At 51.0% G+C, this 57,671-nt stretch carries 52 protein-coding genes and 2 rRNA genes (2 of these 54 running past the window's edge); 27 read left to right on the top strand and 27 right to left on the bottom strand.

Annotated features, from left to right (window positions below):
* Together ACJJIN_RS19095 and ACJJIN_RS19090 are read right to left on the bottom strand one after the other, a co-directional pair.
* Window positions 1-361, bottom strand: the 5' portion of a protein-coding gene (locus tag ACJJIN_RS19095) for a DUF2237 family protein (RefSeq protein WP_413663688.1). It extends 17 nt beyond the left edge of the window; the window shows 361 of its 378 coding nt (coding positions 1-361); its start codon is at window positions 359-361; its stop codon lies off the left edge, out of view.
* Window positions 352-975 carry a DUF2939 domain-containing protein gene (locus ACJJIN_RS19090; RefSeq protein ID WP_413663689.1) on the bottom strand — a complete coding sequence of 208 codons (624 nt, stop codon included), beginning with the start codon at window positions 973-975 and terminating at the stop codon, window positions 352-354. The genes ACJJIN_RS19095 and ACJJIN_RS19090 overlap by 10 nt, the downstream gene beginning before the upstream one ends.
* A gap of 171 nt (window positions 976-1,146) precedes the next feature.
* Here ACJJIN_RS19090 and ACJJIN_RS19085 point away from each other — a divergent pair, with 171 nt between their 5' ends.
* The 9 genes from ACJJIN_RS19085 (at window position 1,147) to ACJJIN_RS19045 (ending at window position 12,027) form a co-directional block, all read left to right on the top strand.
* Entirely contained in the window at window positions 1,147-1,893 is a 747-nt protein-coding gene (locus ACJJIN_RS19085; protein ID WP_413663690.1) for a DUF2189 domain-containing protein, read from the top strand.
* A gap of 27 nt (window positions 1,894-1,920) precedes the next feature.
* A complete protein-coding gene (locus ACJJIN_RS19080) occupies window positions 1,921-2,604 on the top strand; it encodes an RDD family protein (protein WP_444895790.1) in 684 nt (227 codons plus the stop codon).
* 12 nt (window positions 2,605-2,616) lie between these two features.
* Window positions 2,617-3,591, top strand: a complete 975-nt coding sequence (locus tag ACJJIN_RS19075) for a stage II sporulation protein M (protein ID WP_413663692.1) — start codon at window positions 2,617-2,619, stop codon at window positions 3,589-3,591.
* Window positions 3,581-5,167: a DUF4129 domain-containing protein gene (locus tag ACJJIN_RS19070; RefSeq protein WP_444895789.1), complete on the top strand. Its 1,587-nt coding sequence runs from the start codon at window positions 3,581-3,583 to the stop codon at window positions 5,165-5,167. Before ACJJIN_RS19075 ends, ACJJIN_RS19070 begins: the two co-directional genes overlap by 11 nt.
* Window positions 5,157-6,467 carry a DUF4350 domain-containing protein gene (locus ACJJIN_RS19065; RefSeq protein WP_444895788.1) on the top strand — a complete coding sequence of 437 codons (1,311 nt, stop codon included), beginning with the start codon at window positions 5,157-5,159 and terminating at the stop codon, window positions 6,465-6,467. Before ACJJIN_RS19070 ends, ACJJIN_RS19065 begins: the two co-directional genes overlap by 11 nt.
* Window positions 6,464-7,468: an AAA family ATPase gene (locus ACJJIN_RS19060; RefSeq protein WP_444895787.1), complete on the top strand. Its 1,005-nt coding sequence runs from the start codon at window positions 6,464-6,466 to the stop codon at window positions 7,466-7,468. Before ACJJIN_RS19065 ends, ACJJIN_RS19060 begins: the two co-directional genes overlap by 4 nt.
* Window positions 7,465-8,862 carry a DUF58 domain-containing protein gene (locus ACJJIN_RS19055; protein ID WP_444895786.1) on the top strand — a complete coding sequence of 466 codons (1,398 nt, stop codon included), beginning with the start codon at window positions 7,465-7,467 and terminating at the stop codon, window positions 8,860-8,862. Before ACJJIN_RS19060 ends, ACJJIN_RS19055 begins: the two co-directional genes overlap by 4 nt.
* A gap of 328 nt (window positions 8,863-9,190) precedes the next feature.
* Window positions 9,191-9,670, top strand: a complete 480-nt coding sequence (locus ACJJIN_RS19050) for a hypothetical protein (RefSeq protein WP_444895785.1) — start codon at window positions 9,191-9,193, stop codon at window positions 9,668-9,670.
* A 122-nt stretch (window positions 9,671-9,792) separates the two neighbouring features.
* Window positions 9,793-12,027 carry a TonB-dependent copper receptor gene (locus ACJJIN_RS19045; protein ID WP_444895784.1) on the top strand — a complete coding sequence of 745 codons (2,235 nt, stop codon included), beginning with the start codon at window positions 9,793-9,795 and terminating at the stop codon, window positions 12,025-12,027.
* A 113-nt stretch (window positions 12,028-12,140) separates the two neighbouring features.
* Here the strand turns inward: ACJJIN_RS19045 and ACJJIN_RS19040 are convergent, their stop codons facing one another.
* From ACJJIN_RS19040 to cysK, 5 genes are all read right to left on the bottom strand, one after another.
* Window positions 12,141-12,746 (bottom strand): outer membrane beta-barrel protein, encoded by a 606-nt coding sequence (locus tag ACJJIN_RS19040; protein ID WP_413663699.1) that lies wholly within the window; start codon window positions 12,744-12,746, stop codon window positions 12,141-12,143.
* Window positions 12,747-12,797: 51 nt separating this feature from the next.
* A complete protein-coding gene (locus ACJJIN_RS19035; RefSeq protein WP_108734877.1) occupies window positions 12,798-13,055 on the bottom strand; it encodes a type II toxin-antitoxin system HicB family antitoxin in 258 nt (85 codons plus the stop codon).
* A gap of 219 nt (window positions 13,056-13,274) precedes the next feature.
* A complete protein-coding gene (locus tag ACJJIN_RS19030; RefSeq protein ID WP_108734878.1) occupies window positions 13,275-13,478 on the bottom strand; it encodes a hypothetical protein in 204 nt (67 codons plus the stop codon).
* A gap of 104 nt (window positions 13,479-13,582) precedes the next feature.
* Window positions 13,583-14,419, bottom strand: a complete 837-nt coding sequence (gene cysQ, locus ACJJIN_RS19025) for a 3'(2'),5'-bisphosphate nucleotidase CysQ (RefSeq protein WP_444895783.1) — start codon at window positions 14,417-14,419, stop codon at window positions 13,583-13,585.
* Between the two features lie 38 nt (window positions 14,420-14,457).
* Window positions 14,458-15,375: a cysteine synthase A gene (gene cysK / locus ACJJIN_RS19020; RefSeq protein WP_413663701.1), complete on the bottom strand. Its 918-nt coding sequence runs from the start codon at window positions 15,373-15,375 to the stop codon at window positions 14,458-14,460.
* Between the two features lie 202 nt (window positions 15,376-15,577).
* Here cysK and ACJJIN_RS19015 point away from each other — a divergent pair, with 202 nt between their 5' ends.
* From ACJJIN_RS19015 to ACJJIN_RS18970, 10 genes are all read left to right on the top strand, one after another.
* Window positions 15,578-16,243: a lysoplasmalogenase gene (locus tag ACJJIN_RS19015; protein WP_444895782.1), complete on the top strand. Its 666-nt coding sequence runs from the start codon at window positions 15,578-15,580 to the stop codon at window positions 16,241-16,243.
* A gap of 77 nt (window positions 16,244-16,320) precedes the next feature.
* Window positions 16,321-17,004 (top strand): GMP/IMP nucleotidase, encoded by a 684-nt coding sequence (gene yrfG / locus ACJJIN_RS19010; protein ID WP_444895781.1) that lies wholly within the window; start codon window positions 16,321-16,323, stop codon window positions 17,002-17,004.
* Between the two features lie 15 nt (window positions 17,005-17,019).
* Entirely contained in the window at window positions 17,020-17,397 is a 378-nt protein-coding gene (locus tag ACJJIN_RS19005) for an Hsp15 family ribosome-associated heat shock protein (protein WP_444895780.1), read from the top strand.
* 85 nt (window positions 17,398-17,482) lie between these two features.
* Window positions 17,483-18,976 (top strand): S1C family serine protease, encoded by a 1,494-nt coding sequence (locus ACJJIN_RS19000; protein WP_444895779.1) that lies wholly within the window; start codon window positions 17,483-17,485, stop codon window positions 18,974-18,976.
* Window positions 18,977-19,001: 25 nt separating this feature from the next.
* The gene (locus ACJJIN_RS18995) at window positions 19,002-19,463 is read left to right on the top strand and encodes a DUF4124 domain-containing protein (protein ID WP_444895778.1); all 462 of its coding nucleotides are present in this window, start codon (window positions 19,002-19,004) and stop codon (window positions 19,461-19,463) included.
* A gap of 151 nt (window positions 19,464-19,614) precedes the next feature.
* Window positions 19,615-20,493 (top strand): Hsp33 family molecular chaperone HslO, encoded by an 879-nt coding sequence (gene hslO / locus ACJJIN_RS18990; protein WP_444895777.1) that lies wholly within the window; start codon window positions 19,615-19,617, stop codon window positions 20,491-20,493.
* A 290-nt stretch (window positions 20,494-20,783) separates the two neighbouring features.
* The gene (locus ACJJIN_RS18985; RefSeq protein WP_282930824.1) at window positions 20,784-22,331 is read left to right on the top strand and encodes a phosphoenolpyruvate carboxykinase; all 1,548 of its coding nucleotides are present in this window, start codon (window positions 20,784-20,786) and stop codon (window positions 22,329-22,331) included.
* A 186-nt stretch (window positions 22,332-22,517) separates the two neighbouring features.
* Entirely contained in the window at window positions 22,518-23,198 is a 681-nt protein-coding gene (locus ACJJIN_RS18980; protein ID WP_444895776.1) for a hypothetical protein, read from the top strand.
* A 16-nt stretch (window positions 23,199-23,214) separates the two neighbouring features.
* The gene (locus tag ACJJIN_RS18975) at window positions 23,215-23,925 is read left to right on the top strand and encodes a D-Ala-D-Ala carboxypeptidase family metallohydrolase (protein ID WP_444895775.1); all 711 of its coding nucleotides are present in this window, start codon (window positions 23,215-23,217) and stop codon (window positions 23,923-23,925) included.
* Window positions 23,926-24,007: 82 nt separating this feature from the next.
* Window positions 24,008-25,087, top strand: a complete 1,080-nt coding sequence (locus ACJJIN_RS18970) for an AI-2E family transporter (RefSeq protein ID WP_413663709.1) — start codon at window positions 24,008-24,010, stop codon at window positions 25,085-25,087.
* Window positions 25,088-25,160: 73 nt separating this feature from the next.
* On the opposite strand, the gene ACJJIN_RS18965 is transcribed toward ACJJIN_RS18970, so the two are convergent.
* A complete protein-coding gene (locus tag ACJJIN_RS18965; RefSeq protein ID WP_444895774.1) occupies window positions 25,161-25,958 on the bottom strand; it encodes a bestrophin-like domain in 798 nt (265 codons plus the stop codon).
* 156 nt (window positions 25,959-26,114) lie between these two features.
* On the opposite strand from ACJJIN_RS18965, the gene ACJJIN_RS18960 reads away from it, so the two are divergent.
* A complete protein-coding gene (locus ACJJIN_RS18960) occupies window positions 26,115-26,636 on the top strand; it encodes a peroxiredoxin family protein (protein WP_444895773.1) in 522 nt (173 codons plus the stop codon).
* Window positions 26,637-26,693: 57 nt separating this feature from the next.
* On the opposite strand, the gene ACJJIN_RS18955 is transcribed toward ACJJIN_RS18960, so the two are convergent.
* The 6 genes from ACJJIN_RS18955 to ACJJIN_RS18930 all read right to left on the bottom strand — a co-directional run bounded on the left by ACJJIN_RS18955 (window position 26,694) and on the right by ACJJIN_RS18930 (window position 32,461).
* Entirely contained in the window at window positions 26,694-27,032 is a 339-nt protein-coding gene (locus ACJJIN_RS18955; protein WP_444895772.1) for a PAS domain-containing protein, read from the bottom strand.
* A 246-nt stretch (window positions 27,033-27,278) separates the two neighbouring features.
* Window positions 27,279-28,685 carry a nitrogen regulation protein NR(I) gene (gene ntrC / locus ACJJIN_RS18950; RefSeq protein ID WP_444895771.1) on the bottom strand — a complete coding sequence of 469 codons (1,407 nt, stop codon included), beginning with the start codon at window positions 28,683-28,685 and terminating at the stop codon, window positions 27,279-27,281.
* Between the two features lie 3 nt (window positions 28,686-28,688).
* A complete protein-coding gene (gene glnL / locus ACJJIN_RS18945; protein WP_444895770.1) occupies window positions 28,689-29,771 on the bottom strand; it encodes a nitrogen regulation protein NR(II) in 1,083 nt (360 codons plus the stop codon).
* Window positions 29,772-30,087: 316 nt separating this feature from the next.
* The gene (locus ACJJIN_RS18940; RefSeq protein WP_444895769.1) at window positions 30,088-30,642 is read right to left on the bottom strand and encodes a DUF4124 domain-containing protein; all 555 of its coding nucleotides are present in this window, start codon (window positions 30,640-30,642) and stop codon (window positions 30,088-30,090) included.
* A gap of 188 nt (window positions 30,643-30,830) precedes the next feature.
* A complete protein-coding gene (gene glnA, locus ACJJIN_RS18935; protein WP_108734896.1) occupies window positions 30,831-32,237 on the bottom strand; it encodes a glutamate--ammonia ligase in 1,407 nt (468 codons plus the stop codon).
* A complete protein-coding gene (locus tag ACJJIN_RS18930) occupies window positions 32,213-32,461 on the bottom strand; it encodes a hypothetical protein (RefSeq protein WP_444895768.1) in 249 nt (82 codons plus the stop codon). The genes glnA and ACJJIN_RS18930 overlap by 25 nt, the downstream gene beginning before the upstream one ends.
* Window positions 32,462-32,562: 101 nt before the next feature.
* On the opposite strand from ACJJIN_RS18930, the gene thiI reads away from it, so the two are divergent.
* The 3 genes from thiI (at window position 32,563) to ACJJIN_RS18915 (ending at window position 38,603) form a co-directional block, all read left to right on the top strand.
* Entirely contained in the window at window positions 32,563-34,044 is a 1,482-nt protein-coding gene (gene thiI, locus ACJJIN_RS18925) for a tRNA uracil 4-sulfurtransferase ThiI (protein ID WP_444895767.1), read from the top strand.
* A 200-nt stretch (window positions 34,045-34,244) separates the two neighbouring features.
* Window positions 34,245-36,053 carry a translational GTPase TypA gene (gene typA, locus ACJJIN_RS18920; protein ID WP_282930811.1) on the top strand — a complete coding sequence of 603 codons (1,809 nt, stop codon included), beginning with the start codon at window positions 34,245-34,247 and terminating at the stop codon, window positions 36,051-36,053.
* Between the two features lie 534 nt (window positions 36,054-36,587).
* Window positions 36,588-38,603 (top strand): glycosyl hydrolase family 18 protein, encoded by a 2,016-nt coding sequence (locus tag ACJJIN_RS18915; RefSeq protein ID WP_444895766.1) that lies wholly within the window; start codon window positions 36,588-36,590, stop codon window positions 38,601-38,603.
* A 113-nt stretch (window positions 38,604-38,716) separates the two neighbouring features.
* Here the strand turns inward: ACJJIN_RS18915 and ACJJIN_RS18910 are convergent, their stop codons facing one another.
* Together ACJJIN_RS18910 and ACJJIN_RS18905 are read right to left on the bottom strand one after the other, a co-directional pair.
* Window positions 38,717-39,478 (bottom strand): hypothetical protein, encoded by a 762-nt coding sequence (locus tag ACJJIN_RS18910; RefSeq protein WP_444895765.1) that lies wholly within the window; start codon window positions 39,476-39,478, stop codon window positions 38,717-38,719.
* Between the two features lie 537 nt (window positions 39,479-40,015).
* Window positions 40,016-40,537, bottom strand: coding sequence for a macro domain-containing protein (locus ACJJIN_RS18905; RefSeq protein WP_444895764.1), 522 nt, complete (start codon window positions 40,535-40,537; stop codon window positions 40,016-40,018).
* A gap of 178 nt (window positions 40,538-40,715) precedes the next feature.
* Between ACJJIN_RS18905 and ACJJIN_RS18900 the strand changes: the two genes are divergently transcribed.
* Complete coding sequence (locus ACJJIN_RS18900; RefSeq protein WP_444895763.1) at window positions 40,716-41,798, top strand: GGDEF domain-containing protein; 1,083 nt, start codon at window positions 40,716-40,718, stop codon at window positions 41,796-41,798.
* A gap of 3 nt (window positions 41,799-41,801) precedes the next feature.
* Here ACJJIN_RS18900 and ACJJIN_RS18895 read toward each other — a convergent pair whose 3' ends face one another.
* Genes ACJJIN_RS18895 through ACJJIN_RS18885 form a run of 3 tightly spaced genes read right to left on the bottom strand, consistent with a single transcriptional unit; the run spans window position 41,802 to window position 43,881 of the window.
* A complete protein-coding gene (locus ACJJIN_RS18895; RefSeq protein ID WP_444895762.1) occupies window positions 41,802-42,572 on the bottom strand; it encodes a VIT1/CCC1 transporter family protein in 771 nt (256 codons plus the stop codon).
* A gap of 11 nt (window positions 42,573-42,583) precedes the next feature.
* The gene (locus ACJJIN_RS18890) at window positions 42,584-43,066 is read right to left on the bottom strand and encodes a GNAT family N-acetyltransferase (protein WP_444895761.1); all 483 of its coding nucleotides are present in this window, start codon (window positions 43,064-43,066) and stop codon (window positions 42,584-42,586) included.
* Between the two features lie 35 nt (window positions 43,067-43,101).
* Window positions 43,102-43,881, bottom strand: a complete 780-nt coding sequence (locus ACJJIN_RS18885; RefSeq protein WP_444895760.1) for a hypothetical protein — start codon at window positions 43,879-43,881, stop codon at window positions 43,102-43,104.
* A gap of 216 nt (window positions 43,882-44,097) precedes the next feature.
* Here ACJJIN_RS18885 and ACJJIN_RS18880 point away from each other — a divergent pair, with 216 nt between their 5' ends.
* Window positions 44,098-45,315 (top strand): patatin-like phospholipase family protein, encoded by a 1,218-nt coding sequence (locus ACJJIN_RS18880; protein ID WP_444895759.1) that lies wholly within the window; start codon window positions 44,098-44,100, stop codon window positions 45,313-45,315.
* A 139-nt stretch (window positions 45,316-45,454) separates the two neighbouring features.
* Here the strand turns inward: ACJJIN_RS18880 and ACJJIN_RS18875 are convergent, their stop codons facing one another.
* From ACJJIN_RS18875 to ACJJIN_RS18855, 5 genes are all read right to left on the bottom strand, one after another.
* Window positions 45,455-47,347 carry a DUF885 domain-containing protein gene (locus ACJJIN_RS18875; protein WP_444895758.1) on the bottom strand — a complete coding sequence of 631 codons (1,893 nt, stop codon included), beginning with the start codon at window positions 47,345-47,347 and terminating at the stop codon, window positions 45,455-45,457.
* A gap of 188 nt (window positions 47,348-47,535) precedes the next feature.
* On the bottom strand, window positions 47,536-48,357 hold the full coding sequence (locus ACJJIN_RS18870; RefSeq protein WP_444895757.1) for a mechanosensitive ion channel family protein: 822 nt from the start codon (window positions 48,355-48,357) through the stop codon (window positions 47,536-47,538).
* A 31-nt stretch (window positions 48,358-48,388) separates the two neighbouring features.
* Window positions 48,389-48,982, bottom strand: a complete 594-nt coding sequence (locus tag ACJJIN_RS18865; protein ID WP_444898275.1) for a DNA-3-methyladenine glycosylase I — start codon at window positions 48,980-48,982, stop codon at window positions 48,389-48,391.
* 105 nt (window positions 48,983-49,087) lie between these two features.
* The gene (locus ACJJIN_RS18860) at window positions 49,088-50,077 is read right to left on the bottom strand and encodes an SDR family oxidoreductase (RefSeq protein WP_444895756.1); all 990 of its coding nucleotides are present in this window, start codon (window positions 50,075-50,077) and stop codon (window positions 49,088-49,090) included.
* Window positions 50,078-50,306: 229 nt separating this feature from the next.
* Complete coding sequence (locus ACJJIN_RS18855; protein WP_444895755.1) at window positions 50,307-52,415, bottom strand: prolyl oligopeptidase family serine peptidase; 2,109 nt, start codon at window positions 52,413-52,415, stop codon at window positions 50,307-50,309.
* Between the two features lie 87 nt (window positions 52,416-52,502).
* On the opposite strand from ACJJIN_RS18855, the gene dtd reads away from it, so the two are divergent.
* Both dtd and ACJJIN_RS18845 read left to right on the top strand, forming a co-directional pair.
* Window positions 52,503-52,940 carry a D-aminoacyl-tRNA deacylase gene (gene dtd / locus ACJJIN_RS18850; RefSeq protein WP_413663730.1) on the top strand — a complete coding sequence of 146 codons (438 nt, stop codon included), beginning with the start codon at window positions 52,503-52,505 and terminating at the stop codon, window positions 52,938-52,940.
* A 108-nt stretch (window positions 52,941-53,048) separates the two neighbouring features.
* Complete coding sequence (locus ACJJIN_RS18845; protein ID WP_444895754.1) at window positions 53,049-53,579, top strand: GNAT family N-acetyltransferase; 531 nt, start codon at window positions 53,049-53,051, stop codon at window positions 53,577-53,579.
* Between the two features lie 32 nt (window positions 53,580-53,611).
* Here ACJJIN_RS18845 and ACJJIN_RS18840 read toward each other — a convergent pair whose 3' ends face one another.
* From ACJJIN_RS18840 to ACJJIN_RS18830, 3 genes are all read right to left on the bottom strand, one after another.
* Window positions 53,612-54,604 (bottom strand): YncE family protein, encoded by a 993-nt coding sequence (locus ACJJIN_RS18840; RefSeq protein ID WP_444895753.1) that lies wholly within the window; start codon window positions 54,602-54,604, stop codon window positions 53,612-53,614.
* Between the two features lie 808 nt (window positions 54,605-55,412).
* Window positions 55,413-55,528 (bottom strand): 5S ribosomal RNA (gene rrf, locus ACJJIN_RS18835).
* A gap of 203 nt (window positions 55,529-55,731) precedes the next feature.
* Window positions 55,732-57,671: ribosomal RNA gene (locus ACJJIN_RS18830) — 23S ribosomal RNA — on the bottom strand; it runs 942 nt beyond the window's last position.

The following is a 57,671-nucleotide window of genomic DNA, read 5'->3' as shown; positions in this document are numbered from 1 at the left end:
CATAGCGACGCAATGTTTGCATAGGAATAATTTCCAGCGCCTTCACATGTGTACTCTGTAAAAATACCCGGGGAGCCATATCCAATTTCTCCGCTTCGAGCCAGCGCGCGGCACAGAGACACCAACGATCCCCTTCCTTTAAACCGGGAAAATTAAACTCCTCTACCGGCGTACTCAAGTCATTGCCGCGACTGCGGGAAAATTCCAGGAACTTATCAGTCACGGCAACGCAAACGGTGTGAGAACCGAGATCCTCTTTACAGGTGTTACAGCAGCCATCGCGAAAGAAGCCTGTCTTCGGGTCCAGGCTACAAGGCACCAGTGGATCGCCAAAGACGTTGACTGAATTTTCTATCTCCATTCCTGACTCTCTCCACTTCTATCACCAATTAGCTGAATGTCCACCAGCTGCCAGCGCAGACCATTGCGTTGCATCAACATGCGCAATTCAGGCCGACCATGCTCACCATATTCAACACTCAGATGATTGAGGTCGGTAAAATGCCAGCCCATGCGCTGCCAGGAATCTTCATTCTCTTCCGCTGCAGAAGTCTCATTCTCGGAAATATCCGGTGTTTCACCACCCTGTCGATAAATTTCCCGCTGAAATGCCTCCAGATCCTCTCCCCCACGAAGAAGGTCGGCAATGCCCTCAGGAGTAATAAACTGTTGTAAAAGTGGATCCATAAAGAAATTTGCACCAGCACTGAGTAATTCATCAAATTCCTGAGGAATAGAGTTACTTAGAGAATTCCTAAGTTGCTGCTGTAAGCGGATCTTTAAATTGTCACGTAAAACAGGAAAATCGACATAGCGCTCTAACGTGTCGATACTCTCAGCTCTAACCTGCGGCTGATCGGATTTAGCCATTTTCGCCGCACGCTGCAATTGCTCGATGGAATAAAACGGCAAGGCGACATACCCAGCGGTAATCAACACCAAAACCAGGCCGCTCATCCACAGTATTTTTTTCATCAATTCTATTCCTTAGTCACTCCCCGGGGATTTTATGCTGAGAAAGATGTATCACCTAATTTGCCAATGTATTGGCGTGGCATTGTTCGCCACTCCTGCCTATGAGATATTTCCCTCCCAAGACTCTGCACCCCATTAATAATCTAAATCTCAATAAGGACAGCTAACAGGATGAGTGACATCTATACGGCACCAAAAGCCGATTTGGCAAGTACGCGGGAAATGGAGGAATTCGGCTCTGTAGAGAAGGGGATTGCAGGGGACTATTCGTTTTCTCTCGGTGAAGCCCTCAGTGAAGGGTGGCAATTATCACTAAGCAATATGGGAACTATATGGCTTAGTTTTATTCTTTACGCACTGGGCGCATCCGCAATAATGCTCATCCTAGCGGCATTAATGTGGGGTTCTATATCATCGGCTGCTGGTTTATCAGGCATGCTATTCCTAGTCATCTTAGCGCCTATCGCCGTAATAGTGATCGTTGCCCCTCTTATGGCAGGTTCTATGATGGTAAGTATAAAGATTGCCAGAGGAGAAAAAACCAGCGCCACCGAGGTATTCTCCTATTTCGATAAAATCGTGCCCCTTGGCCTGGCAATGTTTTTATTATATTTCCTCGTTTCGATTGGCTTTTACCTGTTACTTATTCCCGGTATCTATCTTTCAGTCGCCTATATGATGGCCCTGCCGCTTATCGTAGATCACAACCTGGGTCCCTGGCAGGCTATGGAGGCTTCACGTAAAGCCATCACCAAAAACTGGTTCGCCTTTTTTGGCCTTTTGCTGGTAATGATGGTCATTTACGTTGCAGGCAGCCTTCTATTCCTCATAGGATTAATATTCGCCCTTCCCTGGATTTTTGCGACTTACGGCGTTGCTTACCGTCAGGTCTTCGGCGCCCCCACTCAAAACACATAATCGGTTCTACCAAACAGGAGCGGTGGCTTGCTGGATACCACCTATAACGTCGAAACACCCGAGGGGATTGATTTGCGCGCGCGGGCCGCTGGGCCCGTGCCACGTATCCTTGCGTATGCAGTGGATGTGTTTTATCGATCATTGATATTGGCTGCGATCGGCTTTGCGTTGCTATTTGCCGGCTTTGCCGGTGCGGGTATCTGGCTCGTCTGCGCCTTTCTTCTCGAGTGGTTTTACCCGGTGTTTTTTGAAGTTTTGCGGAACGGCCAGACACCGGGCAAAAAGGCCTTTGGCCTAATGGTGGTCAACGACAACCTTACGCCGGTATCCTGGGGAGCATCCATCGTTCGCAACCTGCTACGCTTTGCGGATTTTATGCCATTTGCCTACGCCACTGGCGTAATAAGCATGACACTGGGGCGTCACTTCCAGCGCCTTGGCGACCTGGCAGCAGCCACCCTGGTGGTCTATCGCGAAGAGGAAAAGGCACCTGTTGCCCTGCCGGATACCACCCCGCTCCCACCACCACAAAACCTTCGCCAGCAAGACCAACAGGCACTGGTTAGCCTTTTGGAGCGCCACCAGGATTTAAGCGAAGCGCGTCAGCAAGAGCTCGCCAATCTGCTCGAACCGATTACTCGGAAAAGGGACAGCGATGCCTTGAGCTACCTGCGCTCCGTGGGCAGTTGGCTACTCGGTGGCAGGGGATAGGCAGAGGTACCTATGAAGCAGAGAGACTTTGAGAATCGCTACCGCGACAGCTGGGAGCAATTAGAAGCCTGGCTGAAAGCGGATCGGAACAAGTCCGAAGTTGCGGCCCTGGACCTACCCGTCGCCTACCGCAACCTTTGCCAGCAGCTGGCAATGGCAAAGGAGCGGCAATATACCAACCGCCTGATAGACCACCTCAACCAGCTGGTTATGGCGGCACATCACCGTGTCTACCGCCAGGAAACCTTGCGCCGCAAGGGATGGTTGCACTATTTGTTGGCAGGTTTTCCCCAAGCCGTGCGCGCTAATAGCCGCGCAGTACTGCTGGCATCCGCTTTGTTTTTAATACCTGGCCTGATCCTGGGAGTCGGCACTTACAACAACGATGCCCTGGTGTACGCAGTAATGTCACCGGAACAGGTTATGGGTTTTGAATCCATGTATGATCCGGGCAACCGGGTACTGGGCCGCGAGCGCGGCTCTGATACCGACCTGTTCATGTTCGGTTTTTATATCAAAAACAATATTGGCATCGCCTTTCGCACCTTTGCCGGCGGTGTACTGTTTGGCCTGGGCTCAATTTTCTTCCTGGTGTTTAACGGCATCTATATTGGCGCAGCGTTTGGGCATATCACCCGGGTGGGCTTTGTCTCCACCTTCTACCCATTTGTGATTGGCCACGGCGCCTTTGAGTTGACCGCCATAGTACTGGCGGGAGCAGCGGGCCTGATATTGGGACGCTCTCTAGTGGATCCGGGCCAACACCGACGCACGGTCGCACTGCGCCTGGCCGCTGTCGAAGCAATGAAGATTATGTACGGCACTTTCCTGATGCTGGTGATTGCCGCTTTCCTTGAAGCCTTCTGGTCCTCCAGTGCCAGCACACCGATTGCGATCAAGCTCGGGGTAGGCGCCCTGTTTTGGGTACTGGTCTTTGCGTACTTTATCCTGGCGGGACGCAGGGAGGGCGCAACTCATGCAAATTAAGAATCTGGCAGTGCGAGCCCGCTTGCGCTCTCCCTGGGAGTCTGTCGATCTCGGTATCGCCCTGGCACGAAAATACTGGTGGCAACTTTTTATAGTCTACCTGTTGCCTGCAGCACCGCTATTTGCTTTGTGTTATTGGCTGTTTCCAGAGTCACCAACGCTCTCCATCTTATTTATTTGGTGGCTGAAACCCGTATTTGATCGACTGCCCCTGTTTATGATCAGCCGCGCATTATTTGGATCACCGGTATCCATTGGTGAGGCATTGAAGCATTTCTTTAGCCAAAATCGTCGCGACTGGTTTATGTGGCTTACCCTCCGTCGGCTGAGCCCCACACGCTCTTTCGATATGCCAGTCACCGTGCTGGAGCAATCCACGGGCAAGGCCCGTACCTCGCGCCTTGGGGTACTGCACCGCAAACACTCTGGGGCCGCTACCTGGCTAACACTAACGCTTTACCATATTGAGATATTTCTACTTGCAGCATTAAGTGTGATGGCATTTCTGTTTATCCCTGAACAGTATTCCGATGGGATCGATTGGATCCCTCTGCTCCAAGGGGATACTCAATGGCTGGAATGGATGTATAACGGGCTCTACCTGTTTGTTATGGCAGCAGTAGCTCCCTTCTATATAGTCAGTGGGTTTTGCCTCTATATCGGCCGTCGTATCGAGTTGGAAGGCTGGGATATAGAAATCCAGTTTCGGGACTTACTGGAACGCCAGCAGCGTGAACAGGAGTCCCACCGCAGAAGAAAACCAAGCACTGCTGCCCTAATCCTGATCTGCGGGCTCACCTTTGGCTCATTAATTCCAGCGCCCCCCGCCAGCGCCGCATCTTTGGAAACCCCGCAGCAGGCCCAAGAGCATATTGACGAAATTCTCGCCGACGATGACTTTCATCAAATGAAAGAGATCAGTGGTTGGCGCAAAAAAGACAAATCTGAAACAGAAGCCGTCAAAGAGAAGTTCCCCGATTGGTTAATTAACTTTATCGAATGGCTTTTTGAGAACTCTAAAGATACGCCTGAAGTTGACGATGAAGTTAAATGGGGCCCAACAATTGCGAAAATCCTGGAGCTGCTGCTTTGGATTGGCTTGGTATTCGGCCTGGGCTATCTGCTTTGGAGACATCACGATAAAATTCTTCAGAGCTTGAAATGGCAGCCTAAGCCAAAGAAAAAGCAGCCCGTCCCCGAAACCCTATTCGGCCTGGATGTACGCCAATCGAGTCTGCCCGATGACGTTTGCGCGGAGGTCATGCGCCTGTGGGCAGAGGGAGACAAGCGAGCCAGCTTGGGGCTGTTATACCGCGCCACCCTCTCTCACCTGATTGAAGACTTCGAGTTTTATTTTGGCGACCACCTTACCGAGAGTGAATGCGCACAGCTGGTACATGTAAGACAGCAGGAACCGAATGAACTACAGCGCCCAGTAAGTCCCGCCCTGAGTCAATTTGTACAAGAGCTTACTGCAAACTGGCAGCAGCTTGCCTATGCCCACCGGCCGCCAAAAGAGGCTCAGGTAAACTCACTTTGCAGCCAATGGCAGGAGGAATTTGGCAATGACCGCTAAAAGAATTCTGTTGGCAGCTTTGGTCATAAGTGGCGTTGCACTTGTATGGCTATTCCTCACTTTCTACGAGCGCTACTCCAAGGAGATCGACAGCGGCTGGAGCATGGAAGCCAGACGAAATCCCTACCTGGCAGCAGAAAGATACCTCACCGATATCCAACTGGCGCCGCGTCAGGCAGATAATATATCTGTACTCCAAGGCCTTTCCTCCGATGCCACCCTGTTTATCAGCAGCTCCAGCCAGGTCTATAACCCCACCAAGGCCCAAGAACTTCTAGAGTGGGTCGAGCGCGGTGGCCACGCCATCGTTGTAGCCTATACCGGCAACTTCGACAGCGACTCCGGTCGTAGTGAAAACCGCGATTGGCTACTTGAGTCCATGGACGTCTCTATCGAAGAGGGGCACAACAAGTTCGAACTGCAAGAAACCTTGGAGCAGCTGCTCGGGGAGGATGCCGTACTCGAGCCTGAGCAGAGCCCTGCCGATGCCATGCGCGAGCACAATCGCAAACTGGACGAAGGCGAACCGCAAGATGAGCCGGAGGAGCAAGAGGAGCCTCGCAACCCCGATGTATCAGAGGAGGATCTGGTAACCCTGCCTGTCGAGGGCGGCAGCGAAGTACAGCTATACCTCGATGCCAGCCACCTGCTCTACCATCCTTCATTTAATGACGAGACTATCACCGATGGACCTGTCTTCTGGGCCAAAGTACGACGCGGCGATGTCAGCGTACCGTTTATGCAGTTCGAGCGTGGTAATGGTGTGATTACCCTGATGACTGACAGCACCCTGTGGCAGTCCCAGCGTATTGGCCACTTCGATCACGCCTATTTCTTACAGTTACTGGCCGGCGAAGGAGAGTTTGTCTTTCTCACCCGCCCCCGCTTTGAATCCCTTTCTAAGGTTGCTCGTCAATATGCCGCAGAGTTTTTTCTCGCCGGCGCACTGGCCTTACTCGCTTGGCTATTACTACACGGTCGCCGCTTCGGCCCATTGCAGCCGGAGCCAGAGGCATCCCGCCGTTCTCTGCTAGAACATATATCCGCCTGCGGCCACTACTACTGGCAGGACGACCAGGGGGAAACCCTGCTGCGCGGCCACCGGGAAGAGCTTCTACGTCGCCTCGGCGCCACCCATATCAACGTCACTAAAAAACGCAAACTGTGCGATAAGCTCTGTGCCTCCACTGGTATGGATGAACGGCTAATAGTTGAAACCCTGTGGGGCAAGCCCCCCACAACCGAAGAAACATTTACTGAACACATGCGTAATCTGCAGCGAATCGAGGCAGTCCTATGAACGAGACCACCCTTCAACCAGAACAACAAACCACGGGCCCGTCACCTGACTGGCAGGCTGCGTCCGCCAAACTTCAGATACTGCGCAACAATATCAACCGGTTGCTGATTGGCCAGGAGCAGGTGGTTGACCAGGTACTCGTAGCTCTGCTGGCTTCTGGCCACGTACTGCTCGAAGGTGTACCCGGACTCGGCAAAACCCTTCTGGTGCGCACCCTGGCCAACTGCTTTGGCGGCAATTTCCGCCGCATCCAGTTTACCCCGGATTTGATGCCCGCCGACGTTACCGGCCACGCCATGTACAACATGGGAGAGAGCCGCTTTGAGGTGCGTCGCGGGCCGGTATTTACCAACCTGCTGCTGGCGGATGAAATCAACCGCGCCCCCGCCAAAACCCAGGCCGCCCTACTGGAGGTGATGCAGGAGAAGCAGGTCACTATCGACGGCCAGGCATTGAAAGTACCCAGTCCATTTATGGTACTCGCCACTCAAAACCCCATCGAGCAGGAAGGTACCTACCCGCTGCCAGAGGCGGAACTGGACCGATTCCTGCTGAAAGTCCTCATCGATTACCCCAGCCTCGAAGCGGAACTGAAATTGGCCGCCGCCGCCAGCAGTGGCCGAATTGAGCGCAGCCTGCAGGAAAAGCTGGCCGGAGAAATTACTGTCGAGGGATTGCAGCAACTTCAGGCCCTGGTGCCCCAGGTGGGCTTGGACGAACAGGTATTGAATTACGCCGTGCGGCTGGTGCGCGCCACCCGCCAATCACCGCAGCTGCGCAGCCCCGCCGGCCCACGCGCCAGTATCGGCCTGCTGCAGGCAGCTCGCGCCAATGCGCTGTTACAGGGACGGGAATTTGTACTGCCGGATGATATCAAGGCCATGGCCATCCCGGTAATGCGCCACCGTATCGGCCTATCTCCAGATATGGAAATTGACGGTGAAACTGCTGATACGGCGCTGGCAATGATTATCGACAGTGTTGAGGCGCCGCGACTGTGACACAGACTGTAGCTGCAACAGAGCAACAGGCAGCACCAGCACAAAGCGGTCGCACCGGCCCGAGTCCGCGCCTGGTCAAACTGCTCGGCTACTGGTGCCTGGCGGCTCTGGCAATTACAGCAGCGCGAATTTGGTTTCCGCAAGCCAGCTCATTTATCGGCAACCTTTGGTGGGGAGCGAGTGCCCTGTTAATCAGCGCCACCCTGCTGGACTATCTCACCGGTTACCGTGTAACCGGTCTGCAGGGGCTGCGGCGATTGCCCGGCAACCTGGCCCTGGGCGTACGCAATACTGCGCGGCTAAAACTTCACAATACCGGCCCACGCCCACTATTACTCCAGGTTTCCGACTCAATCCCACAGCAACTGGGATCGACAGGGCTGCCGCGCTCCGCACAACTTAACCCGGACCAGGAAATCACCATCGAGTACGACCTGGTACCCCGTCGCCGAGGCAGCGCCTCTTTCGGACGAATCGAGGTACTGGCCAACTCTCCCTGGGGACTCTGGCAGACGAGGGTATGGTTGGGACAGGAGCAGACCGTCAAGGTCTACCCCAATTTTCTCGGTATATCCTCACTGCAATCTCTCTCCACCGAACAGAGCCTGCGCCTGATGGGGTTGCACCAGCAGCAGCGTCGCGGTGAGGGCATGGACTTCCGCCAACTACGGGAATACCGCCAGGGAGACAGCCAGCGACAGGTGGACTGGCGCGCGAGCTCACGGCTGCGCAAACTGATCAGCCGTGAATACCAGGACGAACGCGACCAGGAAATTATTTATATGCTGGATTGCGGCCGCCGGATGCGTGCGAAAGACGGCGAGCTGAGCCACTTTGACCACGCACTCAATGGCTTGCTACTTTCAGCTTATGTCGCCATCAAACAGGGGGACGCGGTCGGCTTGCAGGCATTTGCTGCGGCACAGGAGAGCAGTGGTGGACAGCTGCCGCCAGTAAAAGGCGAAAGTGCAATCAATCTACTGTTGAATAATGTCTACGACCTCCACTCTGGCACCAGTAGCGCAGATTACACTAGCGCCGCACAACAGCTGATGGCCCACCACAAACGCCGTGCCCTGGTAATCCTGATTACCAACTTGCGCGATGAAGATAGTGATGAACTCCTAGCAGCAGTCAAATTGCTGTCGCGCAATCACCTGGTGATGATTGCCAGTCTGCGGGAGACTTCTGTGGACAAATTGCTGCAACAGCCGATTCAGAACTTTGATAGTGCAGTAAACAGCGCCGCAGCGAGGGACTTCCTACGCCGCAGGGAGCAATTACTTCAGCATTTGCAGGCACACAATGTCATAGTGGTAGACTCGAGGCCGGAGCTTTTGCACCAGTCTCTGGTAGAGGCCTATTGGCGCCTAAAGCGCAGCGGCAGAATCTGAATCGACAAATTTACCGAGTGGGGACTCTCCGAGCCCCCACTCTGCAAACCCTCCCTATAACCTTCCCACTACCCGCAATAATCCAGGGCTGTCCGGGAACTCTACCCAATCCCGGGAATCTCTTATTGAGCGCGCTACCTCCTGGAACCTTTAGCTTCCAGCAAAGTTAGATTTATTTTTAGAATGCGCTGAAGAAAAGAAATTAAATTCCAACAAAACCTGATAAAGCTCAATTTACCTCGTATTAGTTCGCAAAAGTTAACTTGGGGCAGTGGCACTTTGCTGTATCACCCGTTAACCTCTTGTTACTCATCTCCGGGTATTTAAAATGGGCCCGGGCAAAGTACAGACCTTCTTATTTATGAGCGGTAAGCGCACCATCCAATACTGTTCCCGTCTGTCCCAGTGGCAGGCGCTATTGCTATTGCTGGTATTTCTCAGCGCGCGAGGCCTGGTTCCTGCCGGTTTTATGCCGGCAGATTTTGCAGCGGGAACGCCCTATGGGCTCTGCCATGGCGATAGCCGCAGCGCATTATTGCTCAATGCCCTCAAAGCGAATTCCCACAGCGATCATCACGGCGATCATCACGGCGACCACTCTTCAAGCCACAACCACGATACGCTTACCGCTCACTCATTTGCCGATAACCATTGTAATTTTTCCACCGCTGCCAGTATTGCCAGCGCACCAACAACAGAATTGGAAATAGTCCTAACCGGTTTTACTCAACCGCCCTCTTATCCGGCTTTTTTCCACGTTATCTCTAACGCTTACAGCCGCCCACTGATTCGCGCCCCCCCGGTTTAATTCCTTTTTTATTCCAACATCATCACTCCGCAGTTCGCTGTGGACCGCAAGTCTCATTGCTGTCTTAATATTTTCAGCGCTTTGGATCTTGCCAAAATACGACCACTTTTTCAGGTGGGGATATGTCGCGTGCGCCAAATATTACTCAGGCCTGCGCGCTCACTGCTGCGTGTTCGAAACGCCAGCGAAAAGGATTGAAAACCATGCATCAGAGCATCAACGCAAAAATTTTTCTGAAAAAACCTCTCAGCCTGGCACTCGCTGCCTGCTGTACCTTTTCAGCACATCTCGCAGCGGAAGAATCCGAAGAGCCAGAACCATTAAAAGATAGTGAAATGGAACAAATGGTGGTTACTGGGGTAAAAACTGAACTCCCCCTCAACCTGGTAACCGACCCGAAAAAACCCCGTCAGCCATTACCTGCCAATGACGGCGCCGACTACCTGAAAACAATTCCGGGATTTTCCGTAGTGCGTAAAGGCGGCACCAGTGGCGATCCGATGCTTCGCGGAATGGGGGGCTCGCGCCTGGGAATGGTAGTGGATGGAGAAACATTGGCGGGTGGTTGTCCCAGCCGAATGGACCCACCTACAGCCTATATTTTTCCCGAGGCAATGGACGAAATTGAAGTTATTAAAGGGCCACAGAGCGTCCTCTATGGCCCCGGAAATTCCGCCGGCGTAGTTGTGTTTAACCAGCAGCAGGAGCGCCCCACTGAAAGCGACTGGAATATGCATGCGAGCCTGCTCGGCGCCAGTGCCGAGCGCCGCGATGGTCTATTCGATATCTCCTATAGTTCGCCGCAGTTTTCTATCCGCAGCTCCTCGACCTCGGCATCTGCGGACGACTACGAAGACGGGGATGGCAATGAGGTAAATTCCAGTTATGAGCGCTGGAGCAGCCAGGTCAATTTGGCCTGGACTCCCAGCGACGATACACGGGTCGAGTTCGATACTGCATTTAGCGATGGGGAAGCTGCCTATGCAGATCGGGGAGTCGACGGTTCCAAGTTTGCCCGTGAGAGCCACAAAGCTAAATATGTCCGCAGCAATATCAGTAGCTGGCTCGACTCAATTGAGCTCCAGGCCTACTACAACTATATCGACCACATCATGGATAACTACAGCCTGCGCGAGCTATCCAGCACCGCTACCCCCATGGTCATGAATCTCGATAGTGAGACCACAGGTTTCAAGATGGCTCTGGTGTTTACGCCTATGGACGATGTGGAATTGACCAGTGGAATTGATGCCCGGGAAAATCGCCACACCGGGCGTTCGACCATGAACCAGTCCACCATGGACTACCGGGATATGAAGCGAGAGGCCGATGCCGAATTTAGCCAGCTGGGGTTATTTTCTGAGGTCAGCTGGCAAGTCGCAGCCAATCAACGCTGGGTCGCCGGTGCACGAGTGGATGATTGGGAAGTAAAAGACCTTCGCGATGAAGTTGCTCTATCCATGATGTCCTCAGTGGATAACCCCACTGCGGGAGAAACTCGCTCAGAGCTATTGAGCAGCGGCTTCCTGCGCTATGAATATGGTCTCGAGAGCGGCCCCAATAGTTCTGCCACACTCTTTGCCGGGCTCGGCTACACTGAGCGCTTCCCCGATTATTGGGAAATTTTCTCCTACGAGACAGCAGACTCCTACAGCGCACTGGATATCGAATTAGAAAAGACCACCCAGCTGGATATCGGCTATATCTATCGCGGTGAAAAACTCTCTGCCAGTGTCTCCGGATTCGTCAATCAGATTGATGACTACCTGATGATTGAGACGGATTACGAAAAAGCGGCAGTAATGAGTAGCATGGACTCTATGGGTAGTATGAATATGGATAGTATGGACTCCTCCGATATTCGCACTACCTCCATTGTCAGAAACATCCAGGCGCGCTCCTGGGGTTTGGAGTTTGACTCCTCATATCAGCTCAACGAGCAGTGGCGCACTGAATTCACCGTAACATCTGTTCGCGGTGCCAACGAAACCGATGGCACTACCTTGGCACAACTGCCGCCTCTGGAGGGCCGCCTGGGACTCTACTATGAACAGGCCCAGTGGTCAGCAGGTGTTTTATGGCGCGCTATCGCAAGCCAGGACCGGGTGGATATCGGCAAAGGCAATATTGTTGGTCAGGATATTGGTGCAACTGACTCTGCCAACGTCGTTTCCATCAATGCCGGCTGGAAACCCAGTAAAAGTGTACTGGTAACTACCGGTATCGATAACCTATTCGATGAGACTTACGCAGAACATATCAGTCGCTCTGGAGCCAATATTATTGGTTTCGATCAGTTGACCCGGGTTAACGAACCGGGACGCACCTTCTGGCTGAAAGCCATTTATCGAATTTAAAAACTATTGGGGCCCCAGGGCCCCTTTTCCATTCTCTAAAAAAATCAGTATTTAATTAAGAAATTTCTACGAATAAATTATTGAGAAAAATAGGTTAAAAGGCGGAGGACCTACTAAAAGCGATAGGAAAAATTCAAACTCAGGGTACGCAGATGCCCGAGGTTAACACGTTCTATTTTGCCAATATTATTGTAGTTATACTCTAATGAAGTATCGAAATCCTGAGTCCACATAATTCGGTAACCCACTCCGGCATTCCAAAAGGTATCACTGCCACTGGCATCAATAATATAGATATATCGATCATCCGGATAAAATGGTGGGTATTCTCGATACCAATAGCCTCTTCTTATAACATTGTTCAAATCCACATCGGCATAATTATATCCCACCATCCAATAGAGACATTGAACGTGACAATTCAGGGTGAAATCAATTTTAAAATTTAAACCTACCTGATCTACTGTGACATGATTATCATCAAAATGTGACGCCCGCAGCTCAACTTGCCAGACTCCTACCGCCGGCGTAATTCCAAGGCTGACATAGCCAAAAGAATCCCTCTGCTTATTTAACTGCTGCTCGCCACTCCCAAAACCAACGGTACCGATAATCCGGTACTCTCCCGTGGCGACACCATCAAAAGGATTATTCGCCTCGAATCCATAACTGGTCGCAGCTATAAAAAAGGAAAGCAGGTAGACGGATAGCTTTATCATCGCCACTCACATCAAAAAGCCAGTCATCAAGTTCAAGCTCAGTAAATTATTTCAAGTTGTTTCTACATCAATAATGGCCCAGACGCCTCCTACAAAAGCCGGGTTTTTCTTCAGGTTGTCTACATCACCTGCTTGCGGCATTGGCTGTCCAGCCTGACGGAGCTCTTCCAACCGCTGAAAAATCGTTTCAGCCATTTTTTGCAGGGTCCCCTCAAGGGTATCGGCATAGCAGTGGCAATGCGGCAGATCCGGTGCAATGGCACCAAATCCGGCATATTCAATATTGTGCACCACAACCGGGTAGCGCATTGAAAAATACTCTTATGTATTAGCTTTCCAAAGCGTAGACTGCTTTACATTTTACGGGGGAATTTGGCAAGGAAATTAGCTAATTAGCTGGGAAATAATATTTCGCGCTGGCACAGATTCAACACTATAAGTGACAGCACTGAGCAGGAAGAACTGCCGTATTCAAATTAAAACCTGCAGCACTACAGTTTTTCACACAAGAAAATATTTGGAATTTAGTTAACGGGGCATTCTACCTAATAGGGCCCGGCGGGAAAATAGCATGCTGTTATAGGTGCGCCGCAGCGCAATATCATTTGCATCGACTGCATTGGAGAGGGCTTCAAAATGCCGCTGCAACCAGTTTATTTCCTCCTCCAGTTCCCGACGCAAACAGCGAATTTCACCTTTATCCTGGTTAAAGCGCAGATCGGGTCCAGACATCAGTGAGCCTCCTGAATTTGGAAATATCCAGATCCCCTTTAAAGCCTCCACCAGTGGTGGTGGAGGCACAAATATACTCTCTATATGTTTACTGGCGTCACACCCTAAGCAGCGGACTTATCCAGCAGTAGGGATTGCCAATCAAAAGAAGAATCGCCAATTACATAGAAAAAGGGATTCAGCAGAGAGTCTTTAGTGTTGTAGCGCAACAAATTAAACTCTTCGTCCACAACAATACCACCTGCTGCTTCAACTACAGCCTGAGCTGCCGCAGTATCCCACTCGCAAGTAGGAGCGAGACGCGGATACAAATCTGCTGCACCCTCAGCAACCAGACATAATTTCAGCGACGAGCCCATATTTTTGCACTCGACAGCACCCAGTTCAGACTCGATACGTTGTACCAACTGGTCGACGGTGCCAGTTCCATGGCTGCGGCTGGCCACAAGCTCAACAACTTCACTATTATCCAGGCGCGGCTTCAGTGGACGCACCCGAATTTCAGTTTCGCCATTGGCACCCCGCTTAAAGGCTCCTTCGCCCTTGCAGCCGGCATAAGTGATGTTCAGTACCGGTACGTAAACCACCCCCAAAACGGGCTCGCCATTTTCGATTAACGCGACATTTACGGTAAATTCACCGTTGCGTCGGATAAATTCTTTGGTGCCATCGAGCGGATCGACAATCCAGTAACGCTGCCACTGACTGCGCTCTTCGAACGATGGCATTTCCTGCTCTTCTGATAAAACCGGTACTCCCTCGATAAGCTGTGCTAACGCCGGTTCCAGTACTTTGTGAGCGGCCAGATCTGCGGCAGTTACTGGGGAATCATCTTTCTTTGTCTCGACTTCCAACTCAGCGCTGTTGTGATAAACCTCGAGAATCGCCTCTCCCGCGCGTTTGCAGATCTCTATCACCTGCTCCAAAAGTGCTTTATCCATTACAACTCCATACTCTTTGAATTCACCATTATAAAATCTTAGGCGGAGAAAAGGTCCTGAACGGAAAGATAGCGCTCACCAGTGTCATAGCTGAACACCAGTACCCGGCTGCCCGCATCCATCTCCCCCTCGCGCTTTTTCAGGGCCGCAAGGCTGGCACCGGAGGAGATACCCACAAAAATTCCCTCTTTTAATGCGCAACGACGCGCCATTTCAAAACTGTCTTCCTCACTCACCAATACAGTACCGTCGAGTACTTCCGTATTGAGTACCTGGGGTACAAAGCCGGCGCCGATACCCTGCAAACGATGCAGGCCTTTTTCTCCACCGCTAATCACCGGTGATTTCTCCGGCTCTACCGCATAGACCTGTAATTTAGGAAAGTGCTCTTTTAAGACTTCGCCACAGCCTGTGATATGCCCGCCAGTACCCACACCGGTAATCATATAATCCAGCCCTTCAGGAAAGTCTGCCAAGATTTCCTTGGAGGTAACATCCCGGTGCACCTGAGCATTGGCGCGGTTATTAAATTGTTGGGGCATCCAGCTATTCGCATGTGAGGCCAATAACTCTTCCGCCTTAGCAATAGCCCCGCCCATACCGCGCTCTTTAGGTGTAAGGACCAATTCTGCGCCCATTGCCTTCATGACCTGGCGACGCTCTACCGACATAGACTCCGGCATGGTCAGGATCAGGCGATAACCCTTCACCGCAGCAACCATCGCCAGTCCAATACCCGTATTACCAGAGGTCGGTTCGATTATTACCCCACCGGGCTGCAGTGCTCCACGACGCTCTGCATCCTCAATCATCGCCAAGGCAATTCGGTCCTTAATACTGCTGCCCGGATTAAAGCGTTCAACCTTCATCCAAACCTCTATATCGGGGCGAAAGAGGTGATTGATTCTTACGTGAGGGGTATTGCCGATTGTTTCCAGAATATTGGCCGCTTTCATCAGTGAGGCTCTCCATGACTAGTGCTCAAGGCAAACAACTGCCGGGCATGTATTTTCGATGCTCCATATTACCCCAGAAATGTCCCGCGGCCGGCACTGGAGAAAACTCAATTGGAATTAGAGAGTACAAGCTATCGATGATGCGGAGGAAAACCGTTAAATTGATGGGGAGGTATACAAAATAAAAATAAGGTAAGTACCTATGTCCGTAGAAAATTCCGCACCCCAGCACAACTTTCGCAATTACCTGGTACCGATGTTCCTGGCCAGTGCCACTTTATTCATCTTTCTGGATACCTGGAAGCTGGATAACTTGTGGATGCCCGCGCTAAAAGCGCTGCCGATACTGTGCCTAATGATGATTGCCAGACTGGAGCTGCGGGGCAAAACCCTGCTTTTCACTTTCCTAGCCCTCAGTTCCTCCGCCATCGGGGATGTACTCCTCGAAATGCAATTCCCCCAACACTTTGTGTTTGGACTGGGTGCTTTTCTTATTGCCCAGCTAATCTACGCGCTGGGCTTCCTGCGTTTTGCGGAGCCCCCCAATCGGCGCAACCTTATTCGGATACTGCCTATAGTGATTGCCGCACTGCTTTTGGCTCAAATTATCCTCCCTGCTGCTGGGGATTTAGCCCCGGCGGTATTAGCGTATCTGCTGGCTATCCTCGCCATGGCGGTCGCAGCCGCAATGCACAAGGGCGACTCCACCCTGCTATTTGCCGGGGCTGTCATCTTTGTGACTTCAGATACATTGATTGCTATTAACAAGTTCATCACCCCTCTACCTCTAGCCGATGCCGCTATCATGCTCACCTACTACAGTGCGCAACTGTGTATCCTGTACGGAATCCGCCGCGCCCAGGCATAATGCAAACGATCGGGAAGGCAGTGGCAAGCCAACTAAACTTGTCTTCCCGCCCCATTTCAAAGAGGTACATAGCTCCCATGCTCGATTGGCGAAGTATCGATACCGTATTGCTGGACATGGACGGCACCCTGCTGGATTTGCATTACGACAATCATTTTTGGCTCACGCACCTGCCCAAGCGCTACGCTGAAGTCCACGGCTTTGACCCACAGGAAGCCCAGCAGAAGCTCGAGGCTGAGATCAATGCCCGCCGCGGTACGCTGGAGTGGTACTGCCTGGACTTCTGGGCGGAAAAACTGGAGCTGGATATCCTCAGCATATTGCGCGAGATCGAGACCCGCATCGCCCTGCGCCCTCACACTGAGGCGTTTCTGAGCGGCCTGCAACAACTGCAAAAGCCCACCTACCTCGTGACCAATGCGCACCGTCAAGGGCTGGATCACAAGCTGGAGATCACCGGTATCGACCGCTGGTTTGACGGCATCATCTCCTCCCATGATTATGGACATGCCAAGGAGAGTGCCAATTTCTGGGACTCTCTGCGAGATAACCTGGAATTTGACCCGGAGAACACCCTGTTTGTCGACGATAACCAATCTGTTCTGAGCGCGGCCCAGGACTACGGTATCGCCCACCTATTGTGTATTCGCCAACCGGATAGCCGCGGGCCCAAACGAGAAATCACCAACTTCCCGGCGATCCATCATTTTGATGAGATCATGGCTTTTAACCGCAGCAGACTGGACACCGGGTCCGCCTGATTTCACAAGGAAACCATGGAAAAAGTACGTATCGATAAGTGGCTCTGGGCCGCGCGCTTCTTTAAGACTCGTAGCATTGCCAAGCAGGCGATCGAAGGTGGAAAAGTCCACGCCGATGGCCAGCGGGTCAAAGCCAGCAAGGAAGTCACTACCGGTGTCAAACTGAGCATCCGCCAGGGCTGGGATCTGCTGGAAGTTGAAGTAACCGCTCTATCGGATCAGCGGCGCGGCGCCGAGATTGCGCGCACCTTATACCGCGAGACCGAAGACAGTATCGCCCGCCGGAAAAAAGAGAAAACCGAGCGACAGGCAGCCAATGCCGGGATGCAACAGGAGCGACCTAATAAAAAGCAACGCCGTCAGATACACCGCTTCCTGCGGGAACAAGAGTAGACTCGGCAGACAAAAGTGGTGAAATTTCCGCCATTTCCCACTTTAGCTGCTAAACTGCCCCCACTTAACCGGATAGAAAACAGCCATGATGAAACGACTGATCGCCATTTCCCTGCTGATTTTGCTCGGTACACAAACCGCCCTAGCAGACAGCCGAGAACACGAGCAACTCAAGCGCTCAATCATCAAGATTTACACCACCGCCGCCGCCCCGGATTATTTCAACCCCTGGGCCCTGCTCAACCCCAAGCAGCTGTCCGGTTCCGGTGCCGTTATCCGCAACCAGCAAATCCTGACCAACGCACACGTGGTGGCCAACGGCAGCTTCATCCAGGTGCAGCGCCACGGCGATGCAAAGAAATTCCGCGCCCGAGTGAAATTTGTCTCCCACGATGCCGACCTCGCCCTGCTAACCGTCGATGACGAAAGCTTTTTCAACGATACCCGCCCCCTGGCCCTGGGCAAATTGCCCGATCTGCAGGAAGAGGTCACCGTCTACGGCTACCCAATTGGCGGAAAATCCCTTTCGATTACCCGCGGAGTACTCTCCCGCGTGGAGCACCAATATTATGCCCATGCGGAAAGTTACCTGATGGCGGGCCAGATAGATGCGGCGATCAACCCGGGCAACAGCGGCGGTCCGGTTATCTCCAATGGCCGCATCGTCGGTGTGGCCATGCAAACCAATCAGAGCGCTGAAAACCTGGGTTACTTTGTACCCCCCAGCGTGATCGCTCATGTCTTAGAAGATGCCAAGGACAATGTGCACCAAGGGTTCCCCGAACTGGGACTAGTAACCCAGAGCCTGGAAAGCCCGTCGATGAAAAAGGCGGCCGGTCTCGAGGAAGACCAGGATGGCGCCATGGTCGTTAAAGTGTTCGACAACTCCCCCGCAGCTGAAGTGTTTAAACCCGGCGATGTCCTGCTCGAAGTCGATGGCTTTAAAGTAGCGGCTGACCGGACGGTGGAATGGAGGGAAAACCAGCGCACCAACTACCACTACGCCGTGGACCGCCACCATGTCGGTGAACGTTTACCGGTGCGCTTCTCCCGCGATGGTAAAGAGCAGACCGCTGAGGTCACGCTGGCCGCAACACCTCCCTCACGCGCTATGGTGCTGGGAGAGCAATTTGACCGCCAGCCCCGCTACTATATCTACGGCGGTGTTGTCTTTGTGCCCCTGAATATGAACCTGATCAAACGCTGGGGCAAAAACTGGCACTCCAAGGCGCCTATTGACTACCTCTATGCTCGCAATCAATGGAGTGACGAGGAACGCCGCGAGCTGGTCGTCGCCCTGAAAGTACTGCCTGCCAATGTGAACCTCGGTTACCACGACTGGAAGAACTGGATTATCGACTCAGTAAATGGCCACAGCATCAAGGACTTCGACGAGTTCGCTCAATTGATGGAAGGCAACAAGCAGGACTTTGTAGATTTACGCGATCGCTCCGGCTACCGGATGGTACTGGATGCGGCAGAGGCCCAGGAGCAGCAGCCTCTGATACTGCAGACCTACCATATCCCCCAGCGCCATTCGCAGGGGTTGTTCAGCCAGCTGGCCAATAAAGAAGAATAGAAATATCAAAGGGCATGGAGTAGCCGTGAAATTACTGTGTCTACGTTCCGTAATAGGCGGCCTTATACTGGCCGCTAGTGCAACCGCAAGCAGCGCAGAGATGTACCGCTGGGTCGATGAAAATGGCCGGGTACACTTTGGCGATCGCCCCCCGACTGACGCCAAAGCCGAGGATGTTTCGGGGAATCTGGCCCCGATCAATTCTATTGGCTCCACTGGCAGTCAGCGACCTATTTTAACAACCGCAACGAGATCGAGAGTTTCTCAAAAGGTTGATGATGAATACCGCGAGCGCCAATTGCGCGAGAAACAGAAAAAGCAGAAAAAGATGAAGAAAGCCTGCGACAAGGCTCGCAATGACCTTGAAGCCATTCAAGGGCGGGTTGTGTTTCTCGACAATAACGGCAAAGAGGTTCGTCGCACCGAGCGGGAGAGGCAGCAAATAGCTGAAAAGCTTCAGCGGGAAATTAAATACTACTGCGGCTAATTACCCTCCTCCATAAGCGCTGACCCATTGTGATAATGGGGTAGCGCTTTACATTCTTCCTCTACTGCACCAGCAATGATCAGCGACAGCTACCATTTAGGCATATCCACCTCTAAAATCCTGCGGTTTTAATACCGAGAGCCCCCGACCTATGTCCGATCAGCTGGAACGCTTTATTTTCTCCAAACACGATATTCGCGGACAGGTGGTGACACTTACTGATTCCTACCGCGATGTACTGGAACACAACCCGCTGCCTACGCCAGTGGCCCGCCTGCTGGGGGAGTTCCTCACCGCAGCCAGCCTGCTTTCAACCACACTGAAGTTCGAGGGTGTCCTGAGCCTCCAGGCCCGTGGCGAAGGCGATGTGCCGATGATTATGGCGGAGTGCACTCACCACAGCGACCTGCGCGGCATCGCCCGAGTTGCCGAAGGTGCACAAATCGACGAAAACGCCACCCTGCGCGATATGATCGGCCCCCGTGGAGCCCTGGCCATTACCCTTGAGCCAAAGCGCGGTGAGCGCTATCAAGGTGTGGTTCCCATGGAGCAGGACAACCTGGCCGGCTGCCTGGAAGACTACTTTAAGCAATCGGAGCAGCTGGCTACCCGCGTATGGCTGAAAAGCAGTGACACTACCGTCGCCGGTCTTATGTTGCAGATTCTGCCGGGCAATAATGCCGCCACGGAAGAGGAAAATCAGGACGCCTGGGAAACAGCGATTCACTTGGCGGAGACCGTAACTGACGAGGAGTTATTTACCGTTCCCCATCCAGAGCTGATTCACCGCCTATTCCACCAATTGGAGCCGGCAACTCTGGGTACCGACACTATTCGCTTCAAGTGCAGCTGCTCGAGAGAGCGCAGCGCCCGCGCGTTGGTTTCCCTGGGTGCAGAGGATGTCTACCGCCTGCTGGAAGAGCGGCAGGGTGAGATTATCGCGGACTGCCAATTCTGTAACACCCAATACCGCTTTGACCGGGATCAAATTGAGTCGCTCCTCAACGCTCCCCCCCACACTCTTCACTAATCCGCGCAGGGCTGCGCAACCGCCGAATCCTCAGCGCAGCCCTGCCACCTGTCCCTCTACTCCCCCTATCAAATTCAGAAAAAGAATAATCAAGGCCCAGGCCATAAGTTGCCTGAATTTAAGTCGACATTATTTTCCATGACAGCGCTGTCATTGACTACAAAATAGCCACAGTTGGTATCCGCATATTTTGAATTTTGCAATAATGCGCCCCCAAAATTTTCTACGGCTGTCTAAACCTTGGGCAGCCCCATTTTATTTACTGTCCAACTTTCACGGGTATTCCACGAATGGCACAGATCGACGACTCCGCGATGGTCTTCAAGAACCTATCACCGGCACAATTGGTAGAGCAGGCTCTGACGCGCGGCGAGGGCAAGCTGTCAGATACAGGCGCTCTGGTGACTGAAACCGGCGCACGCACCGGTCGCTCCCCGGCTGACCGCTTTGTTGTAGAAGAGCCCTCCACTGCCGACAGCATCGCCTGGGGCAACGTCAACCGTCCTTTCCCGCAGGATAAGTTTGACGCCCTGTGGGATCGTGTAGAGGCTTTTGTTGCCGGTCACGATACTTTTGTTCAGCACCTGCATGTGGGCCAGGATGAAGATCACTACCTGCCAGTGGTAGTGACCACCCAAACTGCATGGCACAACCTGTTCGGCCGCAACATGTTTATCCGCGCCGAAAAGTACAACCCCAAGTCCAAGGAAGAGTGGCAAATCCTGCACGCTCCTCACTTTGTCTGTGAGCCCGAGCGCGATGGCACCAACTCCGAAGGCTGCGTAATTATCAACTTCGGTCAGCGCAAAGTACTGCTGGCCGGCATGCGCTACGCCGGCGAAATGAAGAAGGCAATGTTCTCCGTACAGAACTTCCTGCTGCCGGAAAAAGACGTAATGCCCATGCACTGCGCAGCTAACGTCGGCGAAGATGGCGATACCTGCCTGTTCTTCGGCCTGTCCGGTACCGGCAAGACCACCCTGTCCGCCGACCCTGAGCGCTACCTGATCGGTGACGATGAGCACGGCTGGACCAAGGGTGCCGTCTTCAATATGGAAGGTGGCTGTTACGCGAAAACCATCGACCTGAGCCAGAAAAATGAGCCGGTAATCTGGGATGCCATCCGTTTCGGTGCCATCGTTGAAAACGTGGTAACCAACGATCACGGCACTGCTGACTACTGCGACACCAGCCTGACAGAAAACGGCCGCTGCTCCTACCCGCTGGAACACGTCGAAATGCGTCAGCTGGAAAACCGCGCCGGCGAGCCAAAGAACGTTATCTTCCTGACTTGCGATGTATCCGGCGTACTGCCACCGGTATCCATCCTCTCCAAAGAGGCTGCGGCTTACCACTTCCTGTCTGGCTACACCGCCCGCGTAGGCTCCACCGAACTGGGCGCAGAGGCCGGTATCCACCCGACCTTCTCCACCTGCTTTGGCGCGCCGTTTATGCCCCGTGCACCGCGCGAATACGCAGACCTGCTGATGAAGCGCATCGAAGAGTTCGGCTCCAAGGTCTACCTGGTAAACACCGGTTGGACCGGCGGCTCCGGCGACAACGGCAAGCGCTTCCCGATTCCGGTAACCCGCGCTGTCGTTGCCGCTATCCAGAGCGGCGCCCTGGAAGGCGTTGCCACTGAGCACCTGGATGCCCTGAACCTGGATATCCCGATGGAAGTGCCCGGCGTGGACAAGTCTTACCTGAACCCTCGTGAAGCCTGGGCTGACAAAGCTGCTTACGACGATCAGGCAGGCAAGCTGGCCAAGCTGTTCGCCGAGAACATTGAGAAATTCAATGTCAGCGAAGACGTTAAAAATGCAGGCCCTAAAGCCTAAGTAGAGGTTGTCGGGCACAGTGCGCTGTCCGTGACCCAAAAGCCGCTGCTCCCCCAGGAGCGGCGGCTTTTTTTGTGGCTGATCCCAAGCCCGCAGCCCGTCGATTTTTGCGGCTATAGTGAGTAAACAGGCGCCGACGATTTTAGCGTCGGAGGAAAAACTCTCTCAGCAGCAATCGCGAGCACTATGTCCGCAGGTAACTCGTTTACTCGCTTCGAAACTCTGTTCCCACACAAGCCGCCCGGGCAAAGAGTCAATCGGGTGGTCGTCAGTGCCCTCACTTTAATACTCAGTGCCATCCTGTTTACCCTCTGGCTCTATCTATTCCTCTCCTCGCAAGAGAAGTCCTATATCGAGCAGCGTGGCTATCGCCTCGCCAACGAGGAGACCTTTAACAAATTCCTGCGAGAGGGCAGTAACCGCTCCAGCGTACAAGCACTCAATCAATTGCTTCGGGACCGGGGTGTCGCTGAGGTTTTTCCTATTCGTGATCTTCTGCGACAGGGGGGGGACTGGCTGGAACTGGGGGAACCCCCATTCGCCATACCACCCAGGGACCAGTGGTCCAATATTGTGAAAACCCTCACCCTGGTGCGAGATCAGGTAATACCGCTAATTGGCCCTGTCACCGTGATTTCCGCTTACCGCACTGATGCCTACAACCGAAAACTTGCGACCGAAGACCAGCCCCGCCACCGTGACTTTTGCGGGCTGGACTTAATTCCGAACTCCAATATCGGTAAAAACGAACTCGCTGAAGAGCTAAGCACACTGCACGCACGCCTCGGTCCCGACAGCCATGTCGGGATGGGCCTGATTGACGATGTCCTGTTTCATGTCGATACCTGTGGCTATCGCACCTGGTAATTGAGGGAGCTGCCCGATGGTTATGCAAAGTAACAAAGAATGCGTAGAAATCGGCCAGCGTCAACTGCGCCGGCGGATCATCATCATTGGGGCAATCGCACTGGCGATTCTCACCGGTCTATTTGTTTTTACTTACGAACGCGCGCGCGAGGCTGATGACCGGGTGAAATCCCCTATCGATATCCTACCGCTGCTAATGATCCCGGAGGTTTACGATATCCAGGGCTATCCGGCAGCTTCCGAGAGGGCATTCAGCCGCTTCCTGAGCAAAGGCAATAACCATGCACGCTTTACTCAACTCAAAAAATTCCTGCGCTCCAACCGGGTTGAACAGGTTGTGCAACCCTATGAGCTATTGCGTCAGGGCAGTGACTGGCAGGATTTGGACGAACCCGCATTCGCCATCCCTCCCAAGGAGCTCTGGTGGGGCATCGTAAATACTCTGCGGGTAATCGAGCGGGAAATAGTGCCCCGCGTCGGCCCGGTAACAGTGGTCTCCGGGTGGCGCACCGTGGATTACAACCGTAAGGCCGGGGGTTCCAAGGGAAGTAAACATCTGCATTTCTGCGGGCTGGATATAGTTCCGAAAAAGAAGTTCTCCCGAGAGCAATTGGTGCCCGTACTGAGGGATATCCACAAGCGCAACGGCCGCGAGTGGCAAATGGGCCTCGGAATCTATCGGGGCATTCGATTTCACGTGGATACGTGCGGATATAGGCGCTGGTAAAACCCCACTGCATCTGCTTAGATAGAGCAAAAATTAGGCGCCCTACCACTGGGCTGCCGAAAGAGAAGCAGAGGAAGTCGCAGTGCAAGAAAAACTGGAAAGGCGCTCATTTATATTGACCTTGTTATTGGTCAGCGTAGCTTTTTTACTCCTAATAAAACCCTTCTTTACCCCTATTTTTTGGGCTTGTGCCACCGCACTAATTTTCTACCCCGTGTACCGTCTGCTGATGCAGCGCTTTCCCAATTCGCCTAATTTAATGGCTCTGCTAACCCTGTTTATGTGTATCGTTCTATTGGTGATACCCGTATTGGTAGTGGCCACCTCTTTTATTAATGAAGCGGTAACTCTGTATCACCGGATCCAGGAAGGACAAATTGATGTTTCTAAATCCTTTGAGCAGATTCGCAGTGCTTTCCCCAGGGTTAACAGCACGCTCGAGAGTATTGGCGTGGATGTCGAGGAGGCCAAGCAGCGCCTGATGGGTGGAGTGATGAATGCCGGTAGCTTCGTCGCAAAAAATGCGATTGAGGTCGGACAGAATACTGTTAACTTTTTCGTTATGTTGGGCTTAATGCTCTACCTCACCTTCTTTCTGATTCGCGATGGTGAAAGACTGGTAAACCTGATTATCCACGCCCTGCCACTGGGTGATGAGCGCGAGCACCTTTTGTTGGCAAAGTTCGCTGAAGTCACTCGCGCAACCATCAAAGGAAATCTGGTAGTCGCTATTACCCAGGGCGGCTTGGGCGGAATTATTTTCTGGGTGCTGGGCTTACCGGCACCGGTGCTTTGGGGTGTTTTAATGACCCTGTTGTCATTATTGCCCGCCGTCGGTGCCGCATTGATCTGGTTCCCCGCTTCTATCTACCTCTATGCTATTGGCGAACCCATGAAGGCAACGATTTTACTCGCCTATGGTTTCACCGTGATCAGCCTGGTAGATAACCTGTTGCGCCCAATATTGGTGGGTCGAGACACAAAACTCCCTGACTATTTAGTGCTTTTCTCCACTGTCGGCGGTCTGTTTATGTTTGGAATCAGTGGCTTTGCGATAGGGCCTCTGCTCGCTGCATTATTCCTCGCCTTTTGGGAGATTTTTATGCGTGAGTTTGTGCATCCCGAAGATGTCTTAATGCCACAAAAACCTGAAGATCTTTAACCTGTTCCCCGGGGCGGAAAAGCCTTAATTCCGCCCCATCCTATTAATATGCAAAGTCAACTCGCACAACAGCTCAGGGGGCAGCCTCCTGTAGCTCTTTCAGCTGCAAATTGAGATCGCTCATCGGCGATTGATCAACCAACAGTGCTCCCTCATTTGCCCGATCCAAATCCGCCACCAGTAAAATCACTGTTGAGAAAGTCAGGGCCAAAGCTATAACTACTTGGGCAGATCCCCCGCGACTTATACCCAACTGGTATCCAATTGCCAGCATCGCCAAAATGGTCATAAAGTACAGGGACAGCCAGAGTGGACCCGGTATACGGTATTGCAGCCCAACCACAACCCTGGCGCGGTGCAGATCTACCATCCCGTTAACCTGCTCGGCAAACTGGCGTAAATAATCGGCGTTGTAATCCTGTACGATGTGCGCCTCGATCAAACGCCAAAGAGCCTGGTGAATTTCCTCACTGCGAGCTACATCTTCCGGAGTGACGGCGATTGATGGGTCAATATCCCTGAGATTTGCATATTCAGCTATTAGGTCTCGCGCCTTATTCTGCTTATCCAATTGCAAAAAGCTCGCATTTAAATATGCGGCCTGGATGGTATTGACCTCCTGCAACAGCAATGCCTTGCGTTCATTAAATCGGTCGGCTGTCATATTAAAGGTAAATGCCAAAACAAATGCGACTAGGCCCAAAGTGGCAGCTACCGCACTGCCCAGGGAAGAATCCTCCTTGATACTGGCATTCACTACCCGCCACTGCCCCAGATAAATCCCCACAGCTAAAGCGCAAAGCACTACGGCAACTGAAATGGTATAGATCAGTGGAAGTGGCAGAGTATAGAAAAGGCTGTCAAAGCGCATTTAAGCCCCTGCAAAACGGCAAGTCCATAACGGTGCATTGACGCACCAATATTCTTACTTTGGCGCATAAAGCATAGCAGTTATAGCTGAGCTATTGGCCAGTTAGACCTTAGGGCAGTAGCATAGGCGTATCGGTAAACTACAAGGGAAATATTCGTGAAATATCTGCTGACCCTCTTAATTACGGCGTTTATCAGCCTTCCCAGCCTCGCTCTGGAAGTTGGTGAAATGGCGCCAAATTTCACTCTACAGGGGTCTGATGGCCAAACCCACACATTGGCGGACCTCCAAGGCAAAAGCGCTGTTGTGATCGCCTGGTTTCCCAAGGCATTCACCCGTGGCTGCACCATAGAGTGTAAATCGCTCGCCCAAAACGGTCACTTGATCAAAGATTATGAAGTCACTTACTTTATGGCCAGTACAGATGATCTTGACGATAACACTCGATTTGCTGAAGAGAGCGAAGCGGACTTCCCGTTACTCAGCGACCCCACCGGTGAAACGGCTAAAGCGTACGATGTACTTATTCCCGTAATGAATATCGCCCGTCGCGTTACCATTTATATCGGTAAAGATGGACGAATTAAAAAAATTGACAAGGATGTTAAGCCGGCAACCAGCGCAGAGGATATAGCGCGAACACTTGGTGAATTGGGTGTTAAAAAGGAGTCAGCCTGATAATAAATAGTCCGGAGCGACTAAATAAACGATGAAATAGCCCAGTGCTCTATTGGGCTATTGGGAATCAATGACAAAAGATATCCCAAAACAGCAATCCCGCCCTTCAAATTCATCCAACCACTTGCAGACATTCAACGTAACCTCTCCACGGCTGGATTTATCGACATACTCTTGCAGGTGCTCGGGTTTCCCTGAGGAAAAAACCCGATCATCCGCAGCTTTTAATGTATCAGCATTATTTGACCAAGGAAGTTCCCGGTCTGTCTTACCAGTCACTTCACCACCGGCCAATTGACATATTTGGCGATTACCCCATAGATATACGCCTGTTTGATCTTTAACCCAAAATAAAAATGGAACCTCGGCAACTACTTTCAGTTCATCAGCAGTCATATCTTCTCAATCATCTAAATACCAGCAATTAACTCTAATTTTAGCAGGCAATAACAACATCACTCAGGATTCTATACATAGCTGCATTTTCAAGTTTATTCGCTGAAACCAAAAGTAAATAAATATTAATAGATGACTGTTAGCAAAAGACTCAACCATGAAAAAAATTAAGAGCGGCCTGATAATGAGATATGAGTATATTTCAAGTAGGTCTTTCCATCGTGTTTGGTAAGACCTCACTGTTATTTACTCTCCACCAATTTCCAATTCTTTTAACTTACGTGTCAGAGTATTTCTACCCCAGCCCAGCAGATCAGCAGCATCGCGTTTGCGCCCAGCTGTATGCTTAAGGGCAATTTCTATTAACGCTTTTTCAAATGCGGGGACAGCCTCATTTAAAATCTCGCGCTGCCCAGAGGATAGGGCCTGATCGGCCCACAGGCGCAGTGCTTTTTGCCAGTCTGCCGGTGTTTCTGTCGTCGCGCCCTGCTGATGCAACTCCTGTGGCAAATCTTCAATATGCACCTCGCGTCCGGAGGCCATCACGGTAATCCAGCGGCAGGTGTTTTCCAGTTGTCGCACATTACCGGGCCAATCCAGCCCAGAGAGGTACTCCTCAGTTTCCTTGGTTAGGATCTTTGACTCCACCCCCAGATCTTTTGCCGCAGCATTAAAGAAGTGCCTCACCAATCGCGGAATATCCTCACGGCGATCCGCCAGTCTTGGAATATGGATGCGAATAACATTCAGGCGGTGAAACAGGTCCTCGCGAAATTTATGCTGACATACCAACTCTTCCAGATCCTGGTGAGTTGCCGCAATAATACGCACATCCACTTTGACCGGGGTGTGGCCACCGACACGGTAAAATTCACCATCAGCCAACACGCGCAATAACCGGGTTTGCGTATCTGCGGGCATATCACCAATTTCATCTAGAAACAGGGTGCCACCATTGGCCTGTTCAAAACGTCCGGCACGCTGAGAGCTAGCGCCAGTGAAGGCCCCTTTTTCATGGCCAAATAATTCTGACTCCATCAGGTCCTTGGGTATAGCCGCCATGTTCAATGCAATAAATGGCTTATCCCTGCGCGGACTGTGATTGTGCAGAGCCTGCGCCACCAACTCCTTACCGGTACCGGATTCACCATTGATTAAAACGGTGATGTTGGAGTGAGACAAACGGCCAATCGCACGGAAGACCTCCTGCATCGCCGGCGCTTCTCCAATGATTTCTTTGTTACCCTGACCATTTTCCGGCTCAATCTGTTCTTCAGCACTCTGTTCGCTGGCATGCATCAATGCGCGCCGGGTTACCGCTACGGCTTCATCTATATCAAATGGCTTGGGCAGGTATTCAAAGGCTCCCCCTTGGTAAGCAGCTACCGCGCTATCCAGGTCCGAGTGCGCAGTCATAATAATTATCGGCAGGCTCGGTCGTTCAGCCTGGAAACGCTGCAACAATTTAAAGCCATCGGAGCCCGGCATGCGGATATCACTGATTACTACATCCGGTGAATCGCTATAGAAATCATCCAGGGCGCGGTCGCCACTCTCGTAGCACTGGGTATCAATTCCCTCACGCGATAGCGCTCTTTCCAGCACCCAGCGGATTGATCTGTCGTCGTCAATAATCCAAACGCGATTACTCATTCTCTAGGTTCCTGTATTTGCTAATTCGGTAGTCAGGGGCAGATAAATTTGGAAAATGCTACGGCCGGGTTGGCTGTCACACTTAATCAACCCCTTGTGCTGATTGATAATGTTCTGGGAAATCGAAAGTCCAAGACCTGAACCCTCGGCGCGGCCGGAGATCATCGGGAAGAATATCCGCTCGCGAATTTCCTCCGGTATGCCCGGTCCGTTATCTTCAATTTCGATACGGCAGACCAATGGGCAATTGCGGCGGCCAATGGTGAATTGGCGCTGGATACGCGTGCGCAGTACCATTTCCCCACTACTGAGACCAATACTTTCATCGATGGCTTGCATGGCGTTGCGGGCAATATTAAGCAGCGCCTGAATCAATTGTTCGCTATCGGCGGGGACATCGGGAATAGACGGATCGTAGTCCCTGCGAATTTGAAGCTCACCGATACACTCAGCATCCAGCAACTGGGCAACCCGCTCCAGAACCTCGTGCACATTAACCGGTTGCAGTACTACCGGCTGGCGTGGTCCCAATAAACGGTCAACCAGATTGCGCAGGCGATCCACTTCCTCGATGATAATCTGTGTATATTCGTCTAACTCCCGGCCCGGCAACTCGCGCTGCAATAGTTGTGCAGCCCCGCGGATACCACCGAGGGGGTTCTTGACCTCATGGGCCATACCGCGAACCAGGTTTCGTGTCGTTTCCTGGGCACTGAGCAGCGCATCTTCCCTGGCAATTCGCAACAGGCGATCCATCGGCTGCACTTCCACAAGCAACACAGAAAACTCGGGGACCGGGCTGACTGAGTAATCCACGGTCCGGGTTTCAAGATTGTTCAACCTCCAGCTGGCCCGGCGCACTGTATACTTCTCATTTTTGCGCAGTGCTTCCCGCATAGCACCATAGGCAGAGGGAGATTCTCGCACCACCTCCTCCAACTTCGAGCCTTTAACCCGGGTACTGGAGGCGGCCAACAAGTCCTCAGCAGCATTGTTCAAATAGCAAAGCGATAAGTTTTCATCCAGCACCAACACTGCGGAAGTCAGGCTATCGAGTAATTGGCGCAACTGGCGATCATTCAGCATTCACAAAATTTCCGATTCATTCCGAGGCTCTGACCAAACTCCATTTGGTCACCCCCAGCAAACTAGCGCTGTATCTAGTCAGTGCAAAAAGCAAACCAAAATGGCGCATAAGCTGGCATTTGTAGGCGGAAGCAGCTTCAACCGGACACAATCAGTGCGCGATTAGCAACAACGGCATTGCGAGTATTCAGTCTCAGAAATAGGATGCCGCCGACCACAGAGAGAATGCACCATTAAGGTGCATAGGTCAAAAAACAGGCAGGCGGACTTTAGAGCGAAGTAAGGGGTAGCGGGAGCTTTGCACTCCCTCAAACATTCACCCCCGAGCTATCGGGCGCTTGACATGAATTGTGATCGTTTGCGACTGGGCCAATACTTGCCCTTTGGGCCCTAGCAGAACCGCCTTGAGCGTATGGGTACCGCGGACCAGGGCGGAGATATCCAGGGAGTTACCAGCCGAACTTCCCTGCCAGCGCTGCCCATCAATAACCGCATAAAAGCTAGCGCCCTCTGGATAATTGGGGGCCACATCCACCTGAAGCGCTATCAGTGTCTGCCCTGGCGGAATAGTCGCCTCATTAATTGGACTCACAATTCGAATCGATACCGGCCCCAACTCTCCATCATCACTTTTGGGCGACAGCTTTCTTGTGGGCAGCTGGCGGGGCAGCGCAATTGGCTGAATATTGATTGGGGCTAAATCCACTTTCTCTGAGTTGCCATTTGCCGGTGGTGTATCGCTAAAACTGACCTGGCCATCGGGCCCAACCACTTTGTAGATCGCGCCAGCCTCTTCATTCTCTTGAGAAGCCGCAACTGCCACCAGAGGCATTGCGAGTAACAGGGCCTTTAATTGCCAAAACCTTGCCATAGTGTTTTCGACCGCAGGGCGGACGCTCCTTTCTTCCCAGATCGGGCCAATGGGATATTCCTGAGCCTCCGCGTAGCGGCACTCAATTCACTTCCACTGACAGTGTACTCGCAATAAAAAAGCCCGCACCAGGGTGGCGCGGGCTTTTCGAGAACAGCTCGACGGCATCATCGTGATGCCGGTCGCCATTACACGGAGTAGTACATATCGAACTCAACCGGGTGAGTGGTCATGTTCAGGCGCTCTACTTCTTCACGCTTCAGCTCGATGTAGGCATCGATAGCATCGTTAGTGAATACACCACCGGCTGTCAGGAACTCGCGATCCTGATCCAGAGCATCCAGGGCGCCTTCCAGGCTGGAAGCGACAGTCGGGTACTCAGCCAACTCTTCCGGCGGCAGATCGTACAGGTCCTTGTCCGCAGCATCGCCAGGGTGGATCTTGTTCTTGATACCGTCGAGACCCGCCATCAGCAGTGCGGCGAAAGACAGGTATGGGTTGGCGGTCGGGTCCGGGAAGCGAGTCTCGATGCGCTTGCCTTTCGGGGAGGGCACGAAAGGAATACGGATAGACGCAGAGCGGTTGCGCGCAGAGTAAGCCAGGATTACCGGCGCTTCGAAGCCAGGTACCAGACGCTTGTAAGAGTTGGTGGAAGCGTTGCACAGCGCGTTCAGGGCGCGAGCATGCTTAACGATACCGCCGATGTAGTACAGAGCAGCTTCGGACAGACCAGCGTAGGCGTCACCGGCAAACTGGTTTACGCCATCCTTGCTAAAGGACTGGTGAACGTGCATACCGGAACCGTTATCGCCAACCAGCGGCTTGGGCATAAAGGTCGCGGTCTTGCCGTAGGCGTGGGCAACGTTGTGTACAGCGTACTTGAGGATCTGTACTTCGTCCGCTTTCTTAGTCAGGGTGTTGGCGGCAACGCCGATCTCACACTGGCCAGCAGTACCCACTTCGTGGTGATGCACTTCTACGCGCAGGCCCATCTGTTCCATCGCAGAACACATTGCGGCGCGAACGTCGTGCAGGGAATCCACCGGAGGAACCGGGAAGTAACCGCCTTTAACGCCGGGACGGTGACCAATATTGCCTTCTGCAAAGTTGTGACCTGAGGACCAGGCTGCTTCTTCGGAGTTGATCTTGTAGAAGGCGCCGCCCATTTCGGCACCCCAGGTGATGTCGTCGAATACGAAGAACTCGGGCTCGGGACCGAACAGAGCGGTGTCACCCAGGCCAGTGGACTTCAGGTATTCCTCAGCGCGCAATGCGATGGAGCGAGGATCGCGCTCGTAACCCTGACCAGTAATTGGGTCGACGATGTTACAGCGAATGATAACGGTGCTCTCATCGGTGAAGGGGTCGAGGAAAGCTGTCTCGTCGTCCGGCATCAGGATCATGTCGGATTCGTTGATGCCCTTCCAACCGGCGATGGAAGAACCATCGAACATTTTGCCTTCTTCAAAGAACTCACCGTCAACTTCCGACGCAGGGATGGAAACGTGTTGTTCTTTACCCTTGGTATCGGTAAAGCGCAGGTCTATCCATTTCGCTTCACTTTCATTAATCAAACCGAGCGTTTTCGCTGACATTGCAGTCCTCCAGGTCTTGAAAAGTAATTGGTCGCTATGCCTTGCTGTCGCTGCCGGCATTCACTCTCTACCTGGCGTGAAATAAAGCAAGGAGTGTGCCAAATTAGGGCAATCGCCTCATAGTCCCGGTTGGCGCCGGTGCGAGCCCCAGCAAAGTGCTGACGCAGCCAGGATAGATGTATTGTGGCCGAGCAGCCACATAAATACGCACCAAAATAGAACATACTTGCTCTCGCTTCGCCCGCAAACAGTGCACAACCAACTTGGCTCCGGCTAGTTTATAATGCCGCACCTTCTATCAACATGCGGTACCCCACGGATTCCCATGCACTTTGTCGTCAAGTTTTTTCCAGAGATCACCATCAAGAGCAACCCTGTGCGCAAGCGCATGTCGCGCCAGCTCAAGGACAACCTGCAGCGCCTGCTGCGCCTGCTGGACGACCGTATCCAGGTGCGAAAGGATTGGGAAAAGATCGATGTGATCGCGCCCGATGCTGTGTCCCACCTGGGTGGACGTATCGAAGAGGTGCTCTCTCACACCCCCGGCATCGCCAACTTCTCCCGCGTGCGCCAGTTCCCCCTGGGCGACCTGCATGACATGTACGAGAAAACCCTGTCGGTATGGGGAGACGCCCTGAAGGACAAGACTTTCTGCGTCAGGGTTAAGCGCACCGGCAAACACGACTTCCAATCCCTGGATGTGGAGCAGTACGTGGGCGGCGGCCTCAACAAGAACACCGAGGCATCCGGAGTCAAACTGAAAAACCCCGACATCACCGTTAAGCTGGAGATCCGCCACGATAAGCTCAACGTGATCGAAGAGCAGCATCCCGGCCTGGGCGGCTTCCCCCTGGGCACGCAAGACCCGGTTTTGTCGCTGGTATCCGGTGGCTTCGATTCTACCGTGGCCAGTTACATGACCATGAAGCGCGGTATCCGCACCCACTTCCTGTTCTTCAACCTGGGCGGACGCCAGCACGAGTTGGGCGTGAAAGAAGTCGCCTACTACCTGTGGAACAAATACGGTGCTTCCCATCGGGTGCGCTTTATCACTGTGCCGTTTGACGAAGTCGTGGCAGAGATTCTCGAGCGGGTCGACGACTCCCATATGGGCGTCATTTTGAAGCGCATGATGCTGCGCGCCGCCGATGTGATCGCCAAGGAACTGGAGGTGGACGCCGTAGTCACCGGTGAAGCCATCGCCCAGGTTTCCAGCCAGACCCTGAAAAATCTGTCGGTGATCGACAGTGTTACCAATACCCTGGTATTGCGCCCACTGATCACCACCGACAAGACCGATATTATCCGCACCTCCCGGGCCATCGGCACTGAAGAGTTCGCCGCCAATATGCCGGAATACTGCGGCGTTATCTCGGTAAAACCCACCACCCGCGCCAAGATTGAAAAAGTGGAGTCCGAGGAAAACCGCTTCGATTTCACCGTCCTCGATCGCGCTATCAGCAATCGGGTGATGCAAAATATTGATCAGGTGATCGAAGAAGTCGATGGCGAAGCACCGGATGTGGAGATCCGCGAAGAGCCGGGCAGCGCTGTGGTTATCGATATCCGCCACCCGGATGAGGAGGAGCTGGATCCACTGGAGCTTGGCTGTGAGGTGCAGACTATTCCTTTCTACCGTCTCAACAACAGCTTTGCCCACCTGGACCAAGAGCGTGAGTACCTCCTGTATTGCTCCAAAGGCGTTATGAGCCGCCTGCACGCCTCACACCTGTTGGACGAAGGTTTTCGCAATGTGGGCGTGCTGCGCCCGCTGATTCCCCACAGACCGGAAACCATTAAGAAGTAACTTCTGCTCAAGGCGCGGGCAATTACCGCCCGCGCGGGTTTTAAAGCGATCAGCGCCCCGGGGCGGTGATTTTTTACTCAAAATCACTCCCAATTGTCATGCGGCCCCCCTATAATCGCCGCCTTTGGCCGGAATGCTGCTGTAGAAACCCCGCAGGCCCCCGCCCCGACTTACCAAGATTTAACGCCCAGAGGCCCCCAGTGATAGAGAATCTGCGCAATATTGCGATTATCGCCCACGTAGACCATGGCAAAACCACCCTTGTGGACAAGCTGTTGTCCCAGTCCGGCACTCTCGACCGCCGCGACGAAGGCGCCGAGCGCGTCATGGACTCCAACGATCAAGAGCGTGAGCGTGGCATCACCATCCTGGCGAAAAACACCGCTATCCGCTGGAATGACTACCGCATCAATATTGTCGACACCCCAGGGCACGCCGACTTCGGCGGCGAGGTAGAGCGCGTACTGTCCATGGTGGATTCAGTTCTGCTGCTCGTAGACGCAGTAGATGGCCCCATGCCGCAGACTCGCTTCGTAACCCAGAAGGCGTTTGAGCAGGGCCTCAACCCGATCGTGGTGATTAACAAGATCGACCGCCCCGGCGCTCGCCCCGACTGGGTGATGGACCAGGTATTCGACCTGTTCGACAGCCTCGGCGCCACCGACGAGCAGTTGGACTTCCCGGTTGTCTACGCCTCCGCCCTGAACGGCATCGCCGGTCTCGACGACACCGACCTGGCCGACGATATGACGCCGCTGTTCCAGATGATTGTGGACAAGGTTGAGCCCCCGAAGGTTGACCCCACCGGCGCCTTCCAGATGCAGGTTTCCGCTCTGGACTACTCCAGCTACGTAGGCGTAATCGGCGTTGGCCGTATCACTCGCGGTACCCTGAAGCCGAACCAGCAAGTGGTAGTTCTCGATCGCGAGGGCAACTCGCGCAAAGCCAAGGTCCTGCAGGTTATGGGTTACCTCGGCCTGGAGCGTGTAGAAGTGGAGCAAGCCAGTGCTGGCGATATCGTGTGTATCACCGGTGTGGGTGAGCTAAATATCTCCGATACCCTGTGCGATCTGGATACTCCAGAAGCCCTGCCCGCCCTGAGCGTGGACGAGCCCACCGTAAGCATGACCTTCCAGGTCAACGACTCCCCCTTTGCTGGCCAGGACGGCAAGTTCGTTACCTCGCGCAACATCAAAGAGCGTCTTGACCAGGAGCTGATTCACAACGTGGCCCTGCGTGTAGAGCAAGGCGACTCTCCTGATAAGTTCAAGGTTTCCGGCCGAGGCGAATTGCACTTGTCTGTCCTGATCGAATCCATGCGCCGAGAAGGTTTCGAGCTGGGCGTTTCCCGCCCCGAAGTGGTGCAAAGAGAGGTCGACGGAGAGATCCACGAGCCTTATGAAGAAGTGGTTATCGATGTTGAGGAACCCCATCAGGGGCCCATTATGGAAGAGCTGGGCCTGCGCAAGGCCGATCTCACCAATATGGAGCCCGACGGCAAAGGTCGCGTGCGCCTAACCTTTATCGTGCCCTCGCGCGGCATGATCGGCTTCCGCTCCCAATTCCTTACCATCACCAGTGGTTCTGGCATTATGACCAGTATCTTCGACCACTACGGTCCGGTGAAGCAGGGTGAAGTGGCCAAGCGCATCAACGGTGTACTGGTTTCCATGGTCAAGGGCAAAACCCTCGCCTATGGTCTGTTCGCACTACAAGATCGTGGTCGCCTGTTCCTGGGCCACGGCGAAGAGGTCTACGAAGGCCAAATCGTCGGTATTCACTCCCGTGGCAACGACCTGGTGGTAAACCCCACCAAGGCCAAACAGCTCACTAATGTGCGCGCGTCAGGTACCGACGATGCACTCACTCTGTCACCACCCATTCGTCACACCCTTGAGCAGGCTCTGGAATTTATCGAAGACGATGAATTGGTAGAAGTGACTCCTAACTTTATCCGCCTGCGCAAGAAAATTTTGCAGGAAAATATGCGCAAGCGCGCGAAGAAATAATTAGTATTTTCTTCAACTTTAAAAAGGGCCCCCTGGGCCCTTTTTTGTTTTTTGTCATATCATGACATCTTCAATCCCTGAAGAGGGACAATCAAAAACTTCTCCGTAGCAACATTACATAGTAAAGCGGTGATTGATTAACTCGACAGAAGCCGTGCTGCACTAAACTGCAGGGAGGCTGCCTGCAAGAGGCCGTAAATATCGCTCGCCAGAATCCGGTATTTTTTTCCGATCTCTTACCCCAAAAAGAAAATTTATCTTCTTTTGATATTAAATAATCGACCATTTTTATCGTTGATCTGCTCAAATATTTATTCCTGGAAGGTGCAGTTAAATTTATGCCCGCACTTTTTATTGTCCCCATCATAAAATTACAGCGGAAATAAATATAACCACTCAGCCACTACCCTCCGTGGCTTGCACATTTATTCCACATTTCCTCGCGGAACTTTTACCTCTTCATTTATTCAAATTTTTCCACATATAACGACAAATTTCTTTATACATAATTAAGACCTATGGGAGGTCAATCTAATGTTTTCTTTCCTGCAATCTCAGGATCGAACAAGGATGTTGGTGGGCAGCCGCAGTGAACGCGGATCTAAATTTGGGTTTAAATTAAAAGCTGCGGCGGCACTCGCAGCAGCAATCGCCATCAGCGGAAACGTCAGCGCACAAGAAACCTCTAAACGTGTATCTGCCTATTGGGCCGATTGGGAATACTGGGCCGACTCATCCTTCACCCATGACAACGTGGATTTCTCCAAGCTCACTCACGTTCAGTACGCCTTTGCCTGGAATGACGAAGACGGCAACATCTACTTTACAGACCCCTACGTTTTCTACGGCCTGGGCGCCCAATCATTTTCCGGCGGCGCCGGTGATGGTCCCGTAAAATGCTCGCCGCAATTCTGGCACCCCTACAGCCAATACGATTCCAGTATTCAGCCCGCGGTCTGCCAGGGCTGGAATGACCACGAATCAGGTTTTGTAAAATCGGTACATGACGACGGTGCCAAGGCGATCCTGTCTATGGGCGGCTGGACCCTCTCCCACAAAGTCTCTGAGATGATGGAGAGCGACACCGCACGTGCAGCCTTTATCGAAAATGCAGTGACACTGCTTACTGACTGGGATTTCGATGGTCTCGATCTCGATTTCGAATACCCCGGCTATGCACCGAACGGCGGACGCTCGATCGACAAAGAAAACTTCACCACCCTGCTGCAAGAGCTGCGCGCGCGCTTTGATGAGGTTGAAGCGGAGACCGGCAAAAATCTGGAACTGACCGCTGCCGTGGCCTGTGGCCCCTCGATTGCAGAAGAGGGTTATGATTTTGCTGCTGTGGGCGAAGTCCTCGACTATGTCAACCTGATGACTTATGACTTTGGTGGCGACTGGGATACCGTAGCCCAGCATACCTCGCCGCTGTACCCCTATGAAGGCCAGGTCAACGAAGGCTTCGACGCAGACAGCTGCCGCAATATGTGGATGACTGAGGGCAATATTCCTGCTGAGAAGATCACCCTGGGTATGTCCCACTACGGCCGCAGCGTAGCTAGCGCCACCGCAATCGGTGAAGCCGCCTCCGGACAAGACGTCGCTCACTGGGGCTCTGACACCGAGACGCGCTACTACCAGATCGTTGAGAAAATGCAGAGCGACTCTTCATTCCAGACCGCTTACGATCCCGAGGCCGTCACCCACTATGGTTGGTTTGAGGATGGCGGTTTTATCTCTTTCGAAGATACGACTTCTATCGCCGCACGCGCCCAATATGTGCTCGACCAGGGCCTTGGTGGCGTGATGATCTGGCAGCTACGCGGTGGAATGCTATTGGAGAACAATGAATACCAGTATCCACTACTCGATGCCGCACTCGAAGTTTTCGGACAGGGTGGCTCCAGTGATAGCGATACCGGAGACACTGGCGATACCGGAGACACCGGAGATACTGGAGACACTGGAGACACTGGAGACACTGGAGACACTGGAGACACTGGAGACACTGGAGACACCGGAGATACTGGCGACACCGGAGATACTGGCGACACCGGAAGTGGCGGTGGCAATAATAATGGCGGAAGCAGCGCCTGCGTCGCGTTTGAGCAGCCCTATGCCGGCGACCCAGGTTATTCAGTCGGTGACGTTGTTGTCTTTGAAGGAGTCGCCTACGAGTCCACCCACGAGCCAAACTGGTGGTCTCCAGGTTCCGCGCCATCGCTGTGGACCGAAACCACCTGTCAAACTGAGGGCGAAGGCTCCGACAATGGTTCCGACAGCGGCTCTGACGATAGCAACAACAATGGCTCCGATAGCGGTTCTGACGACAACGCCGATAACGGTTCCGATGACAACACCGACAGCAATCAAGGGTCAGGTGAGACCGCTTCCTGCCCCGAATTCCAGCAGCCTTATGCTGGTGACGAAGGCTATCAAGTTGGCGACCTAGTAACCTTTGAAGGCCAGGTTTACGTGTCTACCTTTGGTCCCAACTGGTGGTCCCCGGCTAGCGCCCCCCAGTACTGGGAAGCGAGTTCCTGCCAGTAACCTGGATACACTGTGGCCGCCTTCTCAAGGAAGGCGGCTCTATGTATCTTTTAATAAAAGGGCCCTTATCGGGTCCTTTCTATTTATTATTTAGTCCGCGCTTAAAATAATTATTACGGCGTATCTTGTAAGATATGCATCACTTCATCAAAGTCGCCCTTTGACAAATGATTTCTCAACCAACGAATACCATCGTCTGTCAAATTTTGCTCGTACTTAATGTGCTTTTGATCTCGCAGATAAATTCTGAGCCTGGGGTAAGAGGCAATAAATCTCTGCAGCTTATAATCAATTAAATTAATTTTTATATTATCATCCATTCTTAAAATATATTTTGGAACCCAACGGCTACGTGCCGCGCCAATACCAGTAGCTGTTTCAACCGTCTGTATCTGGCTCCAATTATACTTTTTAGGAAAAAGGGAAAATAATGAATTTAATTTCACCCCATTGGAGCTGACAACAAAATAATTATTTAGTCCCAAAACCATCAAAGGTAAAAAACAAGCTAAAAAAAACGAGAGAATCCTTAAATTGTTACGAATTGACTGCTTTAACCCATATTCCTCAAAATATCTTAGACCGAGTTCCTTATCAAGTTCTACTCTTGCCGTAGGGATTAAGTATGAAATCAGCTTAGAGAAGGTCGCAAATAATATTATAGAAATAAACATTACTGGCAGCATTGATAAAATATATCCATCATTAGTGAGGTCTGCCAAGATAGCGCCCTCAGCTAAAGACTCTACTCGCCGAGACACTAAAAGCTTAAAGTAAGAAACAACTATAATAGCCACCAATAAAAGGGAGAGCACGATGACAAACCAGTCCCACTTGCAGCGAATAATAACGCGCTTTCGATTCAGCAGCGGCATTGGGAACTGTAAAAAAGAGGATTTCTTTTTTACCTTAGGAGACTCCCACCCTAGACACAAAGCACATCTATGTCCTACATCTTCATAGATTTCTTGTTCCTGTATGCAGACTTTACAATAATTCATAGCCACTAAAAATTTATTAGGTTTAAAAAATACGCATAGAAGCCGGACGTATTTATTAAATCATTAATAACTAACTTTATCGAATAGATGGCTCGTTAAGACCAACGAAAGCAACATTTAGCACGATAGAACCAAATAATTAAATGTAGGCATAGCACTTAATAATCAACGGAAGAGTTAGAAAATGCTGTCTTGCATCTGAATAACTCCCAACTCATGAGATCAGAAGAAAACTAAGTTAGTTGTTGCAACTTAAACAGAAATGCCATGGCTCGATCTGCCTGCACCGCAGAACTACTTTATATACGCCACATTAGGTTATTGAAGGAACCATTAACTGCATGGAATCAATAGTGCTTAACTAAATAATTAACACAATAGGCTGTATCCCATTCAATTACCCGTGACACATCAATTATGGCCATAAAAGCGCTGCTCAACTTTCTGCCACTGCGCCAATGCAGTTTGTGAGTGCAAACAAACTGTGAGTCTCTCGAACCTTGAGGCATAAGCGCGTAAAACGGCCAATCCCTGATGTGCCGCAATCTCGTGAGGGAAGCGGTTAGTGCCAGCTCCCAATGCCGGAAACAGTATCGTTTTGCAGCCGCGCTCTATCGCCAACTCTAAAACACTTTCATAGCAGTGCCTCAACAGCACTATGGCCTGGCTCCCCCATTGATCGCCACTGCTCCACTGGGGCGTAACAGTATGCAATAAGTAATCGACCGGTAAATCATAGGCTCGAGTCACGCGAGCTTCACCAACTGGGCATGCTCTTTGATTGGCACATTGGGGGGTTAACCGAGTCCCGCACTGGGCATAAATCTGCGCTGAAAGCCCCCGCCCCCGAATAAGATGCTTGTGTGCCGGACACACCAGAGCATCTCCACGCATCGTCAAGATATCGCCAGAAGTCAGTTGAATTTGTGTCACGATTTCTCAGTTCTAAAGTTTGAGTTACTGATACTGTAGCTTGCTACTTTGGTCGGTGACAGATTCCCCCTATACTCACCATTGCTTCACTCCGGCAGTGGCTACCAGCATAGTTGTATGATGCAGGACGGTCCCGAGCAAGCGGAAGGTTGCAGTCGGTATAGCAACGGGAATGACTATGAGCTCAGGGTATAACAATCAAAACCCCGCGATATCCACCTCTATTGATGAAGTGCAGCGCATAGATCTGCGCAGACGGATATTGGCCTCCTCTTATATGCTGATATTCGCTATGGCTATCACCGGAGCCATGGCGATCATCGCCCTTACTGCAACTAATATCCTGCAGGCATCGACACTTTTTATCGTCGCGGTGGTTATTTTATTTGCGTATATCACTGTCAATATCATCGGTCCTACCGAGAAAACGCCATTATTGGTGGGAATTCTCTTATTGGCGCTGTATTTCTACTTACTAATGACTGGTGGTGTAAACAATACCGGATTGATGTGGGCAGTTATGCTGGTCCCCGGATTTATCAACCTTTACGGCTATAAAACCGGCACCACTGCACTGCTCGGCATAGGTCTCGCTACGGCAGCAATCCTGTTTTATCCGGATTTCCCAGGACTCACGGCCAAATATGATACGGCCTATCGTGCGCGTTTTATTGCAGTATTTGGCGCACTCACGGCTCTAACTGCATTACTTGACAGTAGCCGCCACCAAACTCAACAGCTCCTCCAGCGATTAACAGGTGAATTGGAGACTTATGCTGCCACGGACACATTGACCGGATTAGCGAATCGCAGAGAAGCATTTCGCGCCATTCATGAATTAGAACGCCGGAATGATGAGCTGAAAGATCAATATGTCATCCTTATCGGAGACTTAGATAACTTCAAGACGATCAACGATACCTACGGGCACTCCTTTGGCGACCGCGTATTACAAGATGTTGCCAAGATACTGAAAAGTAACACCCGGTCTGAGGATATTGTGGCACGCTGGGGCGGCGAAGAATTTTTATTGCTATTGCCGAATACTGACTTGAAAGGCGGCAGTGTCCTTGCAGAAAAACTTCGTCGCAGAGTATCCACCCTCAGTCGCCGCTATACACGCCCGGTAAAAATCTCAATCAGTCTCGGAGTCGTCGAAGGCAGCACCAATGGCAAGCCACTCAATCAGCTATTGGCCGAAGCAGATAAACGTATGTATCGAGCCAAGAATGGCGGGCGCAACAAAGTGGTAGCTGCATAAATATTAAGTCACCAAGTGGCGCAGTAGATAGCCAACGACGAGTGCCAGGGCCGCTGCGCTACTGCCAAAAAACAGAGTTTTTAAGCCCGCCACCAGCAGGTGGTGGGAAAACACCAGTCCTTTGCACAAGCCAATAGCAAAAAAAGCGCAGACCGACAGAACGGCGCTCGCATAAAATTGTTCGGCGGGATTAAGGCTGTGGAAAAGGTAGGGCAGCAGGGGAATAGCACCTACACACAAAAAAGCGGCGAAGGTTATCAGTGCCGCCCCCAGAGGCTTATGCTCTAAGCGGCTTATACCGTACTCTTCCGCCAGCATTGTCTCTATCCACAGCTTTTGATTCGCGGTGATAGTGGCAACAATATTATCGAGAACTTCACCTCGAAATCCCTTTCGATAGAAAATCTGCCTGATCTCTTCCCGCTCTCCCTCGGGAATTAAAGCAATATGCTGACGCTCTGTACGCATAGCTGCGGCTCGTTGCTCACGCTCCACACTGGCAGCTTCATAATTGCTTACCGCCATGCTGAAGCCATCAGCGATAAGGTTGGCAAAGCCCATCACAAGCACAACCGCTTCGGAGAAACCTGCACCAAAAGCACCTGCAACAATGGCAAAGGTAGTTACGCAGCCATCTATCGCTCCCAAAACAAAATCAGAGAGCCACTGTGACTGTGGACGACTTCGCAAGCGCGCCTCAATACGCTCCGGTCGATGCTCCTCAATTAGCGCTTCCCGGCTTTCCTGTTGGTGTTTTGGGTTTTGCCGGTCCATAACCAGGCGAGCTACTGTAAAAACCGCTGCATAACATAAGCATCTTGCAGCCTTCCCAAAGGATCGGTAAATGCTCTATCTAGCGTTTTGATAATAGTGAAGCCCAGCTCGGTATAAAGGGTAATTGCGGGCTCATTGTCGCTGGGAACGTAGTTGAACTGCATTTCCAAATAGCCGGCGTCTTGGGCCCTGGCGACTGCATGCTGGACCAGTGCACGATCTACACCGCGATCGCGCACATCCGTGTGCACGAGAAAATTGGCTGTCGCGACATGGCTATGAATACCAGGGAAATTAACCCCTAATTTATACACCCCCAGCAGGTGAGGTAACTCTTCGGCAACATAAGTCTGTAAGTCGTCATTAAGCCATTGAGCAGAAAACACTTCTCGACTGATCTTATGCGAGAAAGGCAGATCCCCTCTGTTTCGCACAACACTAAAGAGGCTCCACATGCCTTCGAGGTCACTCTTTATAGCCTGCCGAATATCCATAGGAATCCATATCTCAGACGGCTTGCCGCACTTGCCTAGCGCACAATGAAGCTCCCCCGATCCACACCGGTATTTCCAGTCTTGGGATCATAGGCATATAGCACAATTTCATAAACACCTGGCAAGTCTGTCGCAAAGGGCGCACTAAAGGTGTTCATAGTCTCCTGTATCTCTAGCGGCACTCGAGCAAATGATTCGCCATCTCTTTTAACCAATGCCACAACTTCTATCTTACTGCCGTCCCAAAGCCCACCATCGGTAAGTGAACATCCGCACATCATTACCACATTAGCGCGAATCTCAAAGGGACTCTGGTCCACACCTGTATAGAGATGGGTCTGTGGGCTGAGTAAATCTACCAACATTCCCGGAATTTCCACAATCAGCCCATCACCAGAAATAGGCTTGCCCGGAACCAGCCAAGTCTGTGTCTGCGCCACCACTCGGGCCTGCTTTTTGATATACGGCGCAAGAACTTCCACCGTCAGAAACACCGGCTCACTGATATTCAGTGTAGCGGTAAAGTGTGCAGCGCCATCGGCGATAGATTGGAACCGCTCTCGGGGCGTTTTCATAATTCTGGTGGTGTCACCGGTGCTCCCTTGGGTAAGCCCCTTAGCAAGAATTTCCCCAGAATCTGCATCGCGAATAATAACCATGGCACCACCGATGGAGGAGCCAATAAACTTGGCATCCATGGCCTTGGCGCGGATAGTAATATTGGTGGGCGTATCCTCAGAGAGAGCTTTAGCGCAAAACGGCATTGTGAGTATTTGCACAACTAATAGACATAGGTACAAAGCTATATTTTTCATTTATATTTCTGCTAAGTTTGAATAATTTTGAAAATAACTATAATTCTCTCAACCTTGCAAATGCAACTCTATAGTTTTTAAATTTCTTAGAGGAGCTTTCTCTCCCCTTCATCTGAAAAAATTAAAGCAAGTGATTTTTACATCCCACATTACAATAACGTATAAGTATTAATTACCAGCCAAATACATGCCACATTAGTAAACAGGGCAGTACGCATGCTGAAACTGGCCGCCAAACTAACGAAAAAAATGGTTTTAACCCTGGCCGCAGCATCTGGTGCTTACGCCCTACTATCTTATATATACAACACCCAGTTTCCTCAATCAGTAACTTTCAGTAGGAATCCTGCTTCAAGACAATCAACTAAAAATTTAGATTATCTAAAAAACAAAGACACGATAAAAATTCTAATTGTTACTGGAGGTGGTGTCCGCGGCCTCATTCCCCTATACGTACTAAAGCATATTGAGAAACATTCTAAAAAACCTATTAATGAGGTATTTGATATTTTCACAGGTGTTTCTACTGGAGCAGTTATTGTAACCGGAATTAATATACCGGGTAATGCTATTCCTAATCATTTTGGTGAAAAAATATCCCATTTAGACTACTTAATAAATATATACAAGAGTGTGACTGGCTACCTGTTCAAGTCTCCGTGGTACCACATAGTACTAACAGGTGCTGGGCTTTTCTCCCCTTCTTACTTTGGAAAACGTTTGCATGAAATCATGGAAAAGTACTACACGAAGGAATTAAATTTTACTGATCTAGAGAACTACGTGATCATCCCCGCTCTCAATATTGAAAGCGGAGAGGTGTGCCTATTTAAAAATAGAGGGGAAAATGTATACAACTTACCGACAAACAGTCTGTATCAGTTAATGACAGCAGCAGCGAGTGCAGAAACCGCATTCCCCCCTGTGGCATTTGAAGAAATGAATGCTAACTTTCAGTCATCCCATTTAGATATCGCAGCGCCACAAGAAAATACTTTCGGTAGTGTGTTTGCTGATGCAGCAATCGCTCTAAACAATCCAGCTAGTTTGATATTAAGGGATATTATTCAAGACTTTCCCGATAAGAAATATTATGTTCTGGTCTTATGCTCAGGTTATCCAAGACTATTGAGTTCGAGCATGAAGTACCACTCTTTAAGGAAATGGGGACGTATTCACTGGGCCCGTGATGCCATGGCTAATATTCAAAGATCAATGGACAAAAATCAACTTTATATGCTGGAAGTTGCTAAAATCATTTCAGAAGCAGGACGGATTGAATACGATTTTCTAAACGTTGATATCAATAAACCTTTTGTAGGAATATTTGACCACGATTTATTACATCATCTTAAGAACTACTCTAACAAACTCATTAAGGACAACGAGAAAAGCCTGGAAAAGATAATTAGACACCTACATGATTTAGAGTAGATACATATAGATTTTGTTACGTACTACGATCTCAAAATAGCACGATCAGATTTTTTAAATCTGCTGCTCTTCGCAGAGAAAAAAGTAAAAAAATAAGCCGGGCTATGCCCGGCTTATTTAAAAAAATTAACGGAACTACTTAAGACTGTTTAACTGACTCTACCCAAGAGGCTACGCGGCTCTCCAATACGGGCACTGGCAAAGCACCGCCACCCAGCACGGTATCGTGGAATCCGCGAATATCGAATTTATCACCCAACTGATCTTCAGCCTGCTTGCGCAGCTCCTGAATCTTCAGCATACCGATCTTGTAAGCGGTCGCCTGGCCCGGCCACGCCAGGTAACGACGTACTTCGGAACGAACTGCAGTCTCGGGGATTGCGGAGTTTTGCAGGAAGTACTCCACCGCTTGCTCTTCACTCCAGCCTTTGGCGTGCAGGCCGGTATCAACAACGAGGCGAATGGCTCGCCACATTTCAGCGGTCAGGTGGCCAAACAGGTTATAGGGATCTTCGAAGGCCCCCATTTCTTTAGCAAGCTTCTCAGAGTACAGCGCCCAGCCCTCTACATAGACAGTAAAGTGAGCTTGAGTGCGGAACTGCGGGATACCTTCCAATTCCTGAGCAATTGAGATCTGCATATGGTGACCGGGGTTGCCTTCGTGGTAGGCCACAGTTTCCATATCAGTCGTGGAATAGGCACTCATATCGGACAGGTGCGCATAGTAAATACCCGGGCGGGAACCGTCGGGAGTGCCGGGGTAGTAATGCTGGGCACCGCCATCCTGTTCGCGGAAAGACTCAACCCGCTTTACTACCAACTCAGCTTTCGGCAGAAGGCCAAAGTATTCCGGCAATTTCTTGGTAATGTTGTCCAGGAACGCGGTTGAGTCAGCCAGGTAGCCCTGGCGACCTTCATCGGTATTCGGGTAGTAGAATTGGCCATCTTCGCGAATAAACTTGAAGAAATCCTGCAGGCTACCTTCGAAACCAACCTGCTTCTTGATAGTTTCCATCTCACCACGGATACGCGCCACTTCTTCCAGGCCGATATTGTGGATCTGGTCGGCAGTCAGATCCGTAGTTGTGGTGTTGGCCAGGCGTTGATTGTAGTAAGCCATACCATTGGGCAAGCTACTAGCACCTTGAGGCTCTGCTGAGGCCTTCTGCATATCCGCTTTGAGCCAGGTAACCAGCCCTTGATATGCGGGGAAGAACTCAGTCTCTAATGCCTTGCGCGCTTCCGCGGTCAGCTTGTCTGCCTGCTTCTGATCAATAGTACCGACTTCGAGCAGCTCAGCGATCTTTCCTTTGGCACCGGCCCACAGAGGTGCGTCTTCACCATCGGTAAACGGCGCGCCTTCAATCAATTTACTGGACTGATCAATCGCACCTTCATAGGCAAAGCGCGGGGGGCGGATACCTTCTTTGGACGACAGCTTGGCGCGGTCAAGCAGCTGGTTGATCGCGCGGGAGATACCACCGATACGGGTGATATACGCCTGCATATCTTCAATGTTGTCGACCTTGTGGAAGTTCAGCAGGAAGTTGGGCAACTGCGATTGTGCACCTCCCATCTGCTCAAAGATGTAGCCGTGACGGATAAACGGCGCAGCGGCCTTGGCCTGTTCAAACTGATAAATCCAGATATCGTAGGAAGTTTTCCCTTCCTGGGTCAGCTTGCTGTAGTCGAAATTCTTCTTGAGCTCTTCAACACTTTTCTCTTGCCAAACCAAGCGGCGAGCCTCTGCGGCTTCACTCATATCGTCGATTTGGTCGTAGTGGTCTTTGCGGCCCAGGTAGGACAGCTGAATCGGGCTGAACTGCAGCTGTTCCTCATAACGCTCATCCAGCCACTCAGTCAGGCGCTTGGTTTCGGCAACCGCATCTACAGTTACTGAGGCCTCGGCAACCGCATTTTGGGGCTTATCTGCGTTAGCTACAGTCTGGGTACTCTTGTCACCCTGACAGCCCGCAAGGATAGCGACAGCCAGCAGGCTGGGGATCAGTGGGTTGTTCAGCTTTATCGGCATCTTCCTATCTCGATCAAAAGTTGTACAAAAAAACGCCGCTAACTTTGACACGAATTCGGTGAGGTGTCGATTCATGCCCCTCAGAACGCCATATGTTTGCGTTGAGTTGAGGCAAATCGGAGATTTTGGACTAGGTGGGCCTAATACCTGGAGCAGGATATTTCCACAAGTGACCCTCCGGTAATGGACTAACGCCGGCTTGTGACCCGGTCCACGATATGTAGCTCTCGCTGGGGAAAGGGTACCGTCAAGCCTTCTGCCTCCAGTGCAGGCTTAAGCTTTTGCATCAGGGACCAATAAACATCCCAGTACTGATCATTGGCAGCCCAGGCCCGCAACTGTAAATTTACCGCGCTGTCAGCAAGCGCCTTAACAGCGAAACTTGGCTCTGGCTCAGCGAGAATACGGGGTTCCTGTTCTACCAAGCGACGTAATACTGTTAGACCGCGATCAATGTCATCGCCATAGGCGATACCCGCCACAATCTCGATACGGCGAGTCTTATTGCGACTGAAGTTGGTGAGCACTTGCCCCCAGATAGCACTGTTGGGTGCGGTAATACGCAGCCCATCCGTGGTATCCAGCTCCGTAGTAAATAGCCCTACCTCGCGAACAGTGCCCATTATGTTACCGAACTGAATCACATCCCCAACGCGGAACGGCCGCAATCCCAGCAGTAGAAACCCCGAAGCAATATTTTGCAGGGTATCTTTCAACGCTAAGGCTACTGCCACACCAGTAGCGCCGAGTAGAGCAATTAAGCTGGTAGTGTTAATACCAAATACATCCAATACCAGCAGTGCGCCAACAATATAAACTGCCCAGCTCGAAATACTGCGCAGTACCGAGCGCAAGGTAACATCAAACCGGTCCGGCAGACGATCAACCGCTCGGCGGGCAAGATGGGCCACAAACAGCGTCACCAAAACTACCAGTAGTGCGGCCGCCAACTTTAGGGATAATGCAGTTACTTGGGGCCAATACTCATTGAGTAAGCTATTAATATTCATCGATCCCCGAAAATAAATCCCTATTTTAAATTCAAGCCAAACCTAAGTTTTGCGCCTCATCGACACAACGCTGATGAGCCGGACAAGTTTCCAAGTGATCATTGACCATTCCAGTTGCCTGCATATGCGCGTACATAATGGTTGATCCCACAAAACTAAAACCCGCTTTCTTTAGCGCCTTACTCATCGCATCAGACTCTGCTGTAGTGGCCGGCACCTGCTTCATGGAGCGGGGGCGATTAACAATCACTCTTCCATCGGTGAACTGCCAGAGAAACTCCTTTAAGGATATACCGCGATCGCGCAACTCGAGGGTTGCCCGTGCATTCTTGATGGCCGATTCAACCTTGAGCCGGTTGCGAATAATTCCCGGGTTGAGAAGTAATTTCTCTACCTTTTTAGGGGTGTACCGAGCAATTTTTTCAGCATCAAAATTATTAAACAGTTTACGGTAATTCTCCCGCTTATTGAGCACTGTAATCCAGGATAAGCCCGCTTGGGCCCCCTCCAGCAACAAAAACTCAAATAGGGTTTGATCATCGGTAACCGGCCTACCCCACTCCTCATCGTGGTAACTTTGATAAAGTGGTGTAGACAGGCACCAGTCACAGCGCTTTTCCGCCATCATTACTTCCTTTTTATGACTAGCTTGCGCCGGAGAAAAAGTAATACTGAATAAGCTGTAAAACCAAAAGCAAGGCAACTAATCCAAAAATAACATTATTACGATTCACTTCGACTCCAACAAATTGTTCTGTACTAACCAATCACGACATTCGCATAACATAGTATCCAAAGCCACCCCCGATTGATAACCGAGTTCACGTTCAGCTTTCGCACTACTAGCAACGACTCGCCGCGTTACCAACGTGGCTTTTTCAGGGGTAATAACCGGCTCTTGCCCACTCACCCGAGACCTGAGGTCGGAAAACCAGGCAATAGATTGAATTAGAAATGCCGGTGTGGTGCGTTTTGGTACAGGTTTATTCAATAACTCAGCGATCTTTCCAAAGAACTCTAAAAAACTGGCATCCGTTCCGGCCAGGATATAATTTTCGCCACACCGCCCCTTTTCAACCGCATCGATATGGGCTCGCGCTACTGCACCGGCATGGCAAAAAGAACCCCAGCCCGGTGGAACACCTGGTAATTGATTTTTATCAATCAGAAAAAAGGTCTGCGCCCAACTGGTGGTATCGTATTTACCAACAATTGCACAAGGGTTTAGAAATACCGCATCCAGGCCCCGTTCAATTTCCTTGCGAACGGCAATTTCCTCTCTTTTTTTCGTGTACAGATAGTGATGATGAGGGTCATCTGCCAGCTTATCACTTTCTTCAGTAATTCTTTCCTTATGGTAGCCATAAGCAGAAATTGAGCTGGTCACCACCATACGCCTTACATTTTTCTCCCTGGCAACTTTGGCAATATTCGCTGCCCCCTCAACATTATCTTTCCACTGCTGGGCATTACCGCCACGCCACATACTGGTATTAGCCGCCATATGGAAAAGCGCATCGACATTATTTGGGATTGCAGCTTGAAGGGACTGAGGGTCATTCAGAGAGGCCTCAACCAGATTAACGCCCAGAGAGCGCAACATATCGGTATTAGAGGTGCGCCGATGCATGGCGGTAACTTTCCATCCATCACCAACCAATTGCTCTACCAAATTAGCGCCGAGAAAACCGGTTCCCCCGGTTACAAATGCGTGTTTCATAAATCCACCGGATGAGTTGTTATCGTTATTCATACCCAGTGATTAGCTCTATCGAAGCCACCTCCTTCCGGAAGGGCAGACCGGTTGGTGATACCACCACTCCGACAGAGTGGGCGGCACACTAACTTCATTAGTGACACCGCCGCAAAACTAAACCCCTTTGCAATCGTCCTACCGGGAGTTTTATTGATTGATCCCGCTATTACTTTTGTTGGGTTAGTTGGAAAGGCTACTCGATTTTCATGCCCAGCTGGTAGGCAAGGAAGCTCCACTGATTGGCGAAGTCTTCCACCTGCATCCATACCGGCTTGCCTGCACCGTGCCCAGCCCGAGTCTCTACGGCAAGCCAGACTGGTTTGTCACAGCCCTGATCTTTTTGTAGGGCTGCCGCAAATTTGTAGCTGTGCCAGGGAACCACTCGATCATCGCGATCGGCAGTGGTGATCAGCGTGGCCGGATAGCAGGTGCCCTCACGGGTGTTGTGGACCGGAGAATAGGCATGCAGCGCTTTGAACTCATCGCGATTTTCACTAAGCCCATAATCGCTCGACCACTGCCGCGCATTAGCGGAAGCGGTATGATATCGCAGCATATCCAGGACACCGACTACCGGTAATGCCGCCGCAAATAAATCCGGTCGTTGTACCAGCGTTGCCCCTGCCAATAGTCCACCATTGGAGCGACCACTAATAGCAAGCTTTTCAGGAGAAGTCACTTTCTCCTCGATCAGCCACTCAGCTGCAGCGATAAAATCATCGAAGACATTTTGCTTTTGCGTCTTGGTACCCGCCTGGTGCCAAGCATTGCCGTACTCGCTACCACCGCGCAAGTTGGCCAGTGCCAGGGTGCCGCCCATATCCAACCAACCGACAAAGCGGTTGTAAAATCGCGGTAACTGAGCGGAGTTAAAACCACCATATCCATAAAGCAGCGTGGGGTTGGAGCCATCTCGCTTCATTCCCTTCTTATGCACGAGGAATAGAGGTACCCGGGTACCGTCCTTACTCTTATAGAAATGCTGACTCACAGTCAGATCGGAAAAGTCTGCTGCATATTTTGGCTGCTTGAACAGTTTGGTTTCACCAGTCTGTACATTCAGGTGGTAGATACTCGGCGGGGTAATAAAATTAGAGAAAGCGTAGAAGGTCTCAACTTCATTCGGCTCACCATAAAACCCCTTCACTGAGCCCACCCCTGGCAGCTTCAGCTCGTACTGTTTCTTACCGTTAGTATCGGTCACCAGCACTCGCGATTTCGCATCCTCCAGGTAGTGAAGCACAAAGCGATCACCGATATAACTGGCACTCTGCAGGGCACTAGTCGTCTCCGACACCAGATCGCGCCAGTGTTTGCGTTGCGGCTTATTCAGATCAATAGCGATTACACGGCCCAGCGGCGCCCCTGCACTGGTCTCAAAGTAAAAGGTGCTCCCCTTATTTCCGAGATACTGGTATAGGCCATCCCAGTCATCCAGAAGCTTAACTACCTTGCCGCTTTCATCGCGTAAATCGCGATAGTAAAAGCCGTTCGAGTCATAGCCGTCGAAGATGCCAAACAGGAGATAGTTGCCATCGTCACTCACCGTCGCGCCTGGATTGCGGGTGAGATGATCAGTAATTTCATAGACCAGTTGATCACTCTCCTGGGCATCTCCCAGTCGGTGAAAATAGACGGCTACCTGTTTGCTATCATCCGCCGTGCCATCTCTGTTAAACGGGTACCGGCTATAGTAAAAACCGGACTCATCCGGCGCCCAACTGGCATCACTAAACTTGATACCGGTCAGTTGTTCCTTCAGATCCTTGCCTGTCTTTAGGTCGCGAATACGATAGTCGGTCCAGTCAGTGCCACCATCCGAGATACCGTAAGCCAGATAGCGGCCCTTTGGACTGACTTTGAGGCGCTTGGCAGCAATAGTGCCATCTTCACTTAGGCTGCGTGGATCTAAAACCGTATCGCCCTCAGCAGACAGGCTAGAGGCCTTATAGAAAACATTCTGATCCCAATCACCGGTGTTGTAGCTGTAGTAATAGCTATCGCCCTTCTTGTACGGAACACCGTAGCGCTCGTAGCGCCATAGTTCTGCAAGCCGGTCATTGATTTTCTGCCACCCGGGCAGCTCCTTCAAACGCGGTAATGAATGGTCATTCTGTTTGGCCACCCAACTCTTTACCTCATCACTGGACATTTTTTCCATCCAGCGATAGGGGTCAGCCACCTTTTGACCAAAATATTCATCAATTTGAGCACCCGGCTTACTATCCGGATAGCCATCAGCTGCGTGAACACTCACCGCAGCAAGTGCACCGGCAACTAGTGCCACTAGCTGTCTCTTCATACCGTTATTCTCGGTTTCTCTACTGGGAACAGTCCGCTAATCTAGGCGATTTAGACGATCGGTTCCAGAGCAGCAGAGAGAAGTGAGATGAAAGGATTGATCCAAAGGGTAAGCCATGCCCAGGTTAATGTAGCGGGAGAGGCCGTTGGGGCCATAGATAAGGGTATCCTCCTGCTGCTAGGTATCGAAGCCCAGGACACTACCGATAGTGCAGATAAGCTGCTGCACAAAGTCCTGAATTACCGTATTTTTCCCGATGATAAAGGGCGTATGAATCTCAACCTCCAAAAGGCGGGAGGTGGGCTCCTGATTGTCAGTCAGTTCACACTAGTTGCCGAAACTGATAGAGGTTTACGCCCGAGCTTTAGTCGCGGCGCATCACCAGAATACGCGGAGGAGCTCTACAACTATTTCGTTAAAAGTTCCAAAGCCCAATTTACACCAGTGGCCACTGGAATATTTGCAGCGGATATGCAGGTTTCACTAGTCAATGACGGCCCGGTAACTTTTATGCTGGAAACCTAGAGACCTTCCACAGGCTCTTTCTGTTGTTTCACCTAATCAGGAAAACTCTACCAGTTGGTTAGGTTGCTAATGACTAAAAATATCGCTAAGAAATAGAGAGGCAAAAGGATGACTAAGAAGCCTATAGTAGTAAACAGTGATATCAAACTCGATCCACTTTCGGATAGTGACACAGAAGTCATCTTTGCCTTAATTGAAAATAACAGACCACTGCTAGAGAAATATCTCTATTGGGCAAAGCTTGTTATCGACCTCCCGACCACTGAAAAATATATTACCGATAGAATATTCAGTAATAGCTTCGGAGCATCCTGGTACAAGATCCACTATTCAGGCAAAGTAGTCGGGATCTTTGGTATCAAGGAAATTGATCTTAAAAAACAAAATGCAGAAATAGGATATTGGCTATGTAAAAGCTGCCACGGCAATGGAATCGTGACTCGAATCGTAAATAGAATATCTAGCTACTTGAAAGATCTACACGATATTCAAGCGTTGAAAATTCACTGCTTATCTGAAAACAGTGCCAGCATAGCCGTAGCAGAACGCGTAGGTGGAGTGCATAGTGAAACTATTCCAAATTATTATTCGATTGATGGAATATTCCAGGACTTGAAAATCTACACAGTTCCTACCTGATTCATTATTTTAACTGTGGAGTACAGGAATATTTATTGCTGAATATTTACTGGACTCCACTCAATACCATCTGACCCTTGTCCCGCATTAAATATACGCTTAACTTTCCAAGTTGCGGTATCTATTTCAACAACTTTTCCGTCTCTCTGAGAACCGGCAAACAAAAACTTTCCGTCCGGAGAGAAAAATAGCGATGCTGGCTGTCTGGCCCCTGCGCTGCCGACATCAATCTCATGTAACCGTTTACGGGTCTTGGCGTCATACACCAGTATACGATTACCATTTAAGTCTGCTACAGCTACCACTTCGCCATCAGGGTGAAACCTGATTCGGATAGGCAGAAAACCAACATCTATCGTTTCTTTTTGCTTTAACGTTTCAGTATCGAAAATAAAGATATTTTCTGACTGATTATTTCCTATCCATAGCTCGCTATTATCGGGGCTTACCCACACCGCCTCCGGCCCATCCCCTGCCGGTATTGTAGATTTCAATTCCATAGTCTCTGTATCAATTACACTGAACGTATCCGACCCCCGGCTAGTAACGTAGGCGGTCTTCAGATCAGGTGATAGTGCAAGCATATGGCTACCTACCTGATCAGTACGGGCAACGCCCAATACTTTTCCTTCAGCCACATCCACCTTTATCACGTCGCTGGTTTCTTCTGTCGTAACAATCACATTATTGCTGTCGCCCAGCCAAGCGATACCGTGAGGGCCTTTGTGTGGACTGATATCAATTCTTTTCAGGCGCTTACCGCTCGCGATATCGAATACATTCAGCTCTTCTCCCACGTAGCCATCTTCAAGGTAAGAAACTACCACCACTTTAGATTTATCCGGCGACACTATTAATTCATGGGGCGAACCTCCAGTTTCCGGTTTCTTAACCTCTTGGCCGGAAGCCAGGTCAATAAAACTCACCGTGCCCTCATATTTATTTCCTACTACTAACGTCTGCGCCCTTAGCGATCCAGCAGCTAAAAGTACTAATGACATGGAAATTAAAAGTAGAAATCTCATTAGCAAGCCTCTCGGAGGAATTTGTCGCTAATAGAATGCTTCCTGAACAGCACATCCCAGCGAGCCTTTTAGAACTGAAAAGTCAGCCCTGGTTATCCACTGAAACACTGGATAATAGATCGTAAAAATAGAATTCTTTAGATGTTTTCTTCATTACAGGGATGTTACTAACAGAATTCTTGGATAGTACTGTGCATAACTTTTGGATAGAGGTCTGGAAGCCTTTAATTTCGTGCAATGAAATAATTCGATTAAAAAACCAACGGAAAAAGTGTCAGGTTATCCACTAAAAGTAGGATCAGAACGTTACTAACAGAAAGTCTGGATAGAGTTGTGCATAACTTTAATAAACGGGCTACAGGCCCCGTGGTTACAGGGGATTACTGCAGAGACTAAAAAATCACCGATATTTTTATGGGCTAATTTTAATTTTTGGCGGGAGTGGTATGGGTACTTTTCTGGTATTTACGAGGGTTATTTTTGTTGGATTATTTTTTGAGTGAACGCAAAGGCGTTTGCTACGGAGGTCGGTAAAGACCTATTTTTATAGGCTTTTTAGGAGAGCGTCTGTTTAAGGTACTCAGGTAATTTTAGCTTTTTCTTTTTTATTTACTGACTGACTTTTTAAGAGAAAGTGGAGCATTAAAGTTTTTCAGAATTACTTTTATTTTTTCTATTTAATTTTTACTAAGTATTTTCTGCTTTCTCTCTCTTATTTTTTTAGCTTTTGTTTTTGTTTTTGTTTTTTTAAATATTTTCAGCCATAAAAAAAGGGCCACCCTATTGGGTGGCCCTTTTCGGATTAGAAGCCTGACGATGACCTACTCTCACATGGGGAAGCCCCACACTACCATCGGCGATGTTGCGTTTCACTTCTGAGTTCGGCAAGGGATCAGGTGGTTCCACAACTCTATTGTCGTCAGGCAAACTGGCTTGGGTTGACGTTGGTCTTATAAGCAATGTGCTTGGCCTGCCGTGTTATCGCTGTTTGCCTCGGTCATATTGTTGACCGGCGATAACCCCAAATAAGTCGGTAAAACAATCTGTAGTAATACACCGCAAGCGATCGTATGTCTCTAACTCACAATCCGCTAGCTTAGCTAGTCGTTAGTAACCATCTCTGTTGTATGGTCAAGCCGCACGGGCAATTAGTACTGGTTAGCTCAACGCCTCACAACGCTTCCACACCCAGCCTATCAACGTGGTAGTCTTCCACGGCCCTTCAGGAGGCTCAAGGCCTCAGGGAGATCTTATCTTGAAGGAGGCTTCCCGCTTAGATGCTTTCAGCGGTTATCCCGTCCGAACATAGCTACCCGGCAATGCCACTGGCGTGACAACCGGAACACCAGAGGTTCGTTCACTCCGGTCCTCTCGTACTAGGAGCAACTCTTCTCAAATCTCCAACGCCCACGGCAGATAGGGACCGAACTGTCTCACGACGTTCTAAACCCAGCTCGCGTACCACTTTAAATGGCGAACAGCCATACCCTTGGGACCGGCTTCAGCCCCAGGATGTGATGAGCCGACATCGAGGTGCCAAACACCGCCGTCGATGTGAACTCTTGGGCGGTATCAGCCTGTTATCCCCGGAGTACCTTTTATCCGTTGAGCGATGGCCCTTCCATACAGAACCACCGGATCACTATGACCTACTTTCGTACCTGCTCGACATGTCTGTCTCGCAGTCAAGCGCACTTATACCATTATGCTCATTGCATGATTTCCGACCATGCTGAGTGCACCTTCGTACTCCTCCGTTACTCTTTGGGAGGAGACCGCCCCAGTCAAACTACCCACCATACACTGTCCTCGATCCGGATAACGGACCAGAGTTAGAACCTCAAACATACCAGGGTGGTATTTCAAGGACGGCTCCACAACAACTAGCGTCGCTGCTTCAAAGCCTCCCACCTATCCTACACAAATAGGCTCAAAGTTCAGTGCAAAGCTGTAGTAAAGGTTCACGGGGTCTTTCCGTCTAGCCGCGGGTACACTGCATCTTAACAGCGATTTCAATTTCACTGAGTCTCTGGTGGAGACAGCGTGGCCATCGTTACGCCATTCGTGCAGGTCGGAACTTACCCGACAAGGAATTTCGCTACCTTAGGACCGTTATAGTTACGGCCGCCGTTTACCGGGGCTTCGATCAAGAGCTTCGCCGAAGCTAACCCCATCAATTAACCTTCCGGCACCGGGCAGGCGTCACACCCTATACGTCCTCTTACGAGTTTGCAGAGTGCTATGTTTTTAATAAACAGTCGCAGCCACCTGGTCACTTCGACCGGCCTCAGCTTAGGGAGCAAGTCCCATCACCAAAACCGGCGTACCTTCTCCCGAAGTTACGGTACCATTTTGCCTAGTTCCTTCACCAGAGTTCTCTCAAGCGCCTTGGTATTCTCTACCTGACCACCTGTGTCGGTTTAGAGTACGATTCACTATTACCTGAAGCTTAGAAGTTTTTCCTGGAAGCAGGGCATCAACCACTTCACCCACTAAGTGGGCTTCGTCATCAGTTCTCAGCCTTAGGGACCCGGATTTGCCTAAGTCCCCAGCCTACAACCTTAAACATGGACAACCAATCGCCATGCTGGCCTAGCCTTCTCCGTCACTCCGTCGCAGTAATAGCGAGTACAGGAATATTAACCTGTTTCCCATCGACTACGGCTTTCGCCCTCGCCTTAGGGGTCGACTAACCCTGTCCCGATTAGCGTTGGACAGGAACCCTTGGTCTTCCGGCGGGGAGGTTTTTCACCTCCCTTATCGTTACTCATGTCAGCATTCGCACTTGTGATACCTCCAGCAGACCTCCCGATCCACCTTCAACGGCTTACACAACGCTCCTCTACCATGCTCCTAAGAGCATCCGCAGCTTCGGTTATCAGTTTGAGCCCCGGTATATCTTCCGCGCAGGCCGACTCGACTAGTGAGCTATTACGCTTTCTTTAAAGGATGGCTGCTTCTAAGCCAACCTCCTAGCTGTCTGGGCCTTCCCACATCGTTTCCCACTTAACTGATATTTGGGACCTTAGCTGGCGGTCTGGGTTGTTTCCCTTTCCACGACGGACGT

It is taken from the genome of Microbulbifer maximicatervae (SeqCode) (assembly GCF_052467505.1).
Note: the sequence above shows the minus strand (reverse complement) of the source record. Positions and strands in the feature narration are given on the sequence as shown.

Coding starts and splice junctions, on each gene's coding strand:
- ACJJIN_RS19090 (WP_413663689.1), bottom strand. CDS start 975: ATGAAAAAAATACTGTGGATGAGCGGCCTGGTTTTGGTGTTGATTACC.
- ACJJIN_RS19085 (WP_413663690.1), top strand. CDS start 1,147: ATGAGTGACATCTATACGGCACCAAAAGCCGATTTGGCAAGTACGCGG.
- ACJJIN_RS19075 (WP_413663692.1), top strand. CDS start 2,617: ATGAAGCAGAGAGACTTTGAGAATCGCTACCGCGACAGCTGGGAGCAA.
- ACJJIN_RS19070 (WP_444895789.1), top strand. CDS start 3,581: ATGCAAATTAAGAATCTGGCAGTGCGAGCCCGCTTGCGCTCTCCCTGG.
- ACJJIN_RS19065 (WP_444895788.1), top strand. CDS start 5,157: ATGACCGCTAAAAGAATTCTGTTGGCAGCTTTGGTCATAAGTGGCGTT.
- ACJJIN_RS19060 (WP_444895787.1), top strand. CDS start 6,464: ATGAACGAGACCACCCTTCAACCAGAACAACAAACCACGGGCCCGTCA.
- ACJJIN_RS19050 (WP_444895785.1), top strand. CDS start 9,191: ATGGGCCCGGGCAAAGTACAGACCTTCTTATTTATGAGCGGTAAGCGC.
- ACJJIN_RS19045 (WP_444895784.1), top strand. CDS start 9,793: ATGTCGCGTGCGCCAAATATTACTCAGGCCTGCGCGCTCACTGCTGCG.
- ACJJIN_RS19040 (WP_413663699.1), bottom strand. CDS start 12,746: ATGATAAAGCTATCCGTCTACCTGCTTTCCTTTTTTATAGCTGCGACC.
- ACJJIN_RS19035 (WP_108734877.1), bottom strand. CDS start 13,055: ATGCGCTACCCGGTTGTGGTGCACAATATTGAATATGCCGGATTTGGT.
- ACJJIN_RS19030 (WP_108734878.1), bottom strand. CDS start 13,478: ATGTCTGGACCCGATCTGCGCTTTAACCAGGATAAAGGTGAAATTCGC.
- cysQ (WP_444895783.1), bottom strand. CDS start 14,419: ATGGATAAAGCACTTTTGGAGCAGGTGATAGAGATCTGCAAACGCGCG.
- cysK (WP_413663701.1), bottom strand. CDS start 15,375: ATGAAAGCGGCCAATATTCTGGAAACAATCGGCAATACCCCTCACGTA.
- ACJJIN_RS19015 (WP_444895782.1), top strand. CDS start 15,578: ATGTCCGTAGAAAATTCCGCACCCCAGCACAACTTTCGCAATTACCTG.
- yrfG (WP_444895781.1), top strand. CDS start 16,321: ATGCTCGATTGGCGAAGTATCGATACCGTATTGCTGGACATGGACGGC.
- ACJJIN_RS19005 (WP_444895780.1), top strand. CDS start 17,020: ATGGAAAAAGTACGTATCGATAAGTGGCTCTGGGCCGCGCGCTTCTTT.
- ACJJIN_RS19000 (WP_444895779.1), top strand. CDS start 17,483: ATGATGAAACGACTGATCGCCATTTCCCTGCTGATTTTGCTCGGTACA.
- hslO (WP_444895777.1), top strand. CDS start 19,615: ATGTCCGATCAGCTGGAACGCTTTATTTTCTCCAAACACGATATTCGC.
- ACJJIN_RS18985 (WP_282930824.1), top strand. CDS start 20,784: ATGGCACAGATCGACGACTCCGCGATGGTCTTCAAGAACCTATCACCG.
- ACJJIN_RS18980 (WP_444895776.1), top strand. CDS start 22,518: ATGTCCGCAGGTAACTCGTTTACTCGCTTCGAAACTCTGTTCCCACAC.
- ACJJIN_RS18975 (WP_444895775.1), top strand. CDS start 23,215: ATGGTTATGCAAAGTAACAAAGAATGCGTAGAAATCGGCCAGCGTCAA.
- ACJJIN_RS18965 (WP_444895774.1), bottom strand. CDS start 25,958: ATGCGCTTTGACAGCCTTTTCTATACTCTGCCACTTCCACTGATCTAT.
- ACJJIN_RS18955 (WP_444895772.1), bottom strand. CDS start 27,032: ATGACTGCTGATGAACTGAAAGTAGTTGCCGAGGTTCCATTTTTATTT.
- ntrC (WP_444895771.1), bottom strand. CDS start 28,685: ATGAGTAATCGCGTTTGGATTATTGACGACGACAGATCAATCCGCTGG.
- glnL (WP_444895770.1), bottom strand. CDS start 29,771: ATGCTGAATGATCGCCAGTTGCGCCAATTACTCGATAGCCTGACTTCC.
- ACJJIN_RS18940 (WP_444895769.1), bottom strand. CDS start 30,642: ATGGCAAGGTTTTGGCAATTAAAGGCCCTGTTACTCGCAATGCCTCTG.
- glnA (WP_108734896.1), bottom strand. CDS start 32,237: ATGTCAGCGAAAACGCTCGGTTTGATTAATGAAAGTGAAGCGAAATGG.
- ACJJIN_RS18930 (WP_444895768.1), bottom strand. CDS start 32,461: ATGTTCTATTTTGGTGCGTATTTATGTGGCTGCTCGGCCACAATACAT.
- thiI (WP_444895767.1), top strand. CDS start 32,563: ATGCACTTTGTCGTCAAGTTTTTTCCAGAGATCACCATCAAGAGCAAC.
- ACJJIN_RS18915 (WP_444895766.1), top strand. CDS start 36,588: ATGTTTTCTTTCCTGCAATCTCAGGATCGAACAAGGATGTTGGTGGGC.
- ACJJIN_RS18910 (WP_444895765.1), bottom strand. CDS start 39,478: ATGCCGCTGCTGAATCGAAAGCGCGTTATTATTCGCTGCAAGTGGGAC.
- ACJJIN_RS18900 (WP_444895763.1), top strand. CDS start 40,716: ATGAGCTCAGGGTATAACAATCAAAACCCCGCGATATCCACCTCTATT.
- ACJJIN_RS18895 (WP_444895762.1), bottom strand. CDS start 42,572: ATGGACCGGCAAAACCCAAAACACCAACAGGAAAGCCGGGAAGCGCTA.
- ACJJIN_RS18890 (WP_444895761.1), bottom strand. CDS start 43,066: ATGGATATTCGGCAGGCTATAAAGAGTGACCTCGAAGGCATGTGGAGC.
- ACJJIN_RS18885 (WP_444895760.1), bottom strand. CDS start 43,881: ATGAAAAATATAGCTTTGTACCTATGTCTATTAGTTGTGCAAATACTC.
- ACJJIN_RS18880 (WP_444895759.1), top strand. CDS start 44,098: ATGCTGAAACTGGCCGCCAAACTAACGAAAAAAATGGTTTTAACCCTG.
- ACJJIN_RS18875 (WP_444895758.1), bottom strand. CDS start 47,347: ATGCCGATAAAGCTGAACAACCCACTGATCCCCAGCCTGCTGGCTGTC.
- ACJJIN_RS18870 (WP_444895757.1), bottom strand. CDS start 48,357: ATGAATATTAATAGCTTACTCAATGAGTATTGGCCCCAAGTAACTGCA.
- ACJJIN_RS18865 (WP_444898275.1), bottom strand. CDS start 48,982: ATGGCGGAAAAGCGCTGTGACTGGTGCCTGTCTACACCACTTTATCAA.
- ACJJIN_RS18860 (WP_444895756.1), bottom strand. CDS start 50,077: ATGAAACACGCATTTGTAACCGGGGGAACCGGTTTTCTCGGCGCTAAT.
- ACJJIN_RS18855 (WP_444895755.1), bottom strand. CDS start 52,415: ATGAAGAGACAGCTAGTGGCACTAGTTGCCGGTGCACTTGCTGCGGTG.
- dtd (WP_413663730.1), top strand. CDS start 52,503: ATGAAAGGATTGATCCAAAGGGTAAGCCATGCCCAGGTTAATGTAGCG.
- ACJJIN_RS18845 (WP_444895754.1), top strand. CDS start 53,049: ATGACTAAGAAGCCTATAGTAGTAAACAGTGATATCAAACTCGATCCA.
- ACJJIN_RS18840 (WP_444895753.1), bottom strand. CDS start 54,604: ATGAGATTTCTACTTTTAATTTCCATGTCATTAGTACTTTTAGCTGCT.